At 52.5% G+C, this 57,011-nt stretch carries 57 protein-coding genes (2 of these 57 cut by a window edge); 27 read left to right on the top strand and 30 right to left on the bottom strand.

From position 1 onward, the window contains the following. Positions 1-857, bottom strand: the 5' portion of a protein-coding gene (locus ACYJL1_RS22040) for an ABC transporter permease (protein WP_460899286.1). 97 nt of this gene lie to the left of the window's left edge; only the first 857 of its 954 coding nucleotides appear in the window; it begins with the start codon at positions 855-857; its stop codon lies off the left edge, out of view. 72 nt (positions 858-929) lie between these two features. Continuing rightward, on the bottom strand, positions 930-2,516 hold the full coding sequence (locus tag ACYJL1_RS22035; protein ID WP_460899285.1) for an ABC transporter substrate-binding protein: 1,587 nt from the start codon (positions 2,514-2,516) through the stop codon (positions 930-932). Between the two features lie 502 nt (positions 2,517-3,018). On the opposite strand from ACYJL1_RS22035, the gene ACYJL1_RS22030 reads away from it, so the two are divergent. Continuing rightward, entirely contained in the window at positions 3,019-3,258 is a 240-nt protein-coding gene (locus ACYJL1_RS22030; protein WP_460899284.1) for a hypothetical protein, read from the top strand. Between the two features lie 154 nt (positions 3,259-3,412). Here ACYJL1_RS22030 and ACYJL1_RS22025 read toward each other — a convergent pair whose 3' ends face one another. Then, the gene (locus ACYJL1_RS22025) at positions 3,413-3,826 is read right to left on the bottom strand and encodes a DUF2147 domain-containing protein (protein WP_460899283.1); all 414 of its coding nucleotides are present in this window, start codon (positions 3,824-3,826) and stop codon (positions 3,413-3,415) included. A 212-nt stretch (positions 3,827-4,038) separates the two neighbouring features. Here ACYJL1_RS22025 and ACYJL1_RS22020 point away from each other — a divergent pair, with 212 nt between their 5' ends. From ACYJL1_RS22020 to ACYJL1_RS22005, 4 genes are all read left to right on the top strand, one after another. Continuing rightward, positions 4,039-4,383, top strand: coding sequence for an ArsR/SmtB family transcription factor (locus ACYJL1_RS22020; RefSeq protein WP_460899282.1), 345 nt, complete (start codon positions 4,039-4,041; stop codon positions 4,381-4,383). After that, entirely contained in the window at positions 4,374-4,697 is a 324-nt protein-coding gene (locus ACYJL1_RS22015; RefSeq protein WP_460899962.1) for an SRPBCC family protein, read from the top strand. Before ACYJL1_RS22020 ends, ACYJL1_RS22015 begins: the two co-directional genes overlap by 10 nt. A gap of 36 nt (positions 4,698-4,733) precedes the next feature. Next, entirely contained in the window at positions 4,734-5,354 is a 621-nt protein-coding gene (locus tag ACYJL1_RS22010) for an ATP-dependent Clp protease proteolytic subunit (RefSeq protein ID WP_460899281.1), read from the top strand. 85 nt (positions 5,355-5,439) lie between these two features. Further along, positions 5,440-5,808: a YbaN family protein gene (locus ACYJL1_RS22005; RefSeq protein ID WP_460899280.1), complete on the top strand. Its 369-nt coding sequence runs from the start codon at positions 5,440-5,442 to the stop codon at positions 5,806-5,808. On the opposite strand, the gene ACYJL1_RS22000 is transcribed toward ACYJL1_RS22005, so the two are convergent. The 6 genes from ACYJL1_RS22000 to ACYJL1_RS21975 form a co-directional block, all read right to left on the bottom strand. Then, positions 5,805-6,881, bottom strand: coding sequence for an ABC transporter ATP-binding protein (locus tag ACYJL1_RS22000; protein WP_460899279.1), 1,077 nt, complete (start codon positions 6,879-6,881; stop codon positions 5,805-5,807). The two genes, ACYJL1_RS22005 and ACYJL1_RS22000, sit on opposite strands and share 4 nt — an antisense overlap. Next, positions 6,878-7,819 (bottom strand): PfkB family carbohydrate kinase, encoded by a 942-nt coding sequence (locus ACYJL1_RS21995; RefSeq protein WP_460899278.1) that lies wholly within the window; start codon positions 7,817-7,819, stop codon positions 6,878-6,880. Before ACYJL1_RS21995 ends, ACYJL1_RS22000 begins: the two co-directional genes overlap by 4 nt. Before the next feature lies 1 nt (position 7,820). Beyond that, the gene (locus tag ACYJL1_RS21990) at positions 7,821-8,843 is read right to left on the bottom strand and encodes an SIS domain-containing protein (protein ID WP_460899277.1); all 1,023 of its coding nucleotides are present in this window, start codon (positions 8,841-8,843) and stop codon (positions 7,821-7,823) included. Continuing rightward, positions 8,840-9,685 carry a carbohydrate ABC transporter permease gene (locus tag ACYJL1_RS21985; protein WP_460899961.1) on the bottom strand — a complete coding sequence of 282 codons (846 nt, stop codon included), beginning with the start codon at positions 9,683-9,685 and terminating at the stop codon, positions 8,840-8,842. Before ACYJL1_RS21985 ends, ACYJL1_RS21990 begins: the two co-directional genes overlap by 4 nt. Continuing rightward, positions 9,685-10,566, bottom strand: a complete 882-nt coding sequence (locus ACYJL1_RS21980; protein WP_460899276.1) for a carbohydrate ABC transporter permease — start codon at positions 10,564-10,566, stop codon at positions 9,685-9,687. The genes ACYJL1_RS21985 and ACYJL1_RS21980 overlap by 1 nt, the downstream gene beginning before the upstream one ends. A gap of 82 nt (positions 10,567-10,648) precedes the next feature. Next, positions 10,649-11,887: an extracellular solute-binding protein gene (locus tag ACYJL1_RS21975; protein WP_460899275.1), complete on the bottom strand. Its 1,239-nt coding sequence runs from the start codon at positions 11,885-11,887 to the stop codon at positions 10,649-10,651. A gap of 197 nt (positions 11,888-12,084) precedes the next feature. On the opposite strand from ACYJL1_RS21975, the gene ACYJL1_RS21970 reads away from it, so the two are divergent. Then, on the top strand, positions 12,085-13,299 hold the full coding sequence (locus ACYJL1_RS21970) for an ROK family protein (RefSeq protein WP_460899274.1): 1,215 nt from the start codon (positions 12,085-12,087) through the stop codon (positions 13,297-13,299). Between the two features lie 94 nt (positions 13,300-13,393). Here ACYJL1_RS21970 and melA read toward each other — a convergent pair whose 3' ends face one another. Together melA and ACYJL1_RS21960 are read right to left on the bottom strand one after the other, a co-directional pair. Beyond that, positions 13,394-14,767 (bottom strand): alpha-galactosidase, encoded by a 1,374-nt coding sequence (gene melA, locus ACYJL1_RS21965; RefSeq protein WP_460899273.1) that lies wholly within the window; start codon positions 14,765-14,767, stop codon positions 13,394-13,396. Positions 14,768-14,924: 157 nt separating this feature from the next. Further along, positions 14,925-15,056 carry a hypothetical protein gene (locus ACYJL1_RS21960; protein WP_460900015.1) on the bottom strand — a complete coding sequence of 44 codons (132 nt, stop codon included), beginning with the start codon at positions 15,054-15,056 and terminating at the stop codon, positions 14,925-14,927. 171 nt (positions 15,057-15,227) lie between these two features. Here ACYJL1_RS21960 and ACYJL1_RS21955 point away from each other — a divergent pair, with 171 nt between their 5' ends. The 4 genes from ACYJL1_RS21955 to ACYJL1_RS21940 all read left to right on the top strand — a co-directional run bounded on the left by ACYJL1_RS21955 (position 15,228) and on the right by ACYJL1_RS21940 (position 18,918). Continuing rightward, positions 15,228-16,100: an AraC family transcriptional regulator gene (locus tag ACYJL1_RS21955; RefSeq protein ID WP_460899272.1), complete on the top strand. Its 873-nt coding sequence runs from the start codon at positions 15,228-15,230 to the stop codon at positions 16,098-16,100. A gap of 173 nt (positions 16,101-16,273) precedes the next feature. Next, positions 16,274-17,293, top strand: coding sequence for an ABC transporter substrate-binding protein (locus ACYJL1_RS21950; protein ID WP_460899271.1), 1,020 nt, complete (start codon positions 16,274-16,276; stop codon positions 17,291-17,293). 9 nt (positions 17,294-17,302) lie between these two features. Continuing rightward, positions 17,303-18,133 carry an ABC transporter ATP-binding protein gene (locus ACYJL1_RS21945; RefSeq protein WP_460899270.1) on the top strand — a complete coding sequence of 277 codons (831 nt, stop codon included), beginning with the start codon at positions 17,303-17,305 and terminating at the stop codon, positions 18,131-18,133. After that, positions 18,133-18,918: an ABC transporter permease gene (locus tag ACYJL1_RS21940; RefSeq protein ID WP_460899960.1), complete on the top strand. Its 786-nt coding sequence runs from the start codon at positions 18,133-18,135 to the stop codon at positions 18,916-18,918. Before ACYJL1_RS21945 ends, ACYJL1_RS21940 begins: the two co-directional genes overlap by 1 nt. On the opposite strand, the gene ACYJL1_RS21935 is transcribed toward ACYJL1_RS21940, so the two are convergent. Continuing rightward, complete coding sequence (locus tag ACYJL1_RS21935) at positions 18,919-19,506, bottom strand: LuxR C-terminal-related transcriptional regulator (RefSeq protein WP_460899269.1); 588 nt, start codon at positions 19,504-19,506, stop codon at positions 18,919-18,921. Between the two features lie 81 nt (positions 19,507-19,587). On the opposite strand from ACYJL1_RS21935, the gene ACYJL1_RS21930 reads away from it, so the two are divergent. The 3 genes from ACYJL1_RS21930 (at position 19,588) to ACYJL1_RS21920 (ending at position 21,674) form a co-directional block, all read left to right on the top strand. Next, a complete protein-coding gene (locus ACYJL1_RS21930; RefSeq protein ID WP_460899268.1) occupies positions 19,588-20,310 on the top strand; it encodes a CoA transferase subunit A in 723 nt (240 codons plus the stop codon). 1 nt (position 20,311) lies between these two features. Then, positions 20,312-20,953 carry a 3-oxoacid CoA-transferase subunit B gene (locus ACYJL1_RS21925; RefSeq protein ID WP_460899267.1) on the top strand — a complete coding sequence of 214 codons (642 nt, stop codon included), beginning with the start codon at positions 20,312-20,314 and terminating at the stop codon, positions 20,951-20,953. 454 nt (positions 20,954-21,407) lie between these two features. After that, positions 21,408-21,674, top strand: a complete 267-nt coding sequence (locus ACYJL1_RS21920) for a helix-turn-helix domain-containing protein (RefSeq protein ID WP_460899266.1) — start codon at positions 21,408-21,410, stop codon at positions 21,672-21,674. A gap of 67 nt (positions 21,675-21,741) precedes the next feature. On the opposite strand, the gene ACYJL1_RS21915 is transcribed toward ACYJL1_RS21920, so the two are convergent. The 4 genes from ACYJL1_RS21915 to ACYJL1_RS21900 all read right to left on the bottom strand — a co-directional run bounded on the left by ACYJL1_RS21915 (position 21,742) and on the right by ACYJL1_RS21900 (position 25,358). Next, a complete protein-coding gene (locus tag ACYJL1_RS21915) occupies positions 21,742-22,569 on the bottom strand; it encodes an alpha/beta hydrolase (protein WP_460899265.1) in 828 nt (275 codons plus the stop codon). 20 nt (positions 22,570-22,589) lie between these two features. Continuing rightward, positions 22,590-23,504 carry an ABC transporter permease gene (locus ACYJL1_RS21910; RefSeq protein ID WP_460899264.1) on the bottom strand — a complete coding sequence of 305 codons (915 nt, stop codon included), beginning with the start codon at positions 23,502-23,504 and terminating at the stop codon, positions 22,590-22,592. Between the two features lies 1 nt (position 23,505). Next, positions 23,506-24,288 carry an ABC transporter ATP-binding protein gene (locus ACYJL1_RS21905; RefSeq protein WP_460899959.1) on the bottom strand — a complete coding sequence of 261 codons (783 nt, stop codon included), beginning with the start codon at positions 24,286-24,288 and terminating at the stop codon, positions 23,506-23,508. Positions 24,289-24,383: 95 nt separating this feature from the next. Continuing rightward, complete coding sequence (locus ACYJL1_RS21900) at positions 24,384-25,358, bottom strand: ABC transporter substrate-binding protein (protein WP_460899263.1); 975 nt, start codon at positions 25,356-25,358, stop codon at positions 24,384-24,386. A gap of 107 nt (positions 25,359-25,465) precedes the next feature. Between ACYJL1_RS21900 and ACYJL1_RS21895 the strand changes: the two genes are divergently transcribed. From ACYJL1_RS21895 to kynA, 3 genes are read left to right on the top strand one after another with little or no spacing between them, the layout of a single operon-like run. Then, positions 25,466-26,203 carry a GntR family transcriptional regulator gene (locus tag ACYJL1_RS21895; protein ID WP_460899262.1) on the top strand — a complete coding sequence of 246 codons (738 nt, stop codon included), beginning with the start codon at positions 25,466-25,468 and terminating at the stop codon, positions 26,201-26,203. Positions 26,204-26,220: 17 nt separating this feature from the next. Continuing rightward, the gene (kynU, locus tag ACYJL1_RS21890) at positions 26,221-27,456 is read left to right on the top strand and encodes a kynureninase (protein WP_460899261.1); all 1,236 of its coding nucleotides are present in this window, start codon (positions 26,221-26,223) and stop codon (positions 27,454-27,456) included. Then, positions 27,453-28,292: a tryptophan 2,3-dioxygenase gene (kynA, locus tag ACYJL1_RS21885; RefSeq protein ID WP_460899260.1), complete on the top strand. Its 840-nt coding sequence runs from the start codon at positions 27,453-27,455 to the stop codon at positions 28,290-28,292. The genes kynU and kynA overlap by 4 nt, the downstream gene beginning before the upstream one ends. On the opposite strand, the gene ACYJL1_RS21880 is transcribed toward kynA, so the two are convergent. The 13 genes from ACYJL1_RS21880 to ACYJL1_RS21820 form a co-directional block, all read right to left on the bottom strand. Further along, on the bottom strand, positions 28,293-28,652 hold the full coding sequence (locus ACYJL1_RS21880) for a hypothetical protein (protein ID WP_460899259.1): 360 nt from the start codon (positions 28,650-28,652) through the stop codon (positions 28,293-28,295). Between the two features lie 193 nt (positions 28,653-28,845). After that, a complete protein-coding gene (locus ACYJL1_RS21875) occupies positions 28,846-30,162 on the bottom strand; it encodes an NAD(P)H-dependent oxidoreductase (RefSeq protein WP_460899258.1) in 1,317 nt (438 codons plus the stop codon). Between the two features lie 145 nt (positions 30,163-30,307). Beyond that, positions 30,308-31,285, bottom strand: a complete 978-nt coding sequence (yjfF, locus tag ACYJL1_RS21870) for a galactofuranose ABC transporter, permease protein YjfF (protein ID WP_460899257.1) — start codon at positions 31,283-31,285, stop codon at positions 30,308-30,310. Next, entirely contained in the window at positions 31,282-32,298 is a 1,017-nt protein-coding gene (locus ACYJL1_RS21865) for an ABC transporter permease (protein ID WP_460899256.1), read from the bottom strand. The genes yjfF and ACYJL1_RS21865 overlap by 4 nt, the downstream gene beginning before the upstream one ends. After that, on the bottom strand, positions 32,295-33,812 hold the full coding sequence (locus tag ACYJL1_RS21860; protein WP_460899255.1) for a sugar ABC transporter ATP-binding protein: 1,518 nt from the start codon (positions 33,810-33,812) through the stop codon (positions 32,295-32,297). Before ACYJL1_RS21860 ends, ACYJL1_RS21865 begins: the two co-directional genes overlap by 4 nt. A 72-nt stretch (positions 33,813-33,884) precedes the next feature. Further along, on the bottom strand, positions 33,885-34,841 hold the full coding sequence (gene ytfQ, locus ACYJL1_RS21855) for a galactofuranose ABC transporter, galactofuranose-binding protein YtfQ (RefSeq protein ID WP_460899958.1): 957 nt from the start codon (positions 34,839-34,841) through the stop codon (positions 33,885-33,887). Between the two features lie 159 nt (positions 34,842-35,000). Beyond that, complete coding sequence (locus tag ACYJL1_RS21850) at positions 35,001-36,395, bottom strand: FGGY-family carbohydrate kinase (protein WP_460899254.1); 1,395 nt, start codon at positions 36,393-36,395, stop codon at positions 35,001-35,003. Further along, on the bottom strand, positions 36,392-36,715 hold the full coding sequence (gene rhaM / locus ACYJL1_RS21845; protein WP_460899253.1) for an L-rhamnose mutarotase: 324 nt from the start codon (positions 36,713-36,715) through the stop codon (positions 36,392-36,394). Before rhaM ends, ACYJL1_RS21850 begins: the two co-directional genes overlap by 4 nt. Continuing rightward, a complete protein-coding gene (locus tag ACYJL1_RS21840; protein ID WP_460899252.1) occupies positions 36,712-37,713 on the bottom strand; it encodes an ABC transporter permease in 1,002 nt (333 codons plus the stop codon). Before ACYJL1_RS21840 ends, rhaM begins: the two co-directional genes overlap by 4 nt. Beyond that, on the bottom strand, positions 37,710-38,711 hold the full coding sequence (locus ACYJL1_RS21835) for an ABC transporter permease (protein ID WP_460899251.1): 1,002 nt from the start codon (positions 38,709-38,711) through the stop codon (positions 37,710-37,712). The genes ACYJL1_RS21840 and ACYJL1_RS21835 overlap by 4 nt, the downstream gene beginning before the upstream one ends. Next, entirely contained in the window at positions 38,711-40,234 is a 1,524-nt protein-coding gene (locus ACYJL1_RS21830; RefSeq protein ID WP_460899250.1) for a sugar ABC transporter ATP-binding protein, read from the bottom strand. The genes ACYJL1_RS21835 and ACYJL1_RS21830 overlap by 1 nt, the downstream gene beginning before the upstream one ends. A 63-nt stretch (positions 40,235-40,297) precedes the next feature. Beyond that, the gene (rhaS, locus tag ACYJL1_RS21825) at positions 40,298-41,296 is read right to left on the bottom strand and encodes a rhamnose ABC transporter substrate-binding protein (RefSeq protein ID WP_460899249.1); all 999 of its coding nucleotides are present in this window, start codon (positions 41,294-41,296) and stop codon (positions 40,298-40,300) included. 52 nt (positions 41,297-41,348) lie between these two features. Next, complete coding sequence (locus ACYJL1_RS21820) at positions 41,349-42,155, bottom strand: DeoR/GlpR family DNA-binding transcription regulator (RefSeq protein ID WP_460899248.1); 807 nt, start codon at positions 42,153-42,155, stop codon at positions 41,349-41,351. A 208-nt stretch (positions 42,156-42,363) separates the two neighbouring features. Here ACYJL1_RS21820 and ACYJL1_RS21815 point away from each other — a divergent pair, with 208 nt between their 5' ends. From ACYJL1_RS21815 to ACYJL1_RS21785, 7 genes are all read left to right on the top strand, one after another. Next, a complete protein-coding gene (locus ACYJL1_RS21815; protein WP_460899247.1) occupies positions 42,364-44,460 on the top strand; it encodes a bifunctional rhamnulose-1-phosphate aldolase/short-chain dehydrogenase in 2,097 nt (698 codons plus the stop codon). Between the two features lie 18 nt (positions 44,461-44,478). Beyond that, entirely contained in the window at positions 44,479-45,771 is a 1,293-nt protein-coding gene (gene rhaI / locus ACYJL1_RS21810; RefSeq protein WP_460899246.1) for an L-rhamnose catabolism isomerase, read from the top strand. Positions 45,772-45,914: 143 nt separating this feature from the next. Continuing rightward, positions 45,915-47,444, top strand: a complete 1,530-nt coding sequence (locus tag ACYJL1_RS21805) for an ABC transporter substrate-binding protein (RefSeq protein WP_460899245.1) — start codon at positions 45,915-45,917, stop codon at positions 47,442-47,444. Between the two features lie 81 nt (positions 47,445-47,525). Then, complete coding sequence (locus tag ACYJL1_RS21800) at positions 47,526-48,467, top strand: ABC transporter permease (RefSeq protein ID WP_460899244.1); 942 nt, start codon at positions 47,526-47,528, stop codon at positions 48,465-48,467. Then, positions 48,467-49,336, top strand: coding sequence for an ABC transporter permease (locus tag ACYJL1_RS21795; RefSeq protein WP_460899243.1), 870 nt, complete (start codon positions 48,467-48,469; stop codon positions 49,334-49,336). Before ACYJL1_RS21800 ends, ACYJL1_RS21795 begins: the two co-directional genes overlap by 1 nt. A 2-nt stretch (positions 49,337-49,338) precedes the next feature. After that, positions 49,339-50,568 carry an amidohydrolase/deacetylase family metallohydrolase gene (locus ACYJL1_RS21790; RefSeq protein ID WP_460899242.1) on the top strand — a complete coding sequence of 410 codons (1,230 nt, stop codon included), beginning with the start codon at positions 49,339-49,341 and terminating at the stop codon, positions 50,566-50,568. Positions 50,569-50,577: 9 nt separating this feature from the next. Further along, the gene (locus ACYJL1_RS21785; RefSeq protein WP_460899241.1) at positions 50,578-51,075 is read left to right on the top strand and encodes a RidA family protein; all 498 of its coding nucleotides are present in this window, start codon (positions 50,578-50,580) and stop codon (positions 51,073-51,075) included. A 4-nt stretch (positions 51,076-51,079) separates the two neighbouring features. Here the strand turns inward: ACYJL1_RS21785 and ACYJL1_RS21780 are convergent, their stop codons facing one another. Then, the gene (locus tag ACYJL1_RS21780; protein ID WP_460899957.1) at positions 51,080-51,883 is read right to left on the bottom strand and encodes an IclR family transcriptional regulator; all 804 of its coding nucleotides are present in this window, start codon (positions 51,881-51,883) and stop codon (positions 51,080-51,082) included. Positions 51,884-51,997: 114 nt separating this feature from the next. Here ACYJL1_RS21780 and ACYJL1_RS21775 point away from each other — a divergent pair, with 114 nt between their 5' ends. From ACYJL1_RS21775 to tdh, 4 genes are all read left to right on the top strand, one after another. Next, positions 51,998-53,191: an aminotransferase class V-fold PLP-dependent enzyme gene (locus tag ACYJL1_RS21775; protein ID WP_460899240.1), complete on the top strand. Its 1,194-nt coding sequence runs from the start codon at positions 51,998-52,000 to the stop codon at positions 53,189-53,191. A 29-nt stretch (positions 53,192-53,220) separates the two neighbouring features. Then, positions 53,221-55,038, top strand: coding sequence for an ABC transporter ATP-binding protein (locus tag ACYJL1_RS21770; RefSeq protein WP_460899239.1), 1,818 nt, complete (start codon positions 53,221-53,223; stop codon positions 55,036-55,038). A 170-nt stretch (positions 55,039-55,208) separates the two neighbouring features. Next, positions 55,209-56,405: a glycine C-acetyltransferase gene (locus ACYJL1_RS21765; RefSeq protein WP_460899238.1), complete on the top strand. Its 1,197-nt coding sequence runs from the start codon at positions 55,209-55,211 to the stop codon at positions 56,403-56,405. 2 nt (positions 56,406-56,407) lie between these two features. Continuing rightward, on the top strand, positions 56,408-57,011 hold the 5' portion of the coding sequence (tdh, locus tag ACYJL1_RS21760) for an L-threonine 3-dehydrogenase (RefSeq protein ID WP_460899237.1). It continues 431 nt past the right edge of the window; the window shows 604 of its 1,035 coding nt (coding positions 1-604); it begins with the start codon at positions 56,408-56,410; its stop codon lies off the right edge, out of view.

The following is a 57,011-nucleotide window of genomic DNA, read 5'->3' as shown; positions in this document are numbered from 1 at the left end:
TGAAGTACAGGCAGATCGCGGGTGAAGATCGCACCGTTCATGAGAAATCCGGTTCCCGGCCAGGAAAACACCGTTTCGATAAGGATCGATCCCCCAAGCAGATAACCAAGCTGCAGACCCATTACGGAGATGGCCGTGGGGGCTACGTTGCGGATGACATGGCGCATGATCTGCCGGGTCATCAGGCCCTTGGCGACCAACGCCTGGGTAAAATCCTGTAAAAGAATATCCGCGACGAGCGATCGAATTGTTCGTGCGATAATGCCCATCGGAATGACCGACATGGTGATGGCCGGCAGGATCAGGTACCGGATGTAATCCCAATCAAGGGAACGTCCATCCGAACCGCCTGGCCCACCCCCCATCGCCGGAAGCCAGCCAAGCTTTACCGAAAATGCGATGACGAGAACCATACCGAGCCAGTAATGGGGAATACTCACGCCAATCATTGACAGACCCGACGCAACACGATCGATCCACGTTCCACGAAAGACGCCCGCGAGGAAACCCAGGCTGGCGCCAAGTGTGAAGCCGATCACGGTTGCCGCTACCGCGAGGATCAACGAATTGACCGCGGCATCAGCGATTTCCCCGACGACTGGACGTCCCGTTGCAATTGAATTGCCTAGATCGCCATGCAACGCTCTCCATCCCCACAGGCCGTACTGAACGACGAGCGGACGATCGAAGCCGTAAAAGCTACGCATCTGTGCCTGCTGTTCTGCAGACGCATCCGAAGGTAAAATGGCTGCCAAAGGGTCGCCGGGCGCGATATGAATGAGCAGGAAACAGACGATACTCACACCGATCGCCACTGGTATGACATGCAATAAACGTTTCAAACTATAAAACAGCATGATGTCCTCATTGAAAACAAATCGGGCATTGCGATGGGGAAGCACTGACGGGATGCGCATCCCCATGCCGCGTTATTGCTCAATTGTTATGGGTGAGAAGTCCTGGAACCAGTTCTGTGCCTGAACAAAGCCTTTGACATTCTTCGACATTGCCCGTGGATTGACATCATGGGTTACCATCAGAAACAGCGCTTCGTTCACGTATTTTTCGTGAACCTGCTGCAAAACCTTGTCTTGCTCTGCGGTGTCGAATGTGTTGCGTACTTTGTCAAACAGCGCATCCATTTCCGGATCGCAATAATAACCCCAATTCGTTCCGGCCGGTGGCGCGAGATTGCACTGCAGGTGACGAATAAGTCCCGTGAAGGGATCCTGGATAAAGTAGCTGTAATTGACCGCCGTCGCGCCCTTCGAGCTTGCATCCTTGGCGCCCGCCCGCCATATATTGATGACCGTATTCCAGTCAGCGACCTCATACTTGATGTCGATGCCGATTTCGGCGAGCGTCTGCTGAATATATTCGTTCATCTGTAACGGCAGCATCTGACCTGAACCCGAGGAAGAGATAATCACCCTGGTCTTAATGCGTTTGTCAGGCCCATAGCCGGCCTCTGCCATCAGTTTTTTGGCTTCCTCAACATTATAGCTCGGTTTGAAGGTAGGGTTTCCGAACCACTGATGGTTTGGTGGCATAAATCCTTCGGCTGGTATCATGAGTCCGCCAAGGAGCTCTTTGAGACCATCGCGATCAACAGCGAGGTTAGCCGCCTTACGCACACGGATATCGTTCCACGGCGAGCCTTCAACGCGCGACAAGTGCCACGTCCAGTTATGTGGGTAGGAATTGGTGACGATCGTAAAACCAGCCTCCTTGAGGGATGCTACTGAATCTGGAGCCGGTGCCTCAATCCAGTCCACTTCCCCGGATCGCAGCGCCGCGACGCGAGTATTTGGTTCCGGAAGTGGAATGAGCACCAGTTTGTCGAGCTTGGGTACGCGCTTGGCATCCCAGTATTCTTTGTTTGGCGTCAATTCGGCACGTTCGCGTGGCGTGAATCCGCTCTCAAGCTTCCAGGGCCCTGTTCCCGACGGCTTTTGAGCCACCGCATCCCAACTCTTGCCCTGAGCTTCCCAATTGGCAGGGGACGAAATGGTGATCCAGCTAAGCTGATAAGGCAGCGTCGCATCCGGCGACTTGGTGACAATTTCAAGTGTGAGTTCATCTATTGCCCTGTAGCTTGCGACTGCAGGAATACGGGATTTGCCCTGTGCCGACTGTCGAGGGTCGAACTGCGGAACCTCTTGCTTCAGCAATTTGTCGAGATTCCAGACAATCGAGTCGGCCGTCAAGGCACTGCCGTCATGGAACTTGACCCCAGGGCGCAGTTTGAACGTCCACTTTGTTTTATCCGTCGCATCAACTGCCCAGGATATCGCCAGCCCGGGAGCAAGTCCTGAGGGTTTATCGGCTTTGGAAAGATCCCATTCCACCAACGAATCATAAACGGTATAGCCCATGAAACGTTGTCCTTCACCGCCCTGGTCAGTCTGACCCGTGGTGAGAGGGATATCAGAAGCAGTCATGCCAATACGCAAGGTTCCGGCAGCGAAGCTAATAGTGATCGCAGATAGCGACAGGGCGATGGCTGTCGCTCCCATACACACTGCTTTCCTTAAACCAGTGCCAATAGCCACGTGGTTCCACGGTGCACACGATATGCTTGTTTGTACCCATTTCATTCTTTATCTCCGCATTGGGTGTTCCCAATCAGGGATATGCATGTTTCATGCCAGTTTTCACAAAATGGTGTTTCCTGCCGGTATCACTGATATCCTGGATTCTTGCAGACAGTATTAATCAAAACATCGGCTTATAATCCGGCGAACTGATTAATCGTTGTGCGGTGGCCACGTCTTGGGTTTCATGGTAGTTTTTCGGGAAGATGACGCGAGGCTTCGATGGATTTGTTGCAAACGTTTCATCCATAAATGGGCTGTGGCGATCACGGATACTTGGTTGAACCGCGGAAATTGCGATGTTCAACGGCCATCATTTGATTGATCTGTCATCCTGCTGTGCGTACGCTGGTATCTCGCCCACGATCCGGATAAAGGTTCAACTCTGAACGGCCCCGAGCCGGGTGCTGATGTTGGCGCTTGCATGGCTCATCACTGGGTAAAAGTGATTGTGGACAGGTTGCCAAGCAGCGGCAATGAAATTGCTGACGTTCTTAAACAGCATACCGTCGATATGGCTACTGACCTGATCGTGATGGGTGGGTATGAACATTCACGCCTGCGCGAACGCGTGTTCGGCGGTATAACGAAGCCTACGATTGATCATCCGACAATTCCCATTGATCCGGATCAATCCGCAAGCCGCTGCAGTACAGAAGCATGATGCTCGTTGGAGGGAGCGGTCGTCCCGTCTGCCTCGTCTCGTGGAGTCTTGTGCTAAAATGAATCCGCATTACACATCATACTTCAGCAACAAACGGCACCCAGTTTTGGTGCCGTTTGTATTCTTATCACCCCAACGTCCTCCAGATGCCAAGCTATTCAACGCGTTGCCAGACAGAAGTCTTGCATATTAGTCCGCCGAGAACGCATCCAGATAGTTTCACGTCTCTATCTGAGAACTTGGCTTTTCCTGAATAAGTCTTGCCGCTTTCTGTGTCGTAGAGGGAGCCTGCATATGTAGCAGGACCCGTGGATTTCAAACTGACCGCCTGAATACCAACCACAGACCGATTCCGTTTTGAAGCATCCGGATTCTTAACGTCATTTACCGGGTTTTTCATCCATACAATCTTTCCACAAAGACCGACTTCGCAATCGTTTACCTGGACCTTGGTACCACCGGACTCATTGATATAAGTCCCGGTTATTTCCTGGGTCTGGGCGATAGCGCCAGTTGCAATTGTTGAGGCCAAAAGAAGCGCGAAGCCAAATTTTTGATATGTTAACAAGGTACATCTCCATAGGACGGTCCAGCCTTACTTGATAAGTGGGCTAATGGTTTGCTGAGTAAGCATATAGGCAGCGAATCTGACAAGATTAGGGGCAAAACAAGAGTTAATTCCGATCGCTCACCGCGGCGCTGCTTCTGATACGTTTGGACATCTGCTTCTATCCACAGATAGCTCTTGCGAATCACATAAGTGTATGCTTATGTATTTTCATGAGTGAAACAGAGTTTTTCAAGGCACTTGCTGACCCGACCCGACGTGCTGTTTTTGATCGCCTTGCCGATGGCGAAATGAATGCAACAGCGTTGCGACAAGGCTTTGCGATGTCCCAGCCTGCCATGTCACAGCATCTTGCTGTGTTGCGTAGCGCCGGGCTGATCACCGAGCAAAAGCTCGGCCGTAACGTAATATATAGGATCAATCCTGGCGGGATTGCGCGAATGCACCAATGGTTAAGCCGATATCATGCCTTCTGGCCAAAGCGGGTGGATGAACTCAAACGGCTTCTCAAGGAGATGGATCAACGACTCGCAAAAGCGAAGAGCACATCAGTCTGATTTATGAACTGGATGCGGCACCAACGAAAGTCTGGCGCGCATTGACCATACCCGAATATGTCTCGCAGTGGCTGGGAGGTTCTGATAGCTCCGATGGTGGTCACGGACCGGTGGAAGACAGTTTCGAGCTCCATCTCATTTCGGCGGAGCCGGATACCAGCGTGCGCTATAGCATCAAAGACAATGAAGCGGTCAGCACAGTGACGTTCCAGATCAACGCGAATGGCAAAGGTGGAACCACCTTTCGTATCGTGCATGAACAATCCATGGTTGCTGCAAACTGTAATTTACCCAGGCGACGTCACGCCGCCTGACAACGACTTTTCAATTTGACAGAGAGGAGTTCGCCTATGCGCGACATGATGCAGCTTGTCCCTATGGTCGTGGAGCAGTCCAGCCGAGGAGAACGGTCCTTTGATATATACTCACGGCTGCTGCGCGAACGGATCGTTTTTCTCAACGGCCAGGTGGAAGATGGAATGGCGGCATTAATTTGCGCACAGCTGCTCTTCCTTGAATCAGAGAGCCCCACCAAGCCTGTTTCCATGTATATCAACTCACCTGGCGGTGTGATAACCAGCGGCCTCGCAATCTATGACACAATGCAGTTCATCACATGCCCGGTTGCAACATTGTGCATGGGTACCGCCCGATCAATGGGTTCATTCCTGCTGATGGCTGGAGAACCCGGTCACCGAACTGCACTGATCAATTCCAGTATCCATGTGCATCAGCCACTTGGAGGATTTCAGGGTCAAGCCTCGGATATTTTCATCCATGCCGAAGAGATGCGACAAACCAAGCAGCGCATGACGAGATTATATGCTGAACACTGCGGACGCTCGTTCGAGGACGTGGAGAGAACATTGGATCGCGATCACTTCATGACCGCAGACGAGGCAAAAGAATGGGGACTTGTTGACACCGTTTTGTCAAAGAGGGAAGGGCCGCAGCGACTGCTGCCAGGCTGAGTCTGCTATAGCAAATCCGCTGACTTCACACGCAAAAACATGTAGACAGTTGTCCACTATAAACAGCGGGCTGGAAGAAAGCGGTATGAACAAGACGAAGCGGGCGATTTACTTCACGCTCGGCTGGATAATGGTAGTGCTCGGCTTCATCGGTGTACTTCTTCCCGTGATGCCGACAACGATATTCCTCATTCTGGCCGCTTGGTGTTTTGGACGCTCCTCACCGCGTTTTGAAAAATGGCTGCTTGAGCATCCCGTGCTCGGGCCGCCTTTGATCAAATGGCGCGAGCATGGCGCTATACCGGTCGAGAGCAAATGGATCGCTTGTGGCGGTATGGTCTTTGGCTACGTGTCATTTTATCATTTCGCCCGGCCAACGCCATTACTGGCAGGATTCGTTGCCATATTCTTTATCGCCAGCGCTGCCTACGTTCTCAGCCGGCCGAGCATCTAAATTCTCTTGTCTGTTGATTTGGCGAAAACATGCAGAGCGCCGGCATCGATAGCCAACCGTTGCGTGCTTCCGACTGCCACCTGCGATCGCGGTGGCAGACTGGCGGTGAGGCGTTGACTACCAACCGTTGCTGTAACAACGAGTTCGGGTCCTGTCAGCTCAACCACTTCGATTTTCGCGTCTATGCCGAAACTTGTGTCTCCAGCAGGCGCAAGAGTCAAACTTTCGGGTCGAATCCCAACCGTGATGTTGCGTGCTGCGGCAGCTGCTTTATGTCGTTCCAGGGGGAGGGGAATGCTGCTCAATGTCCCATCAATGTGGGCAATCCCGTCGGCAAAAGTAGAATCCAGCATATTCATCGGTGGGGAACCGACAAAACTTGCAACATAACGCGTGGCGGGGCGATTATAAATTTCATCCGGCGTGGCAAGCTGTTCGATCTGACCGTCGCGCATGACCGCAATGCGCGTTGCCAGTGTCATTGCCTCAATCTGGTCGTGTGTCACATAGACAATCGTGGTACCAAGCATCTGATGCAAGCGCTTCAGTTCGGTTCGCATCTCCATGCGTAGTTTCGCATCGAGATTCGAAAGCGGCTCGTCAAACAGGAATATTTGCGGGTTGCGAACAAGCGCGCGGCCTATGGCAACACGCTGGCGCTGACCACCGGAAAGCTCGGATGGCTTACGCGCCAGCAGGCTCTCGATTTGAAGTATTTTTGCAGTCTTTTGGATCGCAAGATTCCGTTCTGCTTCGGCGACTTTGCGCATCTCCAGACCAAAGCCTATATTGCGCGCGACCGACATATTCGGGTAGAGCGCATAGGACTGGAACACCATTGCTATATCCCGGTTCTTGGGGTGAACTCCGGTTACAGAACGGTCGCCGATGCGCACATCGCCACCCGTTGCCTCGGCAAGGCCGGCGATAATATTCAACAGTGTTGACTTCCCGCAACCTGACGATCCGAGCAGGACGAGAAACTCGCCATCGGCAAGCGACAGATCGATCCCCTTCAAAGTTTCGATATTGCCGTAGCGTTTGCGAATATCAACCAGCTCCAGCGCACTCATGACTCATTCTCCGAAGCGACTTTAAGATTTTCACCATCATAACGGCGAGGCAAGGTAGATATGGCCATGGATGCAATGCGCACTCCGGCCTGCAAGCTTTCTTCAACACTTTGACCGCTGGCATGTGCCGCGACAAAAGCGGCATTGAAAACATCGCCGGCTCCGATGGTGTCGACAATTTCAACCAAAGGAGCATCCGCCGAGACAATGGCATTGTGCGGACCTACGGCAAGCGCTCCTTTCGGACCACGTTTGACCACAACGATCGCTCCTTCCGGCATCAAGGCCTTAAGCTTTTGCGCAGCATCAACCGGATCGATGGTGTGGGTGAGATGTACAGTCTCCACCTCATTAAACAGAGCGATATGGCAGCGGCTTAACCAGTGTCGCGTACGCGAACGGTTTTCCTCGTCCCAGCCGTCAACAGGCCAGCCGGTATCAAGGGCGATCTTGATATTATGTGCATCCGCCCAATCGAACAGTCCGTCATATTCGTTGGCAAGTACGCTGGTCAGGAACGCGCCACACAAGATTGCTGTGCCACCTTCAAGGCGCTCTGGATCAAGCATGGCACGCACATGTGGCCACGACAAGTGAGCGATGTGGCCCTGGGTTGTGAAGAAAGTGCGTTCGCCATTCGGGTGAGTTATACCTACCGAAAGGGTTGTGCCCACGGGTTCCACTGGCCAGTGCGCAGCGTAATCTCCGAATCCCTGCCGCAACCACTCGCCAAACTGATCATTGCCGACATTGGCGGCAATTTGAAAGTCGAGCCCCAGTCCTCTTAAAGTTAAAGCCGCATTGCCGGCCGAACCTCCAACCCTGAGTTCGTCATGATCGACCATGACCTCTGTTCCTGGCGTTGGCCAAGGTTCAGCTGGCCCCAGTATGAGGTCAACATTGACGTTGCCGATAATAGCAAGAGGGCGCAGCGCCATCCTATTCGCTCCGCGTAATCTTGGTGGAACGTACAGGTGTTCCAAGGTCCGCCACACGCGCGCCGGCGAAGCCGATCATGAAATGTTGCGCAGCGGGCAACAATGCAAAAACGGCGGCAATGTTGCTGGCAGGACCAACATCAATCATTACGGCCCCTTTGACCGGTGCATGGCCCGATGCATCGAAAATAACAACCGGTGACCCGGCATCAAGTGCTGAGATAGCCATGCGGCTGACGAATTCCGACGTTCCCTCCTTGGCACGGAACAGCACAACACCAACATTTGGCCCAAGCATCTCCATTGGTCCGTGCCGCAATTGACCACCTTCCAGCGAAAAACAAGGGATACGCGACAATTCTGTGAGACCAAGCGCTATGGCTTCAGCCACACCCTGCATTCGCCGTCCCGAGGTGACAACCGCTTTCACATCGGACAGGGCAGAAACGGCTGCCTTGACTTGTGCAATGTCAGACGATTCCAAAATGCGCAAGGCATCTGCCGTGTCCTCTCCCAGCGCATCAATGATCGCAAGGTGCAAAGCAAAGCTAATGGTCAGGCTGCGCGTCGCAGCAAATGCCTTTTCAGTCCCTCCTGCACCGACGAGAGAAGGAACTTTACGCGCCAGTGTCGATCCTTCCTCCAAGGTCAGGCCGAACGTATCAGCGGGAACATCTGCCTCCTCGAACCACCGTAAAACCTCGGCGCTTTCGCCCGATTGTGACGTGAGGAGAATTGTCTTGCCTGCCAGTGACAAGGGGTGGCCCAACTGTTCGGATAAAGAAACCGCAATCGCATCAATACCAAGACTCCGGTAGAATGGCTCAACTGCGCGACCGACTGCATGAGAACCGCCCATGCCGAGCAGCAGCAATCGCCCGGTCTTGCGCAATGATTGCGCAATTGTTGCTGCCAGTTTCGAGGCATTTTGAAATGAAGCAAGAGCATCTGCATTCTGCCGTGCCATTTCTTTTTCAATCGCGACAAGTCCGGCAGGTCTAATGGTTTGAGAAAGCATATTCATCCTTTAACGCCGCCACTTGTCAGGCCCGAAATCAGGGCGCGCTGCATAACAAGACCAATCAACAGCGGGGGGAGGGCAGCCAGGACACCCGCTGTGGCAATCAATCCGTAGTCCGAGACACGTCCGCCGGCCAGATCGGCAATTGCCACGGTCAATGTCTTGGCGCGCTGATCGGATGTGAACAGCAACGCATAAAAGAACTCATCCCACGCGAGCAGAAACGCAAACAAAGCAGCCGTCGCCATGACCGGAGCTACCAGAGGCAGTGTGATGAGGCGTAATATCTGGTCCAGCCGCGCCCCATCCATGACTGCCGCGCTTTCGATCTCGCGCGGAATAGAGTCAAAACCTGATTTCAACAGCCACGTGGTAAAGGGTGCCAGGATCGTCAGATAGACCAAGGCGAGACCAAAGACGTTGTTGAGCAATCCCAACCATGCGAGGGCCATATAAAGCGGAACAGCAAGGGCGACTGGTGGAAGCATATAGGTGGCAATCACGGCATAAAGCGACCAGCCGACCGATGGTGTCCGCGAAACGGCCCATGCCGATGGAACGGCAACTGCAAGGGCTGCGATGGTCGCCATGCCGGCAACCTTCAGGCTGTTGAAAAGAGAGGCGATAAAGGCTTCACCCGCACTGTTGCCAACTGAAGAGAGCAGCAGGCCATATCGAGACAGATCGATGGTATCCGGCCACCAATGCAATGGTTTTGTGATCAGGTCGGGCGTTGAGGAAATGCTCATGATGAACAGCCACGCGACCGGAGCAAGAATGACAACCGCCAAAAGCAAGGCTGCAATGTGGACGAATATGGTTAGAGCCAGGCTTTGACGCTCCATCATGAGGCTCCTGCTGTTTTGCGTATAAGGGCGGCATATGCGACAGCAAGCACCGTTACCAACAACGTGACAATCAGCGCCAGCGACGCGCCTGATCCGGCTCGCTGGAAAGAGAACGCCTCCTGATAAACAAGTATGGACAAGGTACGCGTGCTGTTTGCAGGACCACCACGGGTCATGACCCAGATAATATCAAAGACCTTGAATGCTTCGATTGTTCGCAAGACCAATGCCACCATGAGCGGCCCTGTCAGGTAGGGTAGGGTGACAAATCTGAAACGTGACCAGACACCCGCGCCGTCCACCATGGAAGCAGCCGTAATATCCCGTGGCACCGCTTGCAAAGCAGCAAGAGCAATAAGGGCGACCAGTGGAAAGTTCTTCCAACAATCCGCCAGGATCAGCGATGCGAGTGCGGTGCCGGGCTCGCCGAGCCAGGACCGATAGGAATCAAGCATACCTGTCTGTACGAGCAGTGCATTCAGTGCGCCGTATTCGGGGTTGTATATCAGCCGCCATAAAGTGGCGTTAACCACTGTCGGGAGCGCCCAAGGCAAAATCATCAATGCACGCAAAACCGAGCGACCATAAAATCGTTGATTAAGAAGCAATGCCGCCAGGACGCCGATCACCATCTCTGCGGAGACAGAAAGAACAGCAAACCAAAAAGTTGTCAGGAGTGAACGTTGGAAATTCGAGCCGGAAAGGATCTTGACGTAATTGTCCAGTCCAACAAAACTCCCTTGTGTTCCAACAAGCTTTGCATCGGTGAAGGACAGCCGGATCGTATCGATCAGCGGCCAGCCAATAATCGCAGTCATGACGATAAGCAGCGGCAGCATAAGCAGCCATGCTCGGGTCGTAATCCAATTGTTCGTCATGAAGTATTGTCCGTTATATCACCAATAATACAACTATTTAGAGAAAAAGGCGGCATGCAACGCGGCCGCCTTTCCAATCAATTCATAGTCCGCTATTTTCAGCCGCCGCTTGCAACGCGGCTTCTGGCTCTGCTTGGCCTAACAGCGCTTCCTGGACTGCTTGTTGCAATGCCGTCGACAGCTCCTGATATTTTGGTGTTGTTGGGCGCGGATACATGGCTGCCAGACCCGTCTTGGCAGCCGCGATCAACTCTTCCTGACCTTTTGAAACTGCCGGGTCATCATAGGACGACGTCCAAATTGGCAAGCTGAGCTTGGCATATTGGTTTTGCGTCGCCTGAGAGGTCATGAAGGTGATGTACTTCCATGCCTCGTCAGGATGTTTGCTGGTCGAGGTAATTCCGAGGCCCATGGAGCCATTGACCGCCGAAACCGAGCTCTTGCCCTCAACGCCGGGAGCAGGAACCACGCCAACCTTGCCGGCAACCTTGCTGTCCTTGGGATCGTTGGCCATGTTGTACATGTAGGTCCAGTTCAAGGCGAAGGCCGCTTCGCCATTCTGGAATACGCGACGCACGTCCTCCTCGAGAAATTCTTTCGAATTGGGATTGGTCAGACCTGACTTATAGCTTTCGACCATGTAGTTGAGCGCATCGAGGCCACCGCCTGTCTGGAAGACCGGTTTGCCATCCTTGATAAAGCTACCGCCAAAGGCACTGACAAGTGTTGTATAATCACAAATCGCAGCTTCTGCCTGTGACCAGCTCCATGCTATCGGCGTTGAGAGCAGGCCCTTGTCCTTGATGGTCTTGGCCTGCTCGGAAAGCTCGCTCCAGGTCGTGGGTGGATTCTTGATGCCGGCTTTTTCCAGAATTTCCTTGTTATAGAACAAATATTTAGTGTCGAGAATCCACGGCAGACCATAGCGCTTGCCTTCATACTCGACAGTCGTCCATGCACCGGGCAGAACGCCTGATTTCATCTCTGGAGTGATCTTGTCCGATACATCAACCAACACTTTGTTCGATGCATATTCAGCAGGCCAGATCACGTCGAACAATACAACGTCATAGCCGCCGCCTGATCCTTGTGCGAGTACAGTCTTATCATGCAGGCCTTCATAAGGGACGAACTCGAGATTGACCGATACATCCGGGTTTGCCTTGGTAAACGACTCTGTCATGGCGCGCACATCAGCTTCGCTGTAAGCGGCCTGTGCCATAAACAATGCATTGATCTTGGTTTGGGCGTGGGCAGGCACGGACAGTGCCGCCGCTAAAAGTGTCGCGCCAAGAAGCGCGGTCGTAACCGATTTCAACATTCTTACCTCCTGTTTAGCTCTGGCAGTTCTGAACGCTGACCGTTATGGACAGAGATCGATAGTCGTGACAGATCGAGAGCTTTTGCTCACGTTCCCCTGGAGACGATTTGTTCGGCGACTCTTTCGGTCGACTATTAAATCAATTCTCTTGACTTATTAGTCGATCAATATTCTCCTGCTGTCAAGAGGGCTAAAAAATGGATGACAGACCGTCGATACGGGCAAAAAGCGGTACCAATCTTGGTGGCGCAAGCGCACATAATCGTCGCATCATGATTGATGCGTTACGGATCAATGGAGCCTTGTCTCGTGCCGACCTGGCAAGGGCGACCGGACTGACGCCCCAGACCGTGTCTAACATCATCGAAGAGCTGGCCGCTGAAGGTCTGGTGCGTTCGCAGGCAAGCATTCGAAAAGGAAGGGGACAACCCGCCACGCCGTATCACTTGGTGCCCGAGGGGGCATTTGCAATCGGCCTCCAGATTGACCGTCACGTAACACGTACTCTTATCGTCAATCTCGTTGGCGACGTGCTGGTACAGATGGAAGCAATACTTCCGCCAGGGGGCCCAGAGACGGGCGTTGTCGTCGTACTTGATCTGGTGGCGCGAGCCCGGACACGATTGGCCAAGCAAGTTCCTGGCGCTGAAGATCGCCTTGTCGGGCTTGGGATCGCTATGCCCGGACCTTTTGGCATCAATACGCTCTATGACGACCCGTGGATGATGACGGCCTGGCAAAGCTTTCCGCTTGTAGAGCGCATTGCCGAGGGTACGGGTCTTGAGGTTGCGTTGCAAAATGACGCTTCTGCAGCGGCTACCGCAGAGCGGTTACTCGGTGCAGCACACGGACTTGACCACGCGATCTGTATTTACTTCGGCTACGGCTTGGGTACGGGTCTTATCCTCAATGGGGAGCTCTACGGCGGTGCCTATTCCAATGCCGGAGAGATCGGCATGATGCTGACTATGGTGCCGGGAGACAGTGCCGACGTTGAGCCACTTGAGCATTATGCGTCGATGGCAGCACTGTGCAAACTGCTGCAACTCGATCCGTCTGCGCCCGATCTGTTTGCGATGGTGACAGATGCGGTGCTGCTTGGCGGACCAAAACTTGAACAATGGATGGACGACGTTGCAGAACGATTGCGTCGCGCAGTCCAGATGCTCGAACTCGTTTTCGACCCTCAAACGGTTATTCTGTGCGGAGGCGCTCCCCGGATGCTGATTGATCAGCTTGTTGAAAAGATCGAGCCCCTGTTGCCATCCATTGCTGACCGGACGAGCCGTTATCCGCAGCCGCGGCTACAGGCCGGACTTGCGGATCCCTGGTCCGTTGCTTTGGGCGCTGCTGCCGAACCGATCGCCCGCGCTTTCAACCCGCGATTCTCCGCTATTCTCAAGAATGTGTGAGCCAGGAGCGAAATCTTTTGTCACAAGAAATGATAAGGAGACGGCGAGCCCGTCACACTCGCCATCACATCAATGCGATTGCTGGTTACCAACCTTACGCAGCTCGTATTTTTTGCGACGCCTGGGTCCAGGCCGGCAGCCAATCACGGTGAGCATTGAGAAGATCATCGACCAGTAACCATATCTGGTCCAGATCCAGCTCAGCTGCCGTATGCGGGTCCATCATGGCGGCATGATAGATATGCTCCCGGTTCTCAGTCATCAATGCCTGCACAGTCAGCTCTTGCACATTAACATTGGTGCGGATAAGCGCGCCCAGTTGCGGCGGCAATGCGCCGACGTAGGTGGGTTGTATGCTGGAGGCATCGACGAGGCAGGGGACTTCGGCGGCGCAACTGGCGGGCAAAGAGGTGATGCAGTTATTATTGCGCACATTGCCGTAAATCACCGAAGGTTCGCCCGTCCATACCGAATGCATGATGGATGATGCATACTCATGGCTCTCTTTGACTTCTATCGTGTCTGCCTTAGCGTAATCGGCCGCCTGATCCTTCCAATGTTCGATCTGTTCGATGCAGCGCTTGGGATATTCATCGAGCGGAATGCCGAACTTCTCGATCAAATCATCGCGGCCTTCCTTGATGAAATAGGGCGTATATTCGGCAAAGTGCTCAGAGCTTTCAGTGACGAAATAGCCAAGTCTTTTCAGCATTTCATAACGCACCTTGTTCGGGCAGCGCGGGTTCCAGTCGCCCGGCTTGGGGAAGCGACCCTCGTGATAGCCACGAAGAAGGTCCGGATAAAGATCGCGATAGCTGCCATCGGCCTGCCGGTGCTCGAACTCCAGATAGAACGCCATATGATTGATGCCCGCCGCGCGATAGCGGATTTCTTCAACGGGAATATCGAGATCACGGGCAAGCTCGCTTGCGGTTCCCTGAACCGAGTGGCAAAGACCTACCTGCCTGATCGCCGGATATTTTTCAGCAATCGCCCAGGTGTTGATCGCCATGGGATTCACATATTGCAGCAAGATCGCTCGTGGGCAGACGGCCAGCATATCCTCACAGATTTTCCAAAGATGCGGAACGGTACGCAGACCCCGCATGATACCGCCCACACCGAGCGTATCGGCGATGGTCTGACGCAGGCCATATTTCTTCGGGACCTCGAAATCAGTGACCGTGCACGGCTCATAACCACCAATCTGAAACGCAACCACGACGAAATCGGCGTTCTCGAGCGCACGACGTTGGTCCGTATAGGTTTCAATGGTTGCCTTTGCGCCTAAAGTCCTTGCAAGTTTCCCGGCGACGATTTCACTTTCCGCAAGTCGCTGGGGATTGATATCCATCAGGGCGATCTTTGCGCCCGACAAGGAAGGGCGTTGTAGCAAATCGCCGATAATATTTTTCATGAAGACGGTCGATCCGGCTCCTATGAAGGTAATCTTGGGTTGTCTTGGCATGGTAGTCTCCCAGGAGGATTATGCAGCTACCTCGAAAGCGGCTTTGACAAACCGTTCGGTGTAAGCGGTCTTGGGGTGGAAAAGAACGCCATTGTCGGGCCTTCCTCGACGATCTTACCGTGCCGCATGACCAGGACGCGATCCAGAATAGCTTTGATCATCTTGAGGTTATGTCCGTCAGGGCGAACTCGACGTCCTTGAATTCCGGCACGCAAAGAATGTCCGTGAAGGGCCTCTTGGTGAAGCCAACGCTGTCGGCACCGATGATGGCGATCTTGAAATTGCTCATGCTGACCTCTGTCGTTTAGAACAGACGGTGACAGTCCGACACTGTCTGAATAGTCTGTTCAATCGCTGTTCTTTGCCGGTATTATGCGTATATTCCCCAGATCGAACAGAGAGGGATTGTGCTATTGGGGGTAATTTTGTGCTGCACAAGTTGATCGCTTGCGGGCAAGCGATGAAGACGGTCTCCCTGCCTCGCGGGCGTCATTCGCTGCACACCATGCCCACCAGTACCGGGTATGAAGTCCGGCGTGATGAATTGTATGACTGGGATGGCCGCAAACGCGGTCAAACGCCCTTTACGGTGCTACAGCACACGATCAGCGGCATAGGCAATCTGCGGTACGAAAACCGCAATCATAAAGTGCGGGCAGGTGAAACTCTGCTCGTTTTGGTACCACACAATCACCGCTATTGGCTGGAGCAGGGCAATCACTGGGAGTATTTTTGGATTTCAATGAATGGTGAGGAGGCCTTGCGCATCCATCGTTCGGTTCTTGCCGCACAAGGACCGGTCCTGCGATTGCCAACCGATACCATAGAGCATCTTGCTGATTGCAGTTTGCGCTTGATCCAGGAAGCAGAAACGGCAGGCAGAGCCTCAGCCATTGCCTATGAGGCGGCCATGGCCCTGTATGACGGCGTATTTGGTGCGCACCCGTTCGATCAGAGCGAAGGGTCAGTCATGCAGCCTGTGATTGATCACATCAATGCCAATCTTGATAAACCGCTCCCGGTTGATGAACTGGCAGCCGTTGCTGGGCTGAGCCGCGCGCATTTCTCACGCATCTTTGCCGAGTGCGAAGGGCTGCCGCCTGCGGAATTTGTCTTGCACAAACGGATGCAGCACGCGACGAAGCTTTTGACCAACGCAGCATTTTTGCCAATCAAAGAGGTGGCAATAATGACCGGTTTTGACGATGCCAACTACTTTTCGAAAGTGTTTCGGCGTATTTATGGTGCCAGCCCGACCGAATTCCGCACCACGGGCATGTATGCCAGCGTCAAAAGCCGGATCAGCCCGGACGACAATCTGCGCTCGAGCTGACGAGAACGATAATCCAGACGGCGCTCCAAGCCGACTCCCTTTTGTCCATTTTTCGGAACGGCTTGTCTTGCCAGAATCCTGATGCTAACTTTTCTCAAAATCAGAAAACAAATGCACAGCCAAACTGGTGTCTCCAGCTTCCAGATCAAGGTTATGCAATCAGGAGGATAAATATGGAACGCCGTCAATTTCTTGCGGGTGCCGCAGCACTTTCCCTGCTTGGTGCTTCAAACTCAAAAACAAGCGCCCAAACCACGGGCGCATTGGAAAAAACCAGTATTACATTGGGTGTTGGCGGCAAACCCCTTCTCTATTATCTCCCGCTGACAATTGCCGAACGTAAAGGTTTCTTCAAGGAAGAAGGACTTGACGTTACCGTCAATGATTTTGGTGGGGGAGCAAAATCCTTGCAGGCATTGATCGGTGGATCCGTCGATGTTGTAACCGGCGCCTATGAGCATACAATCCGCATGCAGGCAAAGGGACAGGACGTCCGCGCCTTATGTGAACTTGGTCGGTTCCCGGCCATTGTCATTGCTGTTCGCAAGGAACTTGCTGACAAGATCAAGTCTCCAGCCGATTTCGCTGGATTGAAGATCGGCGTGACAGCGCCTGGCTCATCGACTGCATTGACAGCGCAATATGCGATGGTCAAAGCCGGGCTCAAGGCCAACGCCGCCCCGCTGATTGGCATCGGAGGCGGTGCCAGCGCCGTGGCTGCCATAAAACAGGGACAGGTCGACGTGATTTCACATCTGGACCCGGTCATTGCCAAGCTCGAGTCAGATGGCGACGTCACCATCATCATTGACACCCGCACTGAGGAGGGAACAAAGGCACTTTTCGGGGGATCAAACCCAGCGGCAGTGCTTTATGTCAAGAAAGAGTTTGCCGATGAGAATCCCAACACCTCTAAAGCCTTGGTCAATGCCTTCGTTAAGTCGTTGAAGTGGTTGCACAGCGCTTCCCCAGAGGAGATTGCCGATAGTGTTCCGGCTGAATATCAGTTGGGAGACAAGACGCTTTATCTGAAAGCAGTTGCCAATTCCCTGCCCACCTATTCGCTTGACGGGGTCCTGACAATGGAAGGTATGCAGTCGGTACTCAATACCCTGAAAGTACTTGATCCAGAATTTGCAAAAGCTGACATAGATCTTGCTGCAACTTTTGATGACCGGTTCATCAAGGGATAGGCAGCATTAATGACAGTATCCTTATCTGAGGCGGGCACTCGTGCAGCCGCCATTGAGCTGCAAGGCATTACAATCGCTTTTCCAGTCGCCAACGAGGCGATATATGAGGCGGTTGGCGAAACCCATCTGAATGTTCGCGATCGTGAGTTTGTTGCGATTGTCGGGCCGACTGGCTGCGGGAAATCCACTTTGCTCAATGCAACGGCCGGCTTGCTCAAACCCGCACAAGGCCAGGTCAAAATATTTGGCAAGACACACAGCGGGATAAATGGACATGCCGGATATCTTTTCCAGCAAGATTCTCTCATGCCGTGGAAGACATCACTTGATAATGTCGCAATCGGGCTTGAAGTAGCCGGCATTCCGCGGCGTGAGGCTCTGGAGCGCGCGCGCATATGGTTGGGTAAAGTCGGACTCTCCGCATTTTGCGACCGCTACCCGCATATGCTCTCCGGCGGACAGCGTAAGCGCGTGGGATTGGCACAGGTGCTCATCCGCGATCCGAAGATTATATTGATGGATGAACCTTTCGGGCCGCTGGATGCCCAGACCCGCCTTATCATGGGCGATCTGCTGCTCGATTTGTGGACTGCCGATCGCAAGGCCGTCATGTTCGTCACACACGATCTCGATGAGGCAATCGGGCTGGCCGACCGGGTGGTCATCATGTCTGCCGGACCTTCCTCGCGCATCATTGGGGATTACACAATTCCGCTAACGCGTCCGCGCAATATCGCTGACATCAAATCCGAACCGCAATTCCAGGAAGTGCACCGGGAAATCTGGAATGCTTTGAAGGAAGAAGTGCTCAAAGGCTACAGGCAGACGGAACAAGCATGATGAATCGAGGTATCTTACTTTTCCTGCAAATTCTCGTTGCTGTCGTCTTTCTTGTTGCATGGCACATCGCCTCAACAACAACGCTTTTTGGAGATCCCAAAACAATCAGCTTTTTCTTTGCTGAACCGCTAGCCGTTGGCAACCGCATTATCGACTGGTTCGCCGACGGGTCGATCTGGTATCACCTGGGTATTACACTGACCGAGGCCGCACTGGCATTCATTATCGGTTCACTCGGAGGGGTGATCATCGGCTTCTGGTTCGCACGCAAACCACTCCTTGCAGCCGTGTTCGACCCTTATGTAAAAGCAGCCAATGCTTTGCCGCGCGTTGTGCTTGCACCAATATTTGCGCTCTGGCTGGGACTTGGCATCTGGTCAAAAGTAGCACTGGGCGTTACCCTGGTTTTTTTCATTGTTTTCTTCAATGTTTATCAGGGTGTCAAGGAAGTAAGCCCTGCCGTCCTTTCCAATGCGCGCATGCTTGGCATGAACGGTCGGCAGTTGCTGCGTCATGTCTATATGCCGTCGGCATTGTCCTGGATGTTCTCGTCCCTGCACACTTCCGTTGGTTTTGCGGTAGTGGGAGCGGTGGTTGGCGAATATCTGGGTTCAGCAGCAGGGCTTGGATACCTTATCCACGAAGCTGAAAGCGTCTTCGATGTTACCGGTGTTTTTGCCGGAATGTTTGTTTTGACCTTCTTTGTTATTCTCGTCGACTGGCTCGTGACACTGGTTGAAAACCGTTTGCTTGTCTGGCGGCCCAAGAGTGCTGCTTCCTTCTGATCAGCGCAGACTTGAGAACCATGCAATAAGTTCTGCGCTGTTACGTAGGCTATGAGCACGCATAAGACGTGCCCTATGCGCTTCAACAGTGCGTTTTGACAGACCGATTTCAAGCGCAATCTGGGCATTGGTCTTGCCTTGAGATACCAAAGTCAAAACTTGCTTTTGCCGATCAGAAATAAGACTGATGTCCCCTGTAACCGCCCGGTTTGTCGGTTCGAAACAATAGAGTGCCTCTGCAAATGGATCGGCGTGATTGCGACTTCGCCCACGCACCCGGCACCAGAAACTGGTTCCATCACGCCGCCGCATCAGGCGCTCGTCATAATAGACCTTGCCTCCTCCAAGATTGCTTCTCCACATTTCGCCCGTGCGAACGAAGTCTTTGATCTTGGGATAAAGCCGGTTGAAACTTTGATTGATCAACTCCAGCCGCTCATAGCCAAAAATATCAGCAAATTCGCTATTGCAATCCCTTATGATACGGTGGGTTGCATAAACCATTGGCACTGGCAGTTCCGTTAACTGGAAGCGTTTTCCGCTTGCAGCATTCACAATGTCTGGACTGGGAAACTCCGGTACTGTCATGCAGTATTAATACGACTATCTGCAACATCAACACAAGCTCTACCGTTGTTACAAGGGGAATAGAGAAATGGGAGACTATTCTTGAAAAAAGTTCAATCAAGCGTGGGCGACGCACTGGAAGGTGTACTGTTCGACGGCATGACAATCATGGCCGGTGGCTTTGGTCTTTGTGGCATTCCTGAAGCGCTAATTTATGCGATCCGTGATTCCGGTGTCAAAAATCTGACCGTGATATCCAATAATGCCGGCGTTGACGGCATTGGCCTTGGCGTGTTGCTGGAAACCAAGCAAATCCGAAAAATGATTTCGTCTTATGTTGGCGAAAACAAACTCTTTGCGCAACAATATCTATCGGGCGAGCTGGAGCTGGAGTTTAACCCACAAGGAACGCTTGCCGAGCGCATCCGGGCAGGGGGCGCGGGCATACCAGCCTTTTTCACCAAGACCGGCGTCGGCACCATCATAGCAGAAGGCAAGGACGTTCGCGAGTTCGATGGCGAATCCTATGTCATGGAGCGCGGGCTTGTCGCAGACCTTTCCATCGTTCATGCCTATAAGGGCGATACAGAGGGAAATCTTGTCTATCGTAAAACGGCACGCAACTTCAATCCGATCATGGCGACCGCCTCAAAGTTCACTGTGGCAGAGGTTGAACACCTCGTTGATGCAGGCATGATTGATGGTGACCATGTTCATACGCCCGGAATTTTTGTAAAACGGATCGTACACGTCCCAAACCCCATCAAACACATTGAACAACGGACAACGCGACCGAGACTTGTCGCTGCAAGCGGAGTGCACTGAGATGGCTTGGACACGTGATCAAATGGCCGAACGGGCTGCCCAGGAGCTTGAAGACGGTTTCTATGTCAACCTTGGAATTGGCATTCCGACTCTTGTCGCCAACTACATTCCAACGGGCATGAGTGTACAACTCCAGAGCGAAAACGGTATGCTTGGCATGGGGCCATTTCCCTATGAAGGCGAAGAGGATGCTGACCTTATCAATGCCGGCAAGCAAACGATCACCCAGTTGCCAACGACAAGTTACTTTAATGGTGCCGACAGTTTCGGAATGATCCGCGGCGGGCATATCGATCTTTCGATCCTTGGAGCCATGCAGGTCGCCCGGAATGGTGACCTTGCCAACTGGATGGTGCCCGGCAAAATGGTCAAAGGCATGGGTGGCGCGATGGATCTGGTCGCAGGCGTCAAGAAAGTCGTTGTCGTTATGGAGCACGAGGCAAAAGGTGAAGCCAAGCTCCTTGAAGAATGTACACTGCCGCTAACGGGCCAGCGGGTGACAGACCTTGTTATCACCGATCTTGGCGTTTTTACCATCGAGCGCCGCGGAGACCCGAAAATGACCTTGATCGAAATTGCGCCTGGCGTGACGGTCGAAGAAATCAAAGCGAAAACACAAACTACGTTTGACATCGCTGTGTGATCTCAAATGGCCCGGGAGATCGGGCTATCTCATCTTCTCGATTGTGCAGATGGTGTCATGATTTTGCGGGTGATCTCGGCACTGTGCCTCATAACGGAATGTTCCATAATAAACTTGAGTACAGGCCGAGAGGACTGTTATAGATCCCAAGATAAGACCTGTGAAATAAATCCGTCCAAAAGTCTTCTTTTCCATTATGGCATACCTATATATGTCGGGCTGCAAGTGACACAGCGGCGTTACAATCCACTGATATTCTTCAGCAATTGGTCAAGTCAACGATCGGCATATTCGTCATTTTACTGAGATTTGGCGCTACTTTAAGGCAAGCTTTCAACATAGCTTTCGATCACGTTTTATGTGAACAGACATAAAAGGGTTGATCCAAACCGATGGACGTATAAATTCTGCCTTCCGATTTGTTAACCAAACCATTCACGTTAGGAGCAAAGCGATGAACAAAACCATCGATAACTATTCATTGCCAGAAACGATTACGACGGCTTTAGCCAATGGAATTAATATTGTCAGGGCATTTCGCGAACAATTCGGATATTCAATTGAAGATTTGGCTGTTTCGTGCGGCCTGACATCTCTTGAAATCGAAACCATTGAAAGTGGTCAAAATTCGGATCCGAGCAAGCTGGAACGTATTGCTCATGCGCTCGGTTTGCCGGGCAATGCAATGATCATTGAGGATTCAAAGCGCCTTAGCGCCTGACGCTTCGATAACAACAATCGGTAAAAAAGGCTGCCAAGGTGATATCCCGACCCTGGCAGCCTTTTTTCTATAGTGCAAGTAGCGTACGCGTCAGCAGGTGGTCCGGTCTGGTCAGGCCCTCGATAATGTTGGCATGGTGCTTTTCCGGCTCTTCCACAGCTGTAATATTGCAGTCGAAGCCTGACCATATATTGGCAAGCAAGGCATTGTGTCTGACAAATTCCGGGCGTTCATCTGCGCCAACCCAGGCAGTAAGATCAATCCCTTCTTGTGGCTCAAGCAGGGCAGGGCTCTCCAACCGGGCTTCTGTGGCATCGAGACGAAGCGTCTCGTTCATTTTTGTCTTCATTAAGGGCCGCAGGTCGGTAAGAGCAGAGATTGGAACTGTCTTGCGAATACGCTGGCGGATCGCTTGAGACAGAGGTGATGTTGCCGTCACCATTCGTGCCACGAGGTGACCACCTGCTGAATGTCCCGTCAAATGAATCGGCCCTGCAACTTCTTCTGCAGCTTTCGTCACAGCAAGACCGACCTGGGCGGTAATTTCACTGATGCGAACGTGCGGGCAAAGCACATAGGATGGAATGGCAACAGCAAATCCACAAACATGCGCACCTTTGGCCAAATATGACCACACGCTTTTGTCGAAATCTTCCTTCCAATAGCCTCCATGGATAAAAACCATGAGTCCTTTGAGCTCACCCCAAGGCATGAAAAGGTCGAGCCGATTTCGAGCATCCGGGCCGTAGGCAATATCTGATTTCAGCAGACCTTTGCCATCCATTTCACTACGGAACTGGGCCGCTTCCGTACGCCATTTACCCGGATAGCTGGCACCGTCCGGAATATAGGCGAAGTTGGAATAAGCGTCATCCCAATCGATAGCATCCGTCATTGTCGTCCCCCGATCGCGGATTATTCTCTTATCTTCTCACGTATCTGGTTTCCCCCGCCGGACTTGCGCAGGTTTGGCAAGGCCAGCATCAAGAGCACAAAAGCACCTGTGGCAAATTTAAGATCGGCTGGAGCAAGTCCAAGCGTCAGACAAAATGAGATCAACTGATAGTAAATCAAGGAACCGACAACGGGGGCAAGGACTTGCCGCAAGATTGTTTGACGGCCAGTAATTGCTTCTCCGATGATAAGAGCAGCAAGACCATTGATCAGAATGCCAAATCCCATATTAACGTCGGCAAACCCTTGAGTCTGCACCATAATGCTTCCACCCGTAGCAGAAAGCGCGCTGGCGGCGCCGACCCCTATAATTGTTGCAGTGCTGACATTGATACCTTGCGCTTCCGCCATATCCGGGCTGGCACCCACCGCACGCATGGATGTGCCTTTCTCTGACATGAAGAAGTACAGCATCGCCGCCACAACGAGCGCGACCAGCACACCTACGATTGCGATTTTGACCCACGCAAAATTGGCAGCCGGTCCCGCCAGTAGGGTGAATGTCGTGTCATAGGTGAAAAGCGGAATATTTGTGCGACCCATAATGCGCAAATTGATGCTGTAGAGCATTGTCATTACCAAGATTCCGGCGAGGAGCGTGTTGATCTTGAACCGCAAGTGGATAAACGCCGTTGTGCAACCCGCTGCAAATCCGCAAAGCAGGGCAACAAAAACGGCGAGAAACGGGTTTACTCCGGCAGCTATCAATGTTCCGCAAACACAGCCGCCAAGCGGGAACGCACCCTCAGATGTAAGATCTGGAAAATTCAGGATGCGAAACGGCAGCATGACTCCGAGAACAACAAAGGAAACGATGAGACTTTGCGCAATCGTGACTGGGATGAGCCCATAGAAACTGTTAAACACATCCAGCATCTCAGGCTCCCTGTAACGCGATCGCGTCAGATTTTGTGTGAAAGCGATCGATCAGATTCGGAACTGTTATGCCGCGCTTTTCATCTGGACCTATATCAACAAGCACTTTGCCGGCATCCATCATGATGATCCTGTTACCGTAGTTGATCGCGTGCTCCATATTGTGCGTGACCATCATTGTCGTAAGCTTAAGTTCATCGACTGCGCGCACAGTCGTATCCATGACAAGTTTTGCAGTGCGCGGGTCAAGGGCGGCGGTATGTTCATCCAGAAGCAAAAGCTTTGGATGTGTTGAAACAGCCATCACCAGCGAAAGCGACTGACGCTGCCCGCCGGACAGCAGCCCGACCTGCATGTCGAGGCGGTTTTCCAAACCGAGATTCAGTTCAGCCAATTGTTCGCTATATCGAGCGCGACGAGATGTGGTCAGACCGTAGGAAAAGCTGCGCGGCTTTCCCCGCAATTCGGCAAGAAGCATGTTTTCGCCAATTGTCATGGTCGGCGCGGTGCCGATCATCGGATCCTGAAAGACTCTCGCTATGAACTGAGCGCGGCGATGGGCATTGAGCTTTGTGACATCTTGACCGTCAATGAATATTTTGCCGGAATCCAGTGGCAGCTTTCCGGAAACAGCATTGAGAAAGCTTGACTTTCCAGCGCCATTGCTACCGATCACGATGCAAAAATCGCCAGATTTGAGTGTTACATCCAATCCGTCGAGCGCACGTCGTTCATCCTGTGTGCCCCGATAGAAGATTTTGGTACCGCCCTTGACGGAGAGCATGTCGGTCATGTGTGCCCCTTAAGCTGAGCCGCTATAATATGATAGTTCCCGCACTAAAGGCGGGAACTATATGCTTATGGCTTGCAAGAGAAGGCTTATTTAACGAAACAATTGCAATCCTTGAGGCTATCGGGAACTTTTTGCCCGGTTTTGGCCAGAACGGCTTCATTTATGGCAGCTGCATGGTCTTCGTAGGCAGGCTTGATTGGCGCCAAGCTCTCTGTTGACTTGCCGGCCAGGACTTCAGAGGCGAGTTTTGCCGCGTTCTGACCAACTTTGGTGTAGGAAACTTCAAAGGCCGCCGCGACCAAACCATCTCGTACTGCCTGTGCGGATGCATTCACAACCGGAATATTGATGCTCAATGCGGCGGCGGCAACAGCCGGAACGGCTGGCTGTACAAGATTGGAACCCGGCACATAGATCACGTCAGCTTTTCCCGCCAGCGAACCGACACGAATTGGAATATCATTCGTGTTATCGAGACCGACTTCAACCAACTCCATACCTTGGGTCTTGGTGATTTCCTGCATGAGCTTGAGGACAGCAACGTCATTGTCTTCGCCAGGATTATAAAGATAGGCGACACGCTTTGCGTCGGGCAGCAGCTTCTTGATGAAGGTAATCACCGAAGCCACATCCTGCAGATCGGAAGCTCCGGTCATTGCCTTGTCTCCGGCCTCCCAAGAGGGTGTCAGCTTGGCTGCAACCGGATCGGTAACAGCGGCAAAAACCACTGGTGTATTGGTATTTCCGACGATCTGGCGTGCACCTTGTGCAACCGGCGTGGTCACAGCCAAGATGAGCTTCGGACTGTTGGAGGCCAGCTTGGTGACCATTTGCGGGATCAAGGTAGCATCGAAATTGACCTGCAGCTCGTCATAGACTGCATCGGCAATGCCCAACTTGGTCAGCTCCGCTTTGAAAGCGGTAACTGTTTCATCCAACTGCGGGTGCTTGCCGAACTGCGCGATGCCTATCCGGGTTTCTGCAGCTGCCACGCCCAATCCCAAGGCAAGACCGAGTGTCGTACCTATGGCCAAACGGGCCAACCTGTTTGCCAAAACCATCCGATTCTCCTTTTTTATATGTTCCGCTCTGTAAAGCTTGAAAATAGTATAACAAACGTGAAATGATATACAATATGGAATTGGCATACGCGCGACAAAGGGAACCAATGGCCGATAGTGTCAAATCTGATGGCCTCTACACAGTACTGCGATCCCGCATCCTTAATGGAGAACTGCGGCCTGGGCAATCATTGCGGTTGCGAACGATAGCTCAGGAACTTGGCACCAGCGCTACACCCATGCGTGAGGCTCTCAATCGCCTTCATGCTGAAAACTTCGTCACGACTGAAGCCAATAAAGGCTTTCGCGTCGCTACAGTGACGCTCGAAGAACTTGAAGATCTTGAGACCGCCCGCTCTGTAATTGAGACCCAGCTGCTCGCGCGTTCCATAGAGGAGGGTGACCGCAACTGGGAGGCACATTTGGTCAGCGCACATTACCGCCTTGCCACTTGCATCACACCCAATTCCTTTTCCCAGTCTGAGGCAATCGACGCGTGGGATGTGGCACATGCCGAATTTCATCTGGCGCTGATTGCGGGCACATCTTCGAAATGGCTTATGAGCTTTGCCCAGCAGACCACTGCACAGCTACAGCGGTATCGACGACACATAATCCTGCGCATAGATCACCTGAACCGTACTGCGGAAGGAACAGGGAGGAATGCTGTCCTGTCTCGCGAAGCGCTTGGTATCGATGCGCATACAGCCTTGCTCGAGGCAGCACTCGCACGAGACAAAGTGAAGGCCGAAGCCTTGATGATCGATCACGTTCGCCTTGCCAAAGAGGCTTTTTTGAAACTAGCCCGCGCCGGTGGAATATCTTCTGTCGACACAGCTGCCTGATGGAACAATGAAAACCCATGACAAGTATCAAAGCCACTTTAGCTGACCAATCTGATCCACTAAGGTCCTTTCGCGACAGATTCGAACTGCCCGAAAACGTGATTTATCTTGATGGCAATTCGCTGGGCGCTCTGCCGAAAACCGTTAAACAGCGGGTTGCAAAAACCATCAGTGAGGAATGGGGCGAGCAACTCATTCGAAGCTGGAATACCGCTGATTGGGTCCATCTGCCTCAGCGGGTGGGAAATAAGATTGCCGGCTTGATCGGCGCACCAGAAGGCACTGTTGTTGCCGCTGACAGTACGTCGATCAACCTTTTCAAGGTGCTGTCCGCAGCACTTGGGCTCAATGCCGGGCGCAGCAAGATCGTTTCGGAAAGAGAGAACTTTCCAACAGACCTTTACATCGCAGAGGGTGTGGCAAAGCAGATTGGAAAAGGCCACCAGCTGGTGCTGGTTGATAGACCAGCAGACATTACAGGCATGCTTGATCGCGATGTGGCTGTGCTTATGCTCACCCATGTCAATTATCGTACCGGCTATCGTCACGATATGGCAGCAATAACGAAGGCAGCCCATGACAAAGGTATTCTTGTCATATGGGATCTGGCCCACTCAGCGGGCGCAATGCCAGTGGACTTGACGGGTGCAAATGCTGATTTCGCCATAGGGTGCGGCTATAAGTATTTGAATGGAGGCCCAGGCGCTCCAGCGTTTTTATATGTCAATCCGGTTCATCAAGGAGAATTCGATCAACCCCTATCGGGCTGGTTTGGCCATCGTACGCCCTTCAATTTCGAAACCGCTTATGCCCCGTCCAAGAACATCGAACAATATCTGTGCGGAACGCCGCAAGTTTTGGGCATGGTCGCTTTGGATGAAGCATTGTCAATTTGGGATGATGTCGACATGGAAGCGTTGCGTATCAAGTCGATTGGGCTGTGTGATCACTTCATCGAAGGCGTTGAAGAATTTGCAGTTGAGTATGACTTGAAATTGGTCACACCGCGAGAGGCTGACAAACGTGGCAGCCAGGTTTCCTATTCCTGCGAAAACGGCTACGCCATCATGCAAGCGCTGATCGCTCGTGGAGTGATTGGTGATTTTCGGGCATCTGACATTATCCGCTTTGGATTTACGCCGCTTTATCTGAGCTTTGCTGATGTCGAAAATGCCGTTGCGGTTCTCAAGGATGTTTTGACAACACGCAGCTGGGATGCTGAGACATATCGCAAAGTGGGGGCTGTCACATGACACGCACACCTTACGACCCTTCAGGTGAGGGAGCGCAAATGTCATTTGATGGCCGGATGTCCTACGGCGATTATCTGCGGCTGGATACGATTCTGACAGCACAAACGCCGCTCTCGGATGCGCATGACGAAATGCTGTTTATCGTGCAACATCAAGCGTCCGAAATCTGGATGCGGTTGGTCATTCACGAACTGACATCCGTTTGCGACCACATTGCCAAAGATGATCTTGCACCGTCATTCAAAATGCTTGCGCGGGTTTCACGCATTCTCGACCAGTTGAATTCCGCATGGGATGTGCTGAGAACCATGACGCCCAGCGAGTACACCACGTTTCGCCAGGCGCTCGGCATGTCTTCCGGGTTCCAGTCATTCCAATATCGTGCAATTGAGTTTTTGGCGGGCAATAAGAATGCAGCGATGATGCGCCCGCACGCGCACAAAGCCGACATCCATGCATGGCTCGAACAGATTCTGCACGCACCAAGTATTTATGATCAATCGATCCGTCTTTTGGCACGGAAAGGATTTTCTATTGATCCTGCGCTACTGACGCGCGACTGTTCGCTCGCTTATGAGCCCAACGACAGCGTCCGTGCTGCCTGGCTCGTCGTTTATCGCGATCCGGAAGCTCATTGGTCGCTTTATGAGCTTGCCGAAAAACTCGTGGATTTCGAGGACTATTTCAGGCGCTGGCGTTTTAACCACGTCACGACCGTCGAGCGCATAATCGGTTTCAAAACCGGAACAGGCGGAACTTCAGGCGTCAACTACTTGAGAAAAATGCTCGATGTCGTGTTGTTTCCGGAGCTTTGGGCTGTGCGGACTGATTTGTGATCAGGCCGCATACTTATCAATAGCAACACAGTCCATCGCGGATTTGGCGTGAATATGGTTGCTGTGGGTAAAGCCATGTTTTGCTATAGCTGCAAGATCGTCATCCGGCCTGATCGGACGGGACCACCAATTGTCATTAAGCGTCCAACCATGTGCTGTGGCGCTTTCCACCTCACAGCTGTCCGGGCGAAGTGTGCAGGATTCATGGACAATTCGAGCTTCAGGTGAACGTTTACTCATGAGCTGCCGCCCTTGGGTCAAGGCACTGGCTTCATCATCCGCAATCACGAGCTGGTGAAACAGATGGCGCGACTGCTTGTATTTCGTTAGATAAGCAAACTTTACTTGATAGGCTGGCACGGAGCACTCCTGCATCAAAGACTCAGTCGTTAACCAATTATTAATATTGGTACTTGACAGGTTTTTTGCAAGATTAGCGCCAGATTTATACACACAGAATGCAAGTTAGGTGCAAGCTCAAGCCTCCACCTAACTTACTGTTAAATAATTACAATTTTCGTTCGTTACGATAGCGAAATATAGTTTGATCAGTTTAACCGTATACCAACTTGTCTTGCCGTGCGCGAAGCTCAACAATTTTTGATCCAGGGGCTGTGGCTGCGTTAGCGTGGGTAATGAGCTCGCCCTTTTTTATCGGAGTAGTAACCGAACCGCCTTGTAAGAGTCCGCAAGGGATTGCGCCAGCCGACCGCGCTTCTGGAGCTGTCATGATCCAGGCCCGGTAGCAATACTCCCCAATAGCATCGAGCTTGTCGCCGGGTTTCATATCCTTCTTGGCAACTGCGCACACTTCTGCAACGGGTTTGGCCAAAGGAACCATGTCTGCCTTGCCATATAGCACAACACGGGCACAAGTCAGTGGCACCTCAAGAGAGGTGAGATGATAAGGGCGATGGAATGTGAAATAGGGACCTTTGCCCATTTTCAGATCTTCCATCCGTTCCGATATGCGGGGATGCGACATATCGGCAATAACGAACACACCGGGGGCTACGCCCTTGCCGATAGAATAGTCAACGACACCGACCCTGGACAGTACACCACCATCTTTTTCCGGTACAAGCACCTTGGAAAGCTGATCGAGTGTTGCAGCAGGACCGTGCATGCCTGGCTTGTCCGGGACAAGCCCTGTCGCATTTGCGATTGCCGCCATTTCAACCATAGTCTTGGAGCCATCAACGAATTCAACGAGCATGCGAACATTCATATGACGCCGCGCTGCTTCTTCTTCGTAATCGTCGGGAATGGCATCAATATTGAGTGGATTGTTTTTGCCCTTGCCAGCTGCAACGATCGGATGGCCCATCGCCGAAACAAATTCGATCAACTCCATGCACGACGACGGTTCATCGCCCGCACCCAGCGAATAGGTGACGCCGAGCCGATCAGCCTCGCTTTTAAGATATGCGCCGATGGTAACATCAGCTTCAACATTCATCATAACCAGATGCTTGCCGTGTTCCATAGCCCGCAAACCAATCTCGGCTCCGACCGCTGGCACACCTGTCGCATCGATAACGACGTCGATCAAACCGTTCTCCAGAATCAGATTTGCGTCGTTGGTGACCGCGATCTTTCCGGCTTCCATCGCTTCTGTAAGGGCAGTGGCATTTGATATCTCGCGGGAATGCCCTTCTTCGCGATAGGCGATATCAACCGCCTTAAGGGCGTTGGGAGTGTTGAGCTCGGAGATGGCACCGATTTCGATACCCGGCATATGGGCCACGCGCGTAACAATGTCCGTCCCCATTTCGCCGGAGCCGATCAGACCGATGCGAATTGGGCGCTCCGTGTCGGCGCGTGCCTGCATGTCCCGCGCCAAACCTGTCAATGCAACATTTGTGCTCATAATTCCTCCAATGTTCTATAACCGGAATAGGACGAGAACGCATCATTGGCAACTGACTATGCCGCTTTACGGCGAAAATCCATAATTTGCCATGAGCTGACGTGGAAAATGCTGGAGCTAAACCTCCGAAAACTGTTCCGGCAGCTCATGGTTTGGTAAGGGTCGCCGTTCTTTTCGATGACAGCAGCACCAGCAGGCGTTGCAAGCCAATAAATGAGAAGAGAAGAATTCCGACAACGATTTTTGTCCACCAGCTGGACAGGGTTCCGTCGAAAACGATGTATGTCTGGATGATGCCTTGAATAATCACACCAATGAAAGTGCCTGCGACATAGCCAACACCTCCGGTCAGCAAGGTTCCACCAATAACAACGGCGGCGATTGTATCAAGTTCGACACCGACAGCTGCAAGAGAATATCCGGCCGAAGTGTAAAGTGAGAAAACGATACCCGCGAGCCCTGAAAGGAAGCCTGACATCGCATAGATGCCTATCGTTGTTTTGGCGACCGGCACCCCCATCAGCTCAGCGGATGTACGATTTCCCCCGACGGCATAGATGTACGAGCCGAACTTGCTGAAATGCGCCATCACAATGCCAACTGCAAATACCAGCACCATAAGGCAACCGATGAAAGTAAGCCTTCCGCCACCCGGCAGCAAATAATACAATCCTTGCAGTTGCGAATAAAATTGATGATTGACCGGAATTGAATCCGTCGTCATGACAAAGCACATGCCTCGCGCCAGAAACATTCCTGCCAGTGTAACAATAAAGGCAGGAACTTCCAGATAATGAATGACGGCACCCATGCTTGCCCCGAAAGCAGTCGTGATCATAAGCGCTATGGCGAAGGCGACCAGGGGATGGATCCCGTAATGCGTGATCAGGACTGCAAGCAACACGCCGGTGAAGGCAATCACCGATCCGACCGACAGGTCAATGCCGCCTGAGAGAATGACAAAGGTCATGCCCACGGCAGCAATTCCAAGAAACGCATTGTCGGTCAGCAAATTGCCGGCGACACGTGTTGAGAACATCATGGGAAACTGGAAAACGCAGACAGCATAAGCAACGACACAGATTAACAATGTTGCATAAAGAGGTAAAAGACGTGTGTTCACTGGCTTTTCCGCCTTTTGGTACCGAATTCTGCCTTAACGAATGCCCACCCGCCAGCCGAAGAGAACGACTGTGCAAGCAAGATCACGATGATGACCAGCGCTTTCAGAATGAGATTATATTCTGGCGGAAAACCGGACAGTAGTATTCCTGTGTTCATTGCCTGAATGATGACAGCTCCGAGCGCTGACATGAGAATGGAAAAACGGCCTCCGAAGAGCGAAGTACCGCCGATAACAACTGCGAGAATAGCGTCCAGTTCCAGCCACAGACCGGCATTGTTGGCATCTGCTCCGCGTATATCGGCGGCAATAATGACCCCCGCCAATGCGGCGCAGAACCCGCAGAAAGCGTAGATTACAAGCAGCAGCAGTTTGCTGTTCAGGCCGGCATAGTTGCTGGCGCTGCGATTGATACCGATGGATTCGATCAGCAGCCCAAGTGCCGTGCGTCGGACAACCGCAATCGCTGCAATGAGAAGCAGCCCTGCGATAAGGATAGGCATCGGAATTCCGGCAAATGATCCGGTCCCAAAAAATATCAGGCCGGGTTCATTGAAGGTGACGATAGAGCCTTCCGTAATCAATTGGGCGATACCCCGTCCGGCAACCATCAGTATCAAAGTTGCTACGATGGGCTGCAAGTCGAAATAGGCAACAAGGATGCCATTCCACAATCCGCACAACAAACCTACCCCAAGCGCGGCAAGAATGACAATTGGCAAAGGATATCCGGAAACAGTCATTGTTGCCGCTATCGCACCCGAGACTGCCATGACGGCACCGACAGAAAGGTCAACACCACGGCTCGCGATAACAGCGGTCATACCAACCGCAAGGATAATCACCGGTGCTCCACGGTTGAGCACGTCAATCAGGCTACCGAACAGCCGCCCGTCCTGCAGACGGATGTCAAAAAAACCGGGAAACGCCAGATAGTTGAGAAACAATATCAGCACGAGCGTAAGCAGTTGCGGCATTGCCTTCGTCAGTGCAGTGACACTCGGACTGCTCATACCGAAGCTCTCTCAGGTTCAGCAGCGATCATCCGCATGATATTGGACGGAATGATATCATCGCCGGAAATTTCACCACGATGGGCGCGATCGCGCAGGACGATAACGCGGGTACTGTAGGCAACAATCTCATCAATTTCCGATGAGATAACAAGTAAGGCCATGCCGTCGTCGCAAAGCTTGTTAATCAAGGCAATAATCTCTGCATGTGCCCCCACATCAATGCCGCGGGTTGGTTCATCCAAAATGAGAAGCCGTGGATTGGTTGCGAGCCAGCGCGCAAGAATGACTTTCTGCTGGTTACCGCCAGACAAAAACTTCACCGGCTTTTCGATATCAGTCGTTCGAATATCGAAAGCCTTGACGAATTTGTCGGCCAGCATGATCTGCTCTTGGGTCGATAACCGATTGAACCAACCTCGATGCGCTTGCAGCGCAAGGCAGATATTCTCACGCACGGAAAGGTCCCCGATAATTCCATCGGACTTACGATCTTCCGGACATAAACCAAAGCCACAGGCTACCGCATCTTGCGGTGTTCGGATAAGCACTGGATTGCCATCAATACGAATCTGTCCTGTGTCGGCGGCATCTATTCCGAACAGGACTTTGGCGGTTTCCGTGCGTCCCGAACCCAAAAGACCCGCCATACCAACCACTTCGCCCTCGCCGATATCCAGATCAAATGGTGCGATGCTGCGGCTGCGTCCAATCCCCTTGAACGAGAATTGTCTGATTTCGGGTACGGGCCGATCACGGCGCGTATTGTGTGTGGCAACAGCCAATGTTCGCCCAAGCATCAGCGAAACAAGTTCAATTTGTGGAAGTTCTGCGGTCGATGCGCTTCCCGCCAGTTTTCCATTGCGCAAGACCGTCACCCGATCACAGATTTCGTAGACCTGGTCAAGAAAATGCGTAATAAAGACGATACCGAGACCACGGCTTCGCAACTTGCCAAGTATTGCGAACAGAATTTCGACCTCATGACGGTCAAGACTGGCAGTCGGCTCATCAAGAATAAGAACGCGACCTGACATATCAACCGCGCGGGCGATTGCCACAAGCTGCTGGACAGCGACAGAATAGCGGGACAAATCCGACGAGACATCCAGATGAAGATCATACTGGGTCAGCAATTCTCTCGCCCTTTTTTCCATCAATTTGCGGTTGATGAAGCCAAATCGCATTGGTTGGCGACCAATGAAAAGGTTATCGGCAACAGACATATCCGGGAGCAGGTTCACTTCTTGGTAGACAGTGCCGATTCCCAGACTTTGCGCATGTTGCGTGTCGCGTACGTTTACAGAATGTCCATCGATTTTTATCACGCCGGAATCAGGCTGATGCACGCCTGTCAATACTTTGATAAGTGTCGACTTTCCTGCACCATTTTCGCCGAGAAGCGCATGAATTTCTCCCGGCCGGACAGTAAAATCAACGCCATCCAGCGCTTTGAATCCAACGAATGATTTGCAGATGCCTTCTACGGCCAGAAGACTGGGTTTATCCGTCATTGCGCCTCTCGCGAGCGATTTATCGATCAGTAGCCAGCCGCCCGAACAGGGCAGCTGGCAAGACGGTCTTGATCAGTATCCCAGACCCTTTTTCTCCTCGTAGACCTTCATTGGATCATCGGCCTGTGTATAAAGCTTCGATTCCGTCTGGATCCACTTTGGTGGAGCCTTCCCACCATCCTTGAATGCTGTCAGCACATCGAAAGCAGGGCCAGCCATATTGGGAGTGAGCTCAACAGTTGCGTTTGCCTCACCTTCGGACATTGCCTTGAAAATATCCGGCACCGCGTCAATCGACACAACGAGAATATCCTTACCCGGCTTTAAACCGGCTTCTTTGATTGCCTGAATCGCGCCAACAGCCATGTCATCATTATGGGCGTATAAAGCGCAAATATCTTTGCCGCCATTTTCAGCCTTCAGAAAACCTTCCATGACTTCTTTACCCTTCGACCGGGTGAAGTCGCCTGTCTGACTCCGGGTAATCTTGATGTTAGATGCGGATGCGATACCCTCTTCAAAGCCCTTCTTGCGATTGATTGCCGGGCTCGACCCAACGGTCCCCTGCAATTCAACGACCTTGCAATCCTTGCCCTCTACGGCTTTAACAAGCCATTCGCCCGCAACCTTGCCTTCATGCACTGTATCTGACGTTACAGCCGTCAAATACAAATCCTCATTGGTTGTTTCGATTGTACGGTCCAAAAGAATAACCGGAATATTGGCTTCCTTGGCTTCGGTAAGAACAGTATCCCATCCCGTCGCAACAACTGGCGCAATAAAGATTGCGTCGACGCCTTGGGCGACGAATCCGCGGATCGCCTTGATTTGATTTTCCTGCTTTTGCTGGGCGTCGGCAATCTTCAGATTAATACCGCGCTTTTCCGCTTCAATTTTCGATACGGACGTTTCAGCGGCCCGCCAGCCGGATTCAGAGCCGATTTGCGAAAAGCCAACCGTCAAATCTGCCGCGTGAGCATACCCAGCAAAAGCAAATGCAACCGTGCTGGCAAGCAGAATTCTCTTCATAAAAGCCATGACTTCTCCTCCCTAAATTGGTCAAACTGTTAAGATCCTCCCAGACCTCAATGTGTTACTATAATATAGTAATATAAATAGCAAGAAGACGAATGACCGGTAACCCTTACGGACATTCTTGCCCATGATGACGGCCTGCTGCCATGCAGATTACCGGGTTTTTCCCGGTAACAGTGGCTGGGCATTAAGGGCGCCAGCGCGCCACTTTTCGGCATAAAGATCAAAATTTGTATCGAGCGGGGAGATTGTTCCATGGCCAGATTCTGCGGGAAGCTCGGCACCCGCCAGCAGCGCGGCCCCAAGACTGGTTCCTGTTGAACCGGGAGCTGCAATAATTTCGCGCGATGTGAGGGATCGCAAGGCCGACAGATATATCCGGTTGCGGGAGAATGGCCCCTCGACAATTGTCGGGCCAGTCGCACCGATCAGTTGAAGGCTTGTCTGCGTCATCAGTGCTGCATAGAGCGACGCAGCTGCATTCCTCTCTAAAGCCAGATCCGGCTCGCCGTTCACCCAACCAGCCTCATGATAAGGGAAGGGCCCGGAGCCCTGAACGACACTTGGAAGCATCATCGTCTGATCGGCAATAATTCGGGCAAGCGCTTCAGCGTCCGGCTCAGCAATTTGACCGAGAGTCAACTGATCGAATTCCCTGCCTCCCATAAAACGCGCTGACGGTACCGCCCTGCCGTAAACATCAACATTTGCCAGCGTATCGCGATCCGGATCAAGCTGTTCAAGCGCTCCCCCCACAGCAAACAACACCACCCAAGTGCCTGTAGAGACGACAGAGAAATGAGATTTCCGCCTCATTAAATGGGGTAGTAAAGACGCGTTGGAATCGTGAATACCACAATATACCGGGATGGTATGTTTGACACCAATTTGATCAGCCACTGCGGGCAGTAAACCACCGATCCTGTCAAATGCCGAAGCAATTGGGGGAAGCAATGGTCGCAGCTCAAGCGTGTCGACAAGACTGGAATAGGTGCATGTTTGCGGATTCCATAAATCAGTATGGCAACCAAGAGATGTCACTTCGTTCCTGGCAATTCCGGTCAATCGCCACACCCAATACTGCGCGTAGGTTAGAATCGTTCTGACCTTGGCAAACTCAGCCGGAAACTGCGTTTTCTGATAATGGATTTGCGCTCCGACATTCAGGCCACCGGACTGCAACGGGGAACGTGTTTCGGAAAAATCCGGGCGTAGCGCCGCATAGGCGGCACGCACGTCATCGGGATAGATATACTCATAATCTATAGCGGGCATGGCCAGACCTTGCTCATCAAGCAAGACCGCCGCAGCGCCATGGGCCGTCACAGAGATTGCGTCGAACCCGGGTACAGAAACAAATTCCGACAACGTACCGACAAAAAACGCCCAGAGAGTCTCAATATCATAATGTGGATATAAGCCGGTCTCCAGAACATGATTGGGCGTGCTTCGTGCGGCCAGTTCCATGCCTGTCTTCGCGTCGACCACGACGACCTTGGCATTTGTCTTGCCGATATCAAGAACTGCAACGTGGTCAATTGCGCTCATGGAAGATGAAACATGCAGGTAAGCTGAGTTTGCACAGGCGAACTATCGGGATTGGTTACCATGATATCAGCCATATGTGCCCACCATTTTCTCATAACAGGATGCCCTGCGAGCTCCTCCATCCTATGGTCTGTCGGGCGGATTAGAATGCCAAACAGGATATTGGTGGATGGATCGAGGTGAATCGAATAATCCCGAATACCTGCGTCATGCAGCAGAGCCTCCAGCTCCGGCCATATATCCGCATGACGGCGCTTGTATTCCGCTTCCATGCCCGGATTGAGCATCATGGTGAATGCGTATTTCTCAGTCAGGCTCATGTTGCTTTGCCATACTTCAATCGACGGATAATAATCGGCAAGGCAATCGTGGCGATTAACAGAAGACCGATAAAGATCGACATAACGATACCCGGCACGTTCAGCAGGCCAAGGCCGAATGTAACCAACCCCATGACAAAAGCCGCGATAACGACCCCGCCAATACGGCCAGAACCACCGAGTATAGAAATGCCGCCAAGAACAACCATTGTCACAACTTCCAGTTCCCAGCCTTGTGCAATCGAAGGACGTGTAGAGCCGAGACGGGACGTCAGGCAGACAGCAGCAATACCGGACATTAAACCGGTCAGCAGAAACAGCAGGAACTTGACGCGTTCGACACGAATGCCCGAAAAACGCGCGGCAAATTCATTGTTACCTATGGCATAGATGCGGCGACCAAAATTTGTGGCATGCAGCAAAATAGCGAAAAGATACGCAAAGACTGCAAACAAGACGAATTCGAAGGATACGACCCAGAAGACGTACCCTTGACCGAAATATGCGAATGATGCGGGATAACCGCCATAGGCCTTGTCACCCAGAACAATATAGGCGATGCCTCGAAACAGGCTCATAGTGCCAATGGTGACAACGATCGAAGGCAGGCGCAGACCGGCAACGAGAATGCCATTGATAGCACCGCATCCCAAACCAACGCCTATGCCGATCAAGACGATACCCGGTGTGCTAACACCCATTTGAGCTGCTGCTCCCATGGCCGTTGACGCAAGCGCAATAATCGCGGCCACGGACAGGTCGATTTCACCGGCTATAATCAGAAGAGCCATAGCAAAGGCTATCAATGCCTTTTCCGTGAAATTGAACGTGGCGTCGGACAGGTTCCAGGCATTCAGGAAGTAGGGTGAGGCAAGGCTGTTGGCAATAAAGATCAGCACTGCCACGCAGAGCAGCAAGGCTTCCCAGCTTGCAAACAGACGCGATGCAGAGGTCCCCAGCCGATCAGGAATATGCCGCTTTTCCGTGACTGCGCTCATGCTACGACCTCGACTTGTTCCGATGCGCCACGATCCCTGAGGATGATCCGCCCGCGTCGACGTTCTTGTCGCGCATTGAAAATAACTGCCGCAATGATTACGCCCCCTGAAATTGCCATTTGCGAGAAAGGTGAAATATCAATGACCGGCAGCGCGTTCTTGATAACTCCAAGAAACAACGCGCCAAGGACTGCCCCAGCCACCGAACCTATACCGCCAAGGGTCGAAATTCCGCCAATGACGCATGCTGCAACACTGTCGAGTTCGAAGCCTGCAGCAATGTCGACATAAGCGACCGCATAGCGCGAAACCCACAGATAGCCGCACAGGCCTGCAAGCGTCCCGGAAATGACAAAGGCAAAGAAGCGAGTGCGCCCAACGTCGATGCCTGCATAAACCGCAGCAGTTGGATTTCCGCCCGACGCGTAGATTGCGCGTCCAAGGAATGTGCGCGACATGAGCAGATACATGACAGCCACAATGATAATGGCTATCCAGCCGAGCATCGGCAGACCAAGAAACAGTTGGCGCGGCGTCTGAAGGAAAGGCTCGCTCATCTGATGGGCATTAACCCAGGCCCCACCGGAAAGCACAAAGGCCATGCCTCGATAGATGGTCAAAGTGCCAAGAGTAACAACAATTGAAGGGATATTGAGCTTCCACACAAAAAGCCCGTTGAGTGCACCAAGCACAGCGCCAATTGCGAGCGCCACAAGAACAATCAGCGCCAAGGGCAGACCTGGATAAGTCGCATTTAACATCCCTACAGCCATGCCGGTAAATGCAACATTGGCGGCAACCGACAAATCAATGGATTTTGTGAGGATCACAGTCATCTGGCCCAACGCCAGAATGATGAGGATCGAGGTGTCGTTGAGTATATTGGAAAGATTACCCGGCTTGGCAAAACCGGGTGCGCGCGTTGAAAAGACCGCAAGCAAAATGGCGATAATAATCACCAGCAATATTTCCCGGTATCTGAAGACTTGTTTGATCATTACACACTCGCATTGCCGGTTGCCGCACGAACCAGTGTTTCGGCGCTCAGATTGTCACGCTCAAAGATACCTGCTGAAAGACCTTCACGCATAACAAGTACGCGATCTGACATGCCCATTATTTCAGGTAGTTCAGAGGAGACCATGATGATGCTGAGGCCTTCGCCGGCAAGTTCACTGATAAAGGCATGCACTGCCGCTTTTGACCCGATATCAATGCCTTTTGTCGGCTCATCAAGGATCAGGATTTTGGGTTGCGTTGCCAGCCATTTGCCAATGACAACCTTCTGCTGATTGCCCCCTGACAAGGTTCCCACAGGCACGGAAAGCGCTGCGGCACGCAGATCGAAACGCTCTGCATATTTGCGCGCAAGAGCGAACTCGTTTGCAGCTTTGAGAAATCCGGAGCGGGATGTGCGTGACAGCGAAGGGAGGGAGATGTTTTGATAGATTGGCAGCTGCAGCACTGCACCGTGACGTCCCCGCTCTTCGGGAACATAAACGATCCCGGCATCGATTGCTTCGCCGGGGCTGCGAATGGTGATCTTCTTCCCATCCAGTTTCAGTTTGCCGCTGGACGGTTGGGTAATCCCGAAGAACGACTGGCAAACTTCCGAGCGACCTGCACCGACAAGACCATAAATACCAAGTATCTCACCCTTTCTCAGCTCAAACGATATGTCGCGAAACTCAGTAGGGTGCGTGTAGTTCTCAACGGCGAATACGGCTTCGCCCAAAGCAATATCCACCTTGGGAAAAGCATGTTCGACAGATCGCCCCACCATGAGCTTTACGATCTCATTTTGCTCGACATCGGCAAGCTCACCGCTACCCACGGCCTTGCCATCACGAAACACTGCATAGTGATCAGCGATCTCATAAACTTCATCAAATTTGTGGCTGATGAAAAGGATCGCTTTGCCTTGTGCCTTCAGCCTTTTGACAATCTGGAAAAGATCGTCGACTTCCTTGCGCGACAGCGCTGCTGTCGGCTCATCCATAATGACAATGCGCGCATCGACAGAAAGCGCCCGGGCAATGGCAACGAGATGACGCTGGGCAATCGACAAGTCTTTAAGACGTATACGCGGGTCGATATTGCTTTCCAGCGAATGGAGCAGCGCGAGCGCCCGCGCATTAACCGCCTTCCAGTTAACAAGCCCGAGCCGGGATTTCGGCGCATGTCCGATGAAGATGTTCTCCGCAACTGACAACTCATCGAAAAGAACCGTTTCCTGATGAATAGCTGTTACGCCGGCGTCTATCGCGTCCTGTGCATTGGCAAATGCAACCGCTCCACCGTCAACGTAGATTTCTCCCTCGTCGCAGGAGTAGATTCCGGTGAGGATTTTAACGAGCGTAGATTTTCCAGCGCCATTTTCTCCGATCAAAGCCGTAACCTTGCCGGCATAGAGCGCGATATTCACATCGTTCAAAGCCTTTACGCCAGGAAACGATTTGGAAATGCCGCGCATCTCGAGGAGCGGAGTATCAGATACTGGCTTTGACGCTGTCTGGTTCATTGATTTTACCGAACAAGAAATACCCGGCAGATTGTCTGCCGGGCTTGAGAGTATTGGGTGAGATCAGAATATTTTGGAGAATTCGTCGATATTCTTGGCATCATAGACGAATGGGTCAGCCATGGCAGCTTCACCGTTGTCGCCGATCTTGATCTTGCCCATGCGACCAGCCTCGATTTCACTGCCCGGTGCGCCGTCGGTTTCTTCTTTTACAAGGCGATAGGCGATCTGTGTTGCGGAGTAGCCGAGATCAATCGGGTTCCAGATCGCGAATTCCTTGGTTGCGCCAGACTTGATCGCGCCTGCCATTTCAGAGGGAAGACCAAGGCCTGTCACATAGACTTCACCGATCTTCTTCGCATCAGCCACGGCCTGGGATGCAGCAAGCACACCAACAGTCGTTGGCGCAACGATAACCTTTACATTCGGCTGCGAGGTCAAAAGGCCTTGCGCTTCGCGGTAGCTTTTGTCAGCAAGATCATCACCATAGACCGTCGTTGCCAAATTGAGACCGGGGAAATTCGGAAGTTGCTTCTTCATTTCCTCAATCCATGTGTTCTGGTTGGTCGAAGTCGTTGTGGCCGACAAAATGGCGAAATCGCCTTTGCCATCCTTCAGATGATCGGCAGTAAGCTGAAGGCACATCTTGCCGATCAGCTCGTTTGACGATGGGTTGAGGTGAACAATACGTCCGTCCTTGCCCACTGCTGAATCCCACGAAATGACCTTGATCCCACGCGCCATTGCCTTTTTCAGGGCTGGAACGACCGCATCGGGATCATTGGCGGAGATGGCGATTGCGTTGACGTTTTGGGCGATGAGCGAATTGATGACTTCTATCTGTCCCTCAGCGGTCGTTGATGTTGGACCGGTATAGATGACTTCGACACCGCCCAATTCTTTGGCCGCTTCCTGCGCGCCCTTGTTGGCGGCTTCAAAAAAGCCGTTACCCAGAGATTTTGCAACAAGGCCAATCTTGATTGTATCGGCCGCCTGAGCATGGGGTGCAAACATGGCAACGGCCAGGACCGTTCCCAATGCGATTTTCTTCAGTAGTTTCATTTTCTGTCCTCCCAGAGATTGATTTCTGTATTGCTTAAGACCGCAGCGGCGCTTATGCGACCGAGGCGGAATTCCTTCGCTTGTCCTGTACCCTCGCAACAATGAGCTGGACGCCAGCCTCCTCGATCATTTTCCGGTCCGCATCGGAAATGCTGTCATCGGTGATAATGGTCGTTACCCTGCTTAAGGGGCACAGAATGAGACTGGACCTGCGCGAAAACTTTGTTGAATCGACCAACAGAACAAGTTCATCGGCCTGATTGATAAGCTTCTGTTCGCCTTGAATGATCAGTGCATCGGACTCCATGACGCCAAATGGCCCCACGCCTTGCGAGCCCATGAACATGCGTTTGCCGTAAAAATTGCGGGTCACATCGTTATCGAATGGCGAAAGAATAATGCTCTGCTCTCGATAAATCGCACCGCCAGGAATTGTGACCGAACTCTTTGAATTTTTGACCAGGTGTTCAGCGATGGCAAACGAATTGGTCATCACTTGCAAGCGACGCGATGCAAGGAAATGCACCATCTGAAATGTGGTGGTGCCACCATTTATAATGATGGCATCCCCCTCTTCGCACAGGGCAACAGCTTCACGGGCAATGGCACGTTTTTTGTCGGCATTTTCGGATTCCGAGACGTGAAAATGCCGCCCGGCAAGGGGAGCCAGCTGTGCAGGATGCACCGCTTCAGCACCGCCGCGCACCCTGCGCAATTTGCCTTGCACGTGGAGTGCGGCAATGTCACGGCGGGTAGTTGCCTCTGACGCTTCCGTCAGCTCGGCAATGTCCTGAATGGTGATGACCGGCTTTTCCTGAACAGCGCTCAGAATGATGCGGTGACGCTCACGCTCGTGCATGTGGATGGCTCCTCCTGCTGCAATCTATTGCGCAAATTCAATATCAGTGTCAATCAACTTCAATCAAATAGTTTCATACTGCACTGCACAATGTAAGTTTATGACTGAAGTTGATTGTTTATGATTGACATGAAAGTGCTGTCTGCCGCATAGCTAAGCCAAATTTTGAAAGGGCTTGTTGGCCCTGTATAACCTTTGGGAGGCAATCATGGCAGGCAGCATCCAACTTCTGGATAACCGTTGGGATGATCAAAAGGCGGCTGGCCTCGATGAGCCGGGGAAGCTGCTGTATCGTTCCAACCTGCTTGGTGCCGACAAGCGCATAACCAATTATGGCGGCGGCAACACCTCTGCAAAGGTAACGCAGACAGACCCGCTTACCGGACAGCCCGTAGAAGTATTGTGGGTCAAGGGGTCTGGCGGCGATGTCGGGACCATAAAGCTTGATGGTTTTGCTACTCTTTATATGGAAAAGCTCAACTCGTTGAAGTCTATATACAAAGGCGTTGACGATGAAGATCGCATGGTGGGATTCTTGCCCCATTGCACCTTTAACCTGAATGGTCGTGCTGCTTCAATCGATACCCCGCTTCATGGTTTCGTACCTTTCAGGCATGTCGATCACATGCACCCCGATGCAATCATTGCCATTGCCGCCTCAAAGAACTCCCGCGAACTGACAAAGCAAATATTCGGTGACGATATTGGCTGGTTGCCATGGCGCCGCCCGGGATTTCAACTGGGCCTTGACTTGGGTGCCTATGTTGCAGCCCATCCAAACTCCAAAGGGGTAGTGCTGGAAAGTCATGGGCTTTTTACCTGGGCGAACGACGCCAGGGATTGCTATGAGTTGACGCTGGAAATCATTAATAAGGCAATCAGTTGGTTCGATCAGCAGACATCCGGCAAGGTTGCCTTCGGTGGAGCGACAACGAAAAGTCTGAACGCTCCCGAACGCCGTGCCGTTGCGGCAAAGTTGATGCCTGAAATTCGCGGCAAGATCGGTGTTGCCGAGCGCAAGCTTGGTCATTTTGACGATCAGCCTGCCGTACTGGAATTTGTTAATTCGCATGAGCTGCAGCCACTGGCTGCACTTGGTACAAGTTGCCCCGATCATTTCCTGCGCACAAAAATCCGGCCGCTTGTACTCGAATTCGATCCAGCACGGCCTGATGCAGATGCCATTGTCGCCACCTTGGACAGTGCGCTGGAAGCCTATCGGGCCGACTATGCCCGATACTACAATGACTGCAAGCATGATAATTCGCCTGCAATGCGTGATCCAAATCCGGTGATTTTCCTCATTCCCGGCGTTGGCATGCTTTCATTTGCCAAAGACAAGGCCACCGCCCGTATCGCGGGAGAGTTTTATGTCAACGCCATCAATGTGATGCGTGGCGCATCGTCTGTATCGGAATATCAGGGACTGCCTGAACAGGAGGCCTTTGATATTGAATACTGGCTGCTAGAGGAAGCCAAACTTCAACGCATGCCTAAGCCGAAATCATTGGCTGGTCGTGTCGCTTTTGTCACCGGTGGAGCCGGTGGCATCGGCCGCGCGACCGCTCAGCGGCTGCTCGGGGAGGGCGCTTGCGTGGTGCTCGCCGACATAGACGCGGAGGCACTGGAAACCGCCACTGCCGATCTGGCCAAACGCTATACAGCTGACGCTGTGCGCAGTGTGCGGCTGAACGTTACTGATGAAGCTGGCGTCATTGCAGGTTTTGCCGAAGCTTCAGTTGAATTTGGCGGAATAGATATTCTGGTCTCGAATGCTGGCATAGCATCTTCGGCGCCCATTGAAACCACTGAACTCTCAATGTGGACCCGTAATATCGACATCCTGGCAACCGGCTACTTTCTCGTATCGCGCGAAGCCTTCCGCCTGTTCCGCCGACAGAAAATCGGCGGAAATGTCGTGTTTGTCGCTTCCAAGAATGGCCTTGCAGCATCGCCGAACGCCAGCGCCTATTGTGCAGCCAAAGCTGCCGAAATCCATCTCGCGCGGTGCTTGGCGCTGGAAGGTGCGGACGCAGGTATCCGCGTCAATACCGTCAATCCCGACGCGGTTCTGCGGGGTTCGAAAATCTGGAATGGCGAATGGCGCGAGCAACGCGCCGCATCCTCCAATTTGCAGGTGGACGAACTGGAGGAGCATTATCGTAAACGCTCAATGTTGAAGCTGAATGTGTTCCCGGAGGATATCGCCGAAGCCATCTACTTCCTTGCTTGCGACGCGTCAGCCAAATCGACAGGCAATATCATCAACGTCGACGCGGGTAATGCACAAAGCTTTACACGTTAGTCGTTCAGGGAGGACAAAATGGCTGAACTGCACATTTCAGGCGACCTGATCGCAAGTGAAAACGATAGGTTATCAAAGGCCCACAAGAGCGACTACGAAGCGCTGGGCGCACGTCTTGACCGGCAAGGCATCAAAATCGAGACGATGACGGATAAGGTTGCGGAGTTCTTCGTTGCTGTTCCCTCCTGGGGAGTCGGTACCGGTGGCACGCGGTTTGCGCGCTTTCCCGGGCTTGGCGAACCGCGAGGTATTTTCGACAAGCTCGATGATTGTGCAGTGATACAACAACTGACCCGCGCCACGCCAAATGTTTCCTTGCATATCCCCTGGGACAAGGCCGATCCGAAGCAACTTAAAGCCCATGCGGAGGTACTCGGTCTAGGTTTCGATGCAATGAACTCCAATACGTTCTCAGATGCCCCCGATCAGAAATATTCGTATAAGTTTGGTTCGCTTAGTCACTCAGATCAGGCAACCCGCAATCAGGCCATCGAGCACAATATCGAATGTATCGAAATCGGTGCTGTGATAGGCTCAAAAGCGCTCACGGTGTGGGTCGGCGACGGCTCCAATTTTCCGGGTCAAAGCAACTTTGCCAAATCTTTCGAGCGATATCTTGGTTCAATGGCGCAGATATACGCAGCATTGCCGGATGACTGGCGTATTTTCTCCGAACACAAAATGTATGAGCCTGCCTTCTATTCAACAGTCGTGCAGGACTGGGGCACAAACTACCTTATAGCTCAAACCCTGGGGCCAAAGGCATTTTGTCTCGTCGACCTGGGTCACCATGCACCAAACACGAGTATCGAGATGATTGTTTCTCGGCTTATCCAGTTCAAGAAACTTGGCGGTTTCCATTTCAACGATTCCAAATATGGCGATGACGATCTCGATGCGGGCTCGATCGATCCCTACAGGTTGTTCCTTGTCTTTAATGAACTTGTCGATGCCGAAGATCGCGGCGTGCCGGATTTCCACCCGGCTCACATGATCGATCAGTCGCACAATGTTACCGATCCAATAGAAAGTCTGATCTCAAGCGCCAATGAAATCCGCCGTGCTTATGCGCAAGCTTTGCTGGTAGATCGCAAAGCGCTCAGCGCCTTTCAGAACGAGAACGACGCGCTGATGGCTTCTGACGCTCTCAAGCGGGCTTACAGGACTGACGTTGAGCCCATTCTTGCCGAAGCGCGACTTCGGGCGGGCGGTGCAATTGATCCCATCGCCACTTATCGTAAAAGTCAGTACCGGCAAAAAATCGGCAAGAAGCGCCCTGTTAGTCTAGCGGGCGGTGGCGGCATCATCTGATCCACCTGTACCTTTTCAAAAAATAAGGGCAGCGCCTTCCAAGCGCTGCCCTTATTTTTTGAATTGACACCATCCCCTGCATTTGCTCTTATTCTATTATAAAGAATTCTAGTCCATAATAATAGAATAAAAAGGGAACGACAATGAAACCACTCAAGCTAGCTCTGCTTCTCGGTTCAGCAATGATTGCACTGAACCCATCGGCTTTCGCCCAGACCAAGGGTGGCGTGATCAATGTCGCCACGATCGGCGAACCACCGACACTGGATGCAATGGCATCAACTGCCGACTTGGTCGGCATTGTTTCGCAGCATATTTTCGAAACACTGTATACGTTTGATAAGAGCTGGAATGCGACGCCTTTGCTGGCTGCGAGCCTGCCAGACGTATCGTCAGACGGTAAAGTCTACACAATCAAGCTACGCGCCGGAATCAAGTTCCATGATGGCACAGATATGGATGCCACCGATGTCGTTGCCTCATTAAAGCGGTGGACCGAAATCGCGTCCCGCGGAAAACAGGTCGCCTCGTTGATAACGTCGATTGATGTTGTTGATCCGGCGACCGTCAAGATAACGCTCAACGCGCCTCATGCTCCGCTTCTCTCCCTGCTAGCGTTCAACAACGCAGCTGCCATCATCCTCCCCAGTGAAAAGCAGCAAAACCCGATGACCGAACCAGTGGGCACCGGACCTTACAAGCTAAAGGAGCGTAAGGCTGATCAGTATATCCAGCTTTCACGCTTTGATGATTACAAGTCACCTGAAGGCGAAGAAACCGGTTATGGCGGCGCGCGTCATCAATATCTCGACGAGATTCGTTTCGTCCCCGTTCCAGATGCCAATACGCGCGTCGAAGGCGCCGTAGCCGGCCAGTTCGATTATGTCGACAGTCTGCCGGTTGAAGCCTATGCGCGTTTGAAAGACCAAAAGACAACCGAAGCTGTCTTGCTGAAGCCTTTTGGCTGGCCGGTCTTTGTTATGAACACAAGTGCAGGCATCACCAAAAATCAGGACATCCGTTTGGCAATCCGCGATTCCCTGAACATGGAAGACATGCTGGCGGCGGCTTTCGGAAGCACTGATTTCTATTCGCTGAATGCCTCTATGTATCCAGAAGGTTATAGCTGGAAGACTGATGCCGGGACGGAAGGCGCCTATAATGTCGCTGATCCGGAAAAAGCCGCTGAGCTGATGAAGAAGGCCGGGTACAATGGCGAACCGATCCGCATTCTTACCAGCCGCCAGTATGAGTTCCATTACAAGATGGCGCAGGTTGCCGCCGAATATCTGAAAGCTGCTGGCTTTACCGTTGACATGCAGGTCGTTGACTGGGCAACGCTGACACAAAGGCGAGCCGACCCGAAACTTTGGGATATTTACATCAGCCATAGTCCGTTCTTGCCAGAACCTGCACTCATTGGTGCTATGTCGACCAGCGCACCTGGCAATTGGGATACGCCTGCTCGCAAAGTCACGGTTGACGCATTCAATTCTGAAGTGGACCCTGCAAAGCGTGTCGCTCTTTGGGCAGAAGTGCAGAAGGTGATCTACGCCGAAGTGCCGATCATCAAGATTGGTGATTTCAACGCCATCTCGGCAAAATCGCCAAAACTGGAAGGCTTCACACCAGCGCCGTGGCCCTATTTCTGGAACGTCTCGCTCAAGCAGTAAGACCTACAGAATTCAAATGGCAGCGGAACGAGTCCTCCTTCCGCTGCCTCACCGGATTTTGCTCTCCTGACAGGACGCCTGATGCTTCGTTACATAATCCAACGCTTTATCGGCATGATCATCGTCATGCTTCTGGTTGTGACGATTGTATTTGTCATCGTCCGTGTCACACCCGGCGATCCGGCGGCTGTCATGCTCGGGCCGGAGGCAACCGCAGCTGACATTGCTGCGCTGCGCCAACAACTCGGACTCGATCAATCCATCTTGGCCCAGTACCTCTACTTCATCGGCAACTTGCTGAAAGGCGACCTGGGTCAGTCGATATTCCTCAATCAACCGGTGTTGGAAGCGCTTGTGCAGCGTGCCGAGCCAACATTCTTCCTGACGATCTTCTCGCTGCTTATCGCAAGTGTCATCGCCATTCCGATTGGAATTTATGCGGCCTATCGTCGGGGTTCAGTGTTTGATCAGGCCGCAACTTCACTTGCTATGCTCGCGGCCAGTATACCAAGTTTCTGGCTTGGCCTTATATTGATGCAGATTTTTTCTGTCCGCTTCGGGCTGTTTCCTGTTTCGGGTTACGGGGGCCCTGGCACATCTCTGATAGAGCGGCTTGAATACCTTGTGCTGCCGGCCTTCGCATTGGGCATTGTCTCATCCGCGTTGATCATGCGTTTTACGCGGGCATCCATGCTCGATGTGCTTGGCGATGATTATGTCCGCACAGCACGCGCTAAGGGAGTCGATGAGCGCCGGGTCGTCCTGAAGCACGCCTTCAAGAATGCATTGATTCCTGTCCTGACTGTCATTGGCCTGACTGCCGCCGTTCTCATCTCCGGAGCAGTTGTCACAGAGACGGTTTTCGGGCTTCCCGGCGTCGGCAGTCTCGTCGTATCGGCCGTATTGCGGCGTGACTATCCTGTCATCCAAGGCGCATTGCTTATCATTGCAGCGCTCTACGTGCTCATCAACTTTGCTATCGATATGCTTTATCTCGTCGTTGATCCAAGGGTGCGTTACTGATGACCGAGACTGTATCAAACACGGGACAAAGCGAGCGTTCCAAATTCTTCAAGGTGCTGATCAAGCGAAAGACCGTGCTTTTTGGTCTGATTGTTCTGGCTGTTTTCGTCACGCTTGCAGTATTTGCACCACTGATTACACCCTACGCACCCAATAAGCTTTCCATCGTCAATCGGCTGAAGCCGCCCGACGCCAGATGGTTCTTTGGCACCGATGAATTTGGGCGCGATGTCTTCTCCCGGACAATTTTTTCCGCGCGGCTGTCACTGCTTGTTGGCTTTGCAGTTGTGGTTCTTGCGTCCGTGATCGGCGTGACGCTGGGTATTCTGGCCGGCTTTTTCCAAAGGCTCGATGCTCCGATAACCCGGCTTATCGATGCCATGATGGCATTTCCGGACATCCTGCTTGCCATTGCCCTTGTCGCTGCTCTCGGACCATCGCTAACGACAGTTATTGTAGCGCTTAGTATTGTTTACGCACCGCGTCTGGCACGCGTTGTCCGTGCTTCGACACTCGTCATTCGTGAACTGCCTTATGTGGAAGCTGCAACATCTCTCGGTATCTCCAAATGGCACATCATGACGCGGCATATTCTGCGTAATCTTTTGTCTCCCATTCTTGTCCAGGGGACCTTCCTTTTTGCCAACGCGATGCTTGCAGAAGCGGGTTTGTCATTCCTCGGTCTTGGCGTCAGTCCAGAAGTGCCAACATGGGGAACAATGATTGCATCAGGTCGTCAATATATCGGCACCGCAGACTGGATGACCTTGTTTCCGGGTATTGCAATCGTGCTTGCCGTTCTTTCCCTTCAAATGGTCGGCGACGGATTCCGCGACCTTCTAGACCCCCGCCTCAGAAAGGATCTCTGATCATGCCTGCCACTTCCGCAACCGCTGCTTCATCTTCCAGGGAAGGGTGCTTGCTTCTGACCAATGTAAATCCTGTAGCGTTCGGCCCGAATACTCCTGCAACGAAAATAGATATCCTGATCGATACTGATGGAAATATCGCGCAGTTTGGTCCTTCCTTGAACGTTTCAGGTGAGGTGCAGCGTGTCGATGCCAAGGGAGCATGGATTTCTCCCGGCTGGGTTGATCTGCATGCGCACATCTGGCACGGCGGTACAGACATTTCCGTTCGCCCGCAGGTGTGTGGAGTCGAGCGTGGCGTTACCACCATTGTGGATGCTGGTTCCGCCGGTGAAGCCAATTTTCATGGCTTTCGCGAGTACATTATCGATCCGGCAAAAGAGCGTATCAAAGCGTTTCTCAATCTCGGATCAATTGGCCTCGTGGCCTGTAACCGCGTCAGCGAGCTCAGTGATATTCGCTCCATTGATATTGACCGGACCGTTGCATGCGTCAATGAGAACCGCGATCACATCGTGGGATTAAAAGTACGCGCAAGCCATGTCATTACCGGATCGTGGGGTGTTACACCCGTGAAACTGGGCAAGAAAATTGCCAAGATTCTCAAAATTCCCATGATGGTTCATGTGGGTGAACCTCCAGCTCTGTACGAAGAGGTTCTGGAGATATTGGGGCCGGGCGATATCATCACTCATTGCTTCAATGGCAAGGTCGGCAGCAGCATTATTGAGGACGATGATCTGTTTGAGTTGGCAGAGCGTTGCGCAGGGGAGGGCATCCGTCTCGATATCGGCCACGGCGGTGCCTCATTCTCGTTCCGCGTCGCTGAAGTCGCCATCCAGCGTGGACTTTTGCCGTTTTCCATATCAACTGACATCCATCTGCGCAGCTTGGACTTCTCCGTATGGGACCTTGGCACGACCATGTCCAAACTGCTGAGCGTGGGTATGCCTTTTGACAAGGTGGTCGAGGCAGTTACCATCTCGCCGGCATCGGCCATTGGCGTGCCAACAGACAATCTCTTATCGGTGGGGAAACGCGCAGATTTTACCATCTTTGATCTTGTCGATTCAGACCTCAAGGTTATCGACTCGATGGGCTATGAGGCCAATCTCAACAAACTATTTGAACCACGGATGGTTGTTCTTGGCACCGAGACAATCGCCGCAAGCCGCTATCAGCCTTTAGTGCCGGAAGCCTCCGGCGCCATCGCACCTTATTCGTATCGTTAGGAATTCGTCTTGAGTCACAGCATCACGACAACAGTACCGACCCAGACGTCGCCCTATGAGCGATTGAAAGCCCTTGGGATTTCTCTACCCCCCGCACCGAACCCAATAGCGAATTTTGTCACCCACATACAGGAAGGAAATCTGCTCTATCTGTCAGGGCAGGGACCGCGTGAGGATGATGGTTTCATGCATACCGGCAAAGTCGGTGGCAATGTCGGCGTTGAGGAAGCCTACCAACACGCACGACTGACGGCGATCAATCTCCTGGCCGTCATGCAGTCAGCGCTCGGTGATCTGAACCGGGTCAAACGCGTAGTGAAATTACTTGGGATGGTGAATGCCGTTCCGGACTTTGAAGACCATCCGCTCGTTATCAATGGCTGCTCGGACTTGCTGATCGATATCTTCGGCGAAGCAGGAAATCACGCCCGTTCTGCCGTCGGCTTCGGATCACTCCCAGGCAATATTACAGTCGAGATCGAGGCGATTGTCGCCTTGAAGGATTAGGAGCTCAGGAATGGCTGCGCCAACCCATGATGGTTTCGATACGTTCCGCCGAGGCTTTAACCTCGGTGGCGTAGCGATCCGGGTTGTCCGCAATTTTCTGCTCGGCAAGGACGATGGAAATAGTTGCAATGCATGCGCCTTTGTCGTCGCAGATGGGCGAAGCAACACAGGCCACTGCGTAGTCGGATTCACCAGCCTGAATGGAAATGCGGGCTTTCAAAGCTTCTCCCGCTGCTACCGACAGGGCGGACGGATCAATCACCGCACGTCCCGTGGGCGAGGATTTTGCACAGTGTTCGAAAAGAGCCAGACGTTCTTTTTCAGGAAGGTGGCCAACAAGCAACCGGCCGGACGCAGTCCAGTTAAGCGGAACACGCGTGCCGACGCGAGAGGTTACCTGAAAATGTCCCGGGCCATCTGCCATGGCAAGCACCATCATATGGTCCCCGTCACGGCCGCATACCTGAACTGTCTCACCCGATATACGGCTCAGACTGTGCATCTCATGATTTGCCACATTCAGAAAATCCAACGAGCGCGCATAGGCAAGACCATAATGGTAAAGGCGCGCGCCCAGCCACACTGTGTTGTCGCTGTTGCGCGAGAGCATATTCTTTTCAACCAGATCGTCGATGATCACATATACGGTGGAAAGCGGAGCACCGATAGCTTTGGCAATGGCATAAATGCCTGCGGGAGAACCCGTCTCGTAAAGATAATCAAGCACCTGCAACGCACGGTCCATACCGCTGACACGCGAGCGTTTGCCGCTCGAGCCTGCCTTCTCGTAACCGCCGGGTGTGTCCATGTCTGATATTTTGGCGTTCACGCTTGCAGCTCCTGCTGGATTGTTCGGGTTATATCATTCTTATTACATTATAATGGCATGCATGCCAAGCAAATGGAATGCAAGGAGAATACCATGACTGATATTCGCGCGTCGCGAGGGTTGCGACCGGTAATTAACGTTTCGGGTACGATGACTGCATTGGGCGCGTCAATCGTTGTACCTGAAGCAGTCGCAGCGATGACTGCCATACTTCCGGAATTTGTGGAAATCAACGATCTGCACAAAATAGCCAGCCCGGTTATTGCTCGCCTGACCGGTGGAGAGGCGGGATTTATAACAGCTTCTTGCTCTGCCGGAATTACACTCGCTGTGGCCGCGGCCATGACCGGCAACGATTTGGCTGCCATCGAACGGTTACCCGACGCCACCGGACTGAAGGATGAAGTGATCATTCAAACTGGGCACGTTGTCAGCTATGGCGCACCTGTCGATCAGGGCATTCGCTTGGCTGGAGCCAAGGCCGTTTTGATTGGTCAGGCAACCTCCTGTTACCCTTACCACCTGGATGGTGCGATTAACGAACGAACCGCTGCTGCCGTTTTTGTGGTGTCCCACCACACGGTACAATATGGCCTGATTGCGCTAAAACAGTTCGCAGAAGTCTGCCATGCGCGCGGCGTTCCTGTGATTGTTGATGCTGCCTCGGAATATGATTTCAAAATATTTCTGGAGCAGGGTGCAGATATTGCACTCTATTCCTCGCACAAGTTTCTTGGCGGTCCAACAGGCGGTATCGTTGCCGGCAAAAAGCAGCTTGTCCGCGATGCTTTCCTGCAAAACCGCGGGATTGGACGTGGCATGAAAATTGGTAAGGAAAGTATTCTTGGCACCATTGCCGCGCTCGAAGCATGGGAAAAGCGCGATCATACAGGTGTTCGTGAACGGGAAACGGGCTATCTTAATTTATGGAAGCAAGTCCTGACCGGAAAACCAGGTGTCACTGCCCAGGTCGAAGCTGATCCGACGCACAATCCTCTTGATCGACTTCGGGTAACGATCAATCCGCAGGAAGCCCATATAACAGCTTGGGATTTTGCTGATGCACTGGCAGCAGGATCGCGCCCGGTTATCGTGCGTGATCATGAAGCGGAGCATGGCTATTTTTATCTTGACCCATGCAACCTGCATCCTGGTGAAGAAACAATCGTCGCGAGCCGACTTGAGGAGGAACTGGCCAAAGCCCGCGCTTCCAATCAGATCGTCTCCTCGCCTTATGAGCAGCGCTATCAAGCGCGTATCGATGCCTTGATGCGCTGGCCCGACTGATCGCTCACCTCAGCCCGAAAGGATAACCCATGGACAAATCCATTCCACCTGTATTGTCGGTTTCAAACCTGACGATATCCTTTCTGGCTGATGGCAAATGGCGACCTGTGGTTCGGAACGTATCCTTTGACGTTGCTGCCGGCGAAACAGTCGCCATTGTAGGTGAATCCGGTTCCGGCAAGAGTGTCACCTCCTTGTCGATCATGCGGCTCCTTCAAAAAGACAAGAGCCGTTTTGAAGGCAAGATACTGCTTGATGGCAAGGACATACTCGCCTTGCCTGAAAGTCAGATGCGGTCGGTGCGGGGCAATGATGTCGCGATGATCTTTCAAGAGCCAATGACCAGTCTCAATCCGCTGTTTACGATCGGCCAGCAGATCAGCGAAGCTTTGCTTTGCCACAAGAATATCTCGCGGGCTGATGCACGGGCCGAGACGATCAGATTGTTGGAAAAGGTCCGTATCCCGGCTGCAAAATCACGTTTCGATGAGTATCCACACCGTTTCTCCGGCGGCATGCGCCAACGCGTGATGATCGCTATGGCTCTTGCCAGCAAACCCAAGCTGCTCATTGCGGATGAGCCAACCACTGCGTTGGATGTGACAATTCAGGGGCAGATACTTGATCTCATCAAGCTTTTACAAGATGAGGAAGGAGCGTCCGTCCTATTCATTACCCACGACATGGGTGTTGTGGCTGAAATCGCCGATCGTACTGTTGTCATGTATAACGGAGAGGCGGTTGAAACTGGTCCCACAGAAGACATTTTTGCCAGGCCCCAGCACCCTTATACGCGTTCATTGCTATCAGCCGTACCAATCCTTGGTTCTATGAAAGGCCGCAAACGGCCATTGCGGTTTCCAGTTGTGGATCGAAATACCGGCACATCAGACACGCCTGTTGAGGCAGCAGACACTGTTCAAACCGAAAAGCCACCATTACTTGAAGTTCGCAATCTCACGACGCGTTTCAACATTCATTCCGGCATGTTCGGCCAGTTGGAGGGCAGGGTTCATGCCGTGGAAAATCTTTCCTTCAGCCTGCAACCGGGTGAGACGCTCTCATTGGTTGGCGAGTCGGGCTGTGGTAAATCAACGACCGGTCGTTCCATCATGCGACTGGTACAGCCTCAATCAGGCGAGGTGTTGCTTAACGGCAAAGATGTCCTGACGATGGATCCAAAACAGCTTCGCGATATGCGACGCACCATGCAGATGATCTTTCAGGATCCGTTCGCAAGTCTCAATCCGCGTATGACCGTGGGCGCAGCGATTGCCGAACCCTATCTCGAGCATAAGCTCGGAACACGCATGCAGGCCCGTGACAGGGTTGCTGATCTTTTGGAGCGGGTTGGCCTGAACGCCGATATGGCTGGACGCTATCCGCACGAGTTCTCCGGTGGCCAGCGGCAGCGTGTCTGCATTGCGCGCGCTCTTGCGCTTGATCCTCGAATCATTGTTGCAGATGAGTCAGTTTCAGCATTGGACGTGTCCATCAAAGCGCAGGTCATCAATCTGCTACTTGACCTCCAAGCCAGCCTCAACCTTGCTTACCTTTTCATCTCACACGACATTGCCGTCGTGGAGCGCGTCAGCCATCGTATTGCCGTTATGTATCTGGGAGAGATCGTTGAGATCGGACCCCGCGCGGCAATCTTTGAGAATCCCCAGCACCCTTATACGAAGAAACTCATATCGGCGGTCCCCGTACCGGATCCCTCCCGGCGCGGGATAAAGCGGCCCGTTTCCAATGATGAAATAAAAAGCCCTGTGCGCACACCGGATTTCGTCACGCCAGTGAGACAATATAAGGAAGTTTCGACCGGACACGTTGTTCAGGTTGCATAGGACAAAGCAGCAAATTGCCGAGGCGATGAGCGTTTCATAAGAAATGTTGCCGGAAAAACCGAGTAATCGTTCCTTATCGTGCGGTTTTTCATCCGTTTCATGCGAGGGCTTGAGACATTCGTCTGATCGTGAGATGACACTGACAACACCAGCCCAGAGCAGGATCCGTCATGACCAAGCCATTTATCGATCACCTCATCACTGAAATCGAGGGACTGAAGACGTCAGGACTTTACAAATCCGAACGCGTCATCACTTCCAAGCAGGCAGGGCAGATAGAAATCGCGTCTGGCGCCAAGGTCCTCAACTTCTGTGCGAACAATTACCTTGGTCTCGCCGACAATGCCGAATTGGCGGAAGCTGGCAAAGCGGCTCTCGATCGCTACGGTTACGGCATGGCTTCGGTCAGGTTTATCTGCGGCACACAAGAGGAACACAAACAGCTTGAGGCCCGTATCTCAAACTTCCTGGGCCTTGAAGATACTATTCTATATTCCAGCTGTTTCGATGCCAATGGCGGTCTGTTTGAAACGCTGCTTGGTGAAGAAGATGCGATCATTTCCGACGCACTCAACCATGCCTCGATTATCGATGGGGTGCGTTTGTCCAAGGCGAAGCGCTTCCGCTACGCCAACAATGATATGGCCGCGTTGGAAGAAGAGTTGAAGAAGGCGGAAGGGAGCCGCTTCAAAATGATTGCGACCGATGGTGTGTTCTCCATGGACGGGATCATTGCCAATTTGCAAGGCGTTTGTGATCTTGCCGAAAAGTACGGCGCAATGGTCATGGTCGATGACAGTCACGCAGTTGGTTTTGTCGGCAAGAATGGCCGTGGATCCGCAGAACATTGCGGTGTCGAGGGCAGAATTGATATCATCACCGGAACGCTTGGCAAAGCACTTGGCGGCGCTTCGGGCGGTTACACATCCGGCAAGGCCGAAGTGATAGATTGGTTGCGCCAGCGGTCACGCCCATATCTTTTCTCCAATACGCTTGCACCAGTTATTGCTGCGGCATCGCTCAAGGTATTCGACCTTATCGAACGGGGCACTGAACTCCGTAGCCGGCTCAATGACAATGCCGCACATTTCCGTCGCGACATGACCAAACTTGGCTTCACACTGGCAGGCGCCGACCACGCGATCATACCAGTCATGCTTGGCGAAGCGACGCTGGCACAAGAAATGGCAGCACGGATGCTGGAGAAGGGCGTATATGTCGTCGGCTTTGCATTCCCTGTTGTACCAAAGGGTCAAGCACGCATCCGCACTCAGATGTCCGCCGCCCACACGCGTGAAGATGTGGCACGCGTTATCGAAGTCTTTGCAGACGTCGGGCGCGAGCTCGGTGTCATTGGAGCAAAATGAACATGTCAAACATGATGAAAGCACTGGTGAAGGCCAAAGCGGAACCCGGCATATGGATGGAACGCGTGCCTGTTCCTGAACCGGGACCAAACGACGTTCTGATCAAGGTCAAGAAATCCGCCATTTGCGGCACGGACGTTCACATTTACAACTGGGATCAATGGGCACAAGCGACAATTCCTGTTCCCATGGTTGTCGGTCATGAATTCTGCGGCGAAATCGCCGATGTCGGCTCTGCCGTGACCAAATACAAAGTAGGGCAACGGGTATCGGGGGAAGGCCACATTGTTTGTGGTGTCTGCCGCAACTGCCGTGCTGGTCGTGGCCACCTGTGTCGCAATACACTTGGTGTTGGCGTCCATCGGCCTGGTTCATTTGGTGAGTATGTCTGTATTCCCGAGTACAATGTTGTGCCGATACCCGATGATGTGCCTGATGAAATTGCTGCCATCTTTGATCCATTCGGCAATGCGGTTCACACTGCTTTGAGTTTCGACCTTGTTGGCGAGGACGTACTTGTAACCGGCGCTGGACCCATCGGCATTATGGGAGCGCTCGTCGCAAAACGGTCTGGCGCTCGCAAGGTCGTCATTACAGATATCAATC

This window comes from Phyllobacterium sp. K27, assembly GCF_054796155.1.
Note: the sequence above shows the minus strand (reverse complement) of the source record. Positions and strands in the feature narration are given on the sequence as shown.

Coding starts and splice junctions, on each gene's coding strand:
- ACYJL1_RS22035 (WP_460899285.1), bottom strand. CDS start 2,516: ATGGGAGCGACAGCCATCGCCCTGTCGCTATCTGCGATCACTATTAGC.
- ACYJL1_RS22030 (WP_460899284.1), top strand. CDS start 3,019: ATGGCTCATCACTGGGTAAAAGTGATTGTGGACAGGTTGCCAAGCAGC.
- ACYJL1_RS22020 (WP_460899282.1), top strand. CDS start 4,039: ATGAGTGAAACAGAGTTTTTCAAGGCACTTGCTGACCCGACCCGACGT.
- ACYJL1_RS22010 (WP_460899281.1), top strand. CDS start 4,734: ATGCGCGACATGATGCAGCTTGTCCCTATGGTCGTGGAGCAGTCCAGC.
- ACYJL1_RS22005 (WP_460899280.1), top strand. CDS start 5,440: ATGAACAAGACGAAGCGGGCGATTTACTTCACGCTCGGCTGGATAATG.
- ACYJL1_RS22000 (WP_460899279.1), bottom strand. CDS start 6,881: ATGAGTGCGCTGGAGCTGGTTGATATTCGCAAACGCTACGGCAATATC.
- ACYJL1_RS21995 (WP_460899278.1), bottom strand. CDS start 7,819: ATGGCGCTGCGCCCTCTTGCTATTATCGGCAACGTCAATGTTGACCTC.
- ACYJL1_RS21990 (WP_460899277.1), bottom strand. CDS start 8,843: ATGAATATGCTTTCTCAAACCATTAGACCTGCCGGACTTGTCGCGATT.
- ACYJL1_RS21985 (WP_460899961.1), bottom strand. CDS start 9,685: ATGGAGCGTCAAAGCCTGGCTCTAACCATATTCGTCCACATTGCAGCC.
- ACYJL1_RS21980 (WP_460899276.1), bottom strand. CDS start 10,566: ATGACGAACAATTGGATTACGACCCGAGCATGGCTGCTTATGCTGCCG.
- ACYJL1_RS21975 (WP_460899275.1), bottom strand. CDS start 11,887: ATGTTGAAATCGGTTACGACCGCGCTTCTTGGCGCGACACTTTTAGCG.
- ACYJL1_RS21970 (WP_460899274.1), top strand. CDS start 12,085: ATGGATGACAGACCGTCGATACGGGCAAAAAGCGGTACCAATCTTGGT.
- melA (WP_460899273.1), bottom strand. CDS start 14,767: ATGCCAAGACAACCCAAGATTACCTTCATAGGAGCCGGATCGACCGTC.
- ACYJL1_RS21960 (WP_460900015.1), bottom strand. CDS start 15,056: ATGAGCAATTTCAAGATCGCCATCATCGGTGCCGACAGCGTTGGCTTC.
- ACYJL1_RS21955 (WP_460899272.1), top strand. CDS start 15,228: ATGAAGACGGTCTCCCTGCCTCGCGGGCGTCATTCGCTGCACACCATG.
- ACYJL1_RS21950 (WP_460899271.1), top strand. CDS start 16,274: ATGGAACGCCGTCAATTTCTTGCGGGTGCCGCAGCACTTTCCCTGCTT.
- ACYJL1_RS21945 (WP_460899270.1), top strand. CDS start 17,303: ATGACAGTATCCTTATCTGAGGCGGGCACTCGTGCAGCCGCCATTGAG.
- ACYJL1_RS21940 (WP_460899960.1), top strand. CDS start 18,133: ATGAATCGAGGTATCTTACTTTTCCTGCAAATTCTCGTTGCTGTCGTC.
- ACYJL1_RS21935 (WP_460899269.1), bottom strand. CDS start 19,506: ATGACAGTACCGGAGTTTCCCAGTCCAGACATTGTGAATGCTGCAAGC.
- ACYJL1_RS21925 (WP_460899267.1), top strand. CDS start 20,312: ATGGCTTGGACACGTGATCAAATGGCCGAACGGGCTGCCCAGGAGCTT.
- ACYJL1_RS21920 (WP_460899266.1), top strand. CDS start 21,408: ATGAACAAAACCATCGATAACTATTCATTGCCAGAAACGATTACGACG.
- ACYJL1_RS21915 (WP_460899265.1), bottom strand. CDS start 22,569: ATGACGGATGCTATCGATTGGGATGACGCTTATTCCAACTTCGCCTAT.
- ACYJL1_RS21910 (WP_460899264.1), bottom strand. CDS start 23,504: ATGCTGGATGTGTTTAACAGTTTCTATGGGCTCATCCCAGTCACGATT.
- ACYJL1_RS21905 (WP_460899959.1), bottom strand. CDS start 24,288: ATGCTCTCCGTCAAGGGCGGTACCAAAATCTTCTATCGGGGCACACAG.
- ACYJL1_RS21900 (WP_460899263.1), bottom strand. CDS start 25,358: ATGGTTTTGGCAAACAGGTTGGCCCGTTTGGCCATAGGTACGACACTC.
- ACYJL1_RS21895 (WP_460899262.1), top strand. CDS start 25,466: ATGGCCGATAGTGTCAAATCTGATGGCCTCTACACAGTACTGCGATCC.
- kynU (WP_460899261.1), top strand. CDS start 26,221: ATGACAAGTATCAAAGCCACTTTAGCTGACCAATCTGATCCACTAAGG.
- kynA (WP_460899260.1), top strand. CDS start 27,453: ATGACACGCACACCTTACGACCCTTCAGGTGAGGGAGCGCAAATGTCA.
- ACYJL1_RS21875 (WP_460899258.1), bottom strand. CDS start 30,162: ATGAGCACAAATGTTGCATTGACAGGTTTGGCGCGGGACATGCAGGCA.
- ACYJL1_RS21865 (WP_460899256.1), bottom strand. CDS start 32,298: ATGAGCAGTCCGAGTGTCACTGCACTGACGAAGGCAATGCCGCAACTG.
- ACYJL1_RS21860 (WP_460899255.1), bottom strand. CDS start 33,812: ATGACGGATAAACCCAGTCTTCTGGCCGTAGAAGGCATCTGCAAATCA.
- ytfQ (WP_460899958.1), bottom strand. CDS start 34,841: ATGAAGAGAATTCTGCTTGCCAGCACGGTTGCATTTGCTTTTGCTGGG.
- ACYJL1_RS21850 (WP_460899254.1), bottom strand. CDS start 36,395: ATGAGCGCAATTGACCACGTTGCAGTTCTTGATATCGGCAAGACAAAT.
- rhaM (WP_460899253.1), bottom strand. CDS start 36,715: ATGAGCCTGACTGAGAAATACGCATTCACCATGATGCTCAATCCGGGC.
- ACYJL1_RS21840 (WP_460899252.1), bottom strand. CDS start 37,713: ATGAGCGCAGTCACGGAAAAGCGGCATATTCCTGATCGGCTGGGGACC.
- ACYJL1_RS21835 (WP_460899251.1), bottom strand. CDS start 38,711: ATGATCAAACAAGTCTTCAGATACCGGGAAATATTGCTGGTGATTATT.
- ACYJL1_RS21830 (WP_460899250.1), bottom strand. CDS start 40,234: ATGAACCAGACAGCGTCAAAGCCAGTATCTGATACTCCGCTCCTCGAG.
- rhaS (WP_460899249.1), bottom strand. CDS start 41,296: ATGAAACTACTGAAGAAAATCGCATTGGGAACGGTCCTGGCCGTTGCC.
- ACYJL1_RS21820 (WP_460899248.1), bottom strand. CDS start 42,155: ATGCACGAGCGTGAGCGTCACCGCATCATTCTGAGCGCTGTTCAGGAA.
- ACYJL1_RS21815 (WP_460899247.1), top strand. CDS start 42,364: ATGGCAGGCAGCATCCAACTTCTGGATAACCGTTGGGATGATCAAAAG.
- rhaI (WP_460899246.1), top strand. CDS start 44,479: ATGGCTGAACTGCACATTTCAGGCGACCTGATCGCAAGTGAAAACGAT.
- ACYJL1_RS21805 (WP_460899245.1), top strand. CDS start 45,915: ATGAAACCACTCAAGCTAGCTCTGCTTCTCGGTTCAGCAATGATTGCA.
- ACYJL1_RS21800 (WP_460899244.1), top strand. CDS start 47,526: ATGCTTCGTTACATAATCCAACGCTTTATCGGCATGATCATCGTCATG.
- ACYJL1_RS21795 (WP_460899243.1), top strand. CDS start 48,467: ATGACCGAGACTGTATCAAACACGGGACAAAGCGAGCGTTCCAAATTC.
- ACYJL1_RS21790 (WP_460899242.1), top strand. CDS start 49,339: ATGCCTGCCACTTCCGCAACCGCTGCTTCATCTTCCAGGGAAGGGTGC.
- ACYJL1_RS21780 (WP_460899957.1), bottom strand. CDS start 51,883: ATGGACACACCCGGCGGTTACGAGAAGGCAGGCTCGAGCGGCAAACGC.
- ACYJL1_RS21775 (WP_460899240.1), top strand. CDS start 51,998: ATGACTGATATTCGCGCGTCGCGAGGGTTGCGACCGGTAATTAACGTT.
- ACYJL1_RS21770 (WP_460899239.1), top strand. CDS start 53,221: ATGGACAAATCCATTCCACCTGTATTGTCGGTTTCAAACCTGACGATA.
- ACYJL1_RS21765 (WP_460899238.1), top strand. CDS start 55,209: ATGACCAAGCCATTTATCGATCACCTCATCACTGAAATCGAGGGACTG.